Source organism: Hyalangium ruber (genome assembly GCF_034259325.1).
In the GTDB taxonomy this organism is placed as follows: Bacteria; Myxococcota; Myxococcia; order Myxococcales; family Myxococcaceae; genus Hyalangium_A; species Hyalangium_A rubrum.
On record NZ_JAXIVS010000014.1, the window covers coordinates 169,514 to 225,541 of the forward strand.

Sequence of the window (56,028 nt, forward strand, 5' to 3'; positions counted from 1 at the left end):
TACGGCAACATCCTGGCGCTCACGCTGGAGGTGGGTGAGTACCTCAAGACGATCCTCGACGCGCTGGAGTCTCCGGACATCAAGAAGGCGTTCGACGCCAACACCAAGTGGGACGTCATCGAGGTGGTGTCGCGGCGCTACCTGGGCGGGGCGGCCGAAATCTCGCAGCGCTCGAAGATGGCGGACGCGGGGCGGTTGCTGCTCAACTTCGTGGCGGACAACCCGTTCAAGACGCGCGACTTCCGAGACTTCCAGACGGAGGTGGCGCCGCTGGGCCCGGTGGCCGAGGAGTGGATCGCCGCGTACCGGATGACTCCCGAGGGCCGCGCCTTTCGCGGCGTCACGCCCACCCTGCGACGGACCCTCGGCATCCCGAGCGCCGCCGCCGCGCTGTGAGTCGCGGAGCACGGCATGGATGTCCAGCAAGCTCCAGTCAGAGAGGCGGGCACGTACGCACCGGGGACGCCTCGAACCAATGAGGCGCGGATGGTGGCGGTGGCGGTGGGAGGGCAGGTGGCCCACCCCATCATCCGCGCCTCGCCGTATCGGATCGGCCGGGATGGGGTGCTCCGGCTGCTCCCGGGCAGTGGAGGAATCGTCCTCAACCGGCGCGTGGGGGACGCCGCCGTGGGCGTGGCGGGCGACCACGTCGAGGCGGGTGTCTCTCTCCACAACAACGGTCGCGAGGTGGTGGGTCCGCGTGACGGTCCCAACCGGGCGCTCATGTTCTACGCCTGCGTGGGCAACCGGGTGCGGGTCGTCTCCGGTCCCGCCTCGGGTGCGGTGGGCACGGTGGTGGGCAAGCACGGCGGTATCAACCACGTCATCGTCGACTTCGAGCCCCAGGTGACCCGGCGCCTGCTGATCGGCGACCGGATGCAGATCAACGCGTACGGCCAGGGGTTCACGCTGCCGGACTTTCCCGAGGTGAGCCTGCTGAACCTCTCCCCGAGGCTGCTGCGGCGCTGGGGCGTGCGCGCCTCGCGGGGGCGGCTGCGCATCCCCATCACCCATACCGTCCCCTCGCAGTTGATGGGCTCGGGCATGGGGCGCTCGGAGGGCGTGCTGGGGGACCTGGACATCCAGCTCTCGGACAAGGGGCTGGTGCGGCGCTTCCGGCTCGGCTCATTGCGGCTGGGGGACCTGGTGGCGCTGTGCCCGCTGGATTACCGCTTCGGCCCCTCGAGGCGGCAGGGCACCGTTACGGTGGGCGTGGTGGTGCATACCGACAGCCAGATCGCCGGCCATGGGCCCGGGGTGACGCCGCTGTTGATCGCTCCTCGGGACCGGCTGCGGCTCGTCCGTGCGCCCTCGGCCAACCTCGCGCTCGTGCTGGGGCTGCGCAGGAATCTGACTCCGGCCGCTCGCCCCTGATGCCGTGCCGCCTCAGGGGGCGCGCGGCACGGAGGAGGCTCCGAAGCAGCGCGACACCATGGCTGCGCGGGTCTCCACGCCGAGCTTGGAGAAGATCCGCCGCAGGTGGGCCGCCACGGTCCATGTGCTGATCTTCAGCTCCGCGGCGATCTGCTTGTTCACCTGGCCGGCGGCCACGCACGCGACGATTTGCAGCTCGCGCGCGGTGAGCACCCGCGCGTCCGGCAAGGGGACCGCCGTGGGCGTGGGCTCCTCGAAAGGCGCCGGCACGAGGTGGTAGCGCTGGCCGTCGATGATGAGCTCTCCCACGGGGGCGGAGCCCGGGGCGCGAGCCTCGGGGGCGACGAGCAGGACACGGCTGCCTGGGGGAAGCGGGCGCTCCATGGTGGCGTTCTCCTCCCTGGCGCCTTACGCCGGTGCTCCCGCGAGCTCGGGAGAGGACAGGATGCGGCGAACCTCGGCCGCCTCCTTGGTGCGCCCGGCGCTCTGCAGGCTCGCCGCGAGACGCTGGCCCGCGTGCTCTCCGGCGCCCGAGCCCTTCGCCGGCTCCTGAGCGTGCGCCACGAGTCGGGCGACGCTCCGGCGGCCGAGCCGCAGCTCGGCGTGGAACAGGAGCGCCAGCGCGCGTGGCGTGGAGAAGGGGCCGTCTGGTGAGTCCAGCGGCGCCTCGCCCTCGGAGGCCAGGGCCAGCGCGGGGTGGAGCAGCTGCTCGGTGATGTACTCGAGCTGCGCGAGCTGGGCGCCGCGCTCCCGGCCCGCTTGGGCCAGCGCCGCCAGCAGGCGCACGTCCTCTCCCAGGAGCGGCAGCGCCTTGCGGCCTTCGACGGGGTGGCCGTGCTCCACGTCCATGACGGTCAGCGTGGAGGGCTGGCCGAGGGTGGCGTCGATGCCCAGGCGTCCCAACCGCGCCGCGAACGCCGAGGGCTCCTTGCGCTTCCAGCGCGCCAGCGCCTCGATGAGCCCGTTGCCCGACAGCGGCCAGGTGCCCCAGCGCGGGCCCTCTCCCGCGTGAGAGTCCCAGGAGACATGGTCGAACGGCGCCGCGAACCACGCGAGGACGAACTCCAGCGCGCGGGCCTGGGCCTCCGTGAGGCCGAGGCGGAGCAGCTCCGCCTGCGTCGGCGCGCAGGGACCGCGCACCCCCACGGTGCCTCGGTGGAGGAGCTTGCCGTTCTCTCGGCCGAGGACCACCTGCGCCTCTCCCGGAGGCACGAGGGCCACCGAGCCCTGGAGGCGGATCTCCTCCCGGGCGGCGCGGGCGGTGTCGGCGGGGTCCTTCTCCTGGCTGGGCTCGCGGGGCCTGGCCTCGGGCCTCGGGCGCTCTGGACGAGGCTCCGTGGCGCGGGGCTCGGCGGGAGGCGCCTCTTCGGCCCGCGTGTCCGTGAAGGGCGCGGATGGTGGCTCGGAGCGAACGGCGCGGTTGCGAGGACGAGGCGCCTCGGCCCTGGGCGTGGACGCGGGAGGCTCCTGCTCGAGGGTGGTGACCCAGCGATCCAAGAGTTCCATCACCCCCTGGGAAGACAGCGGGGAGCGCGTTCGCTTCGGTTCGGAGTCATGGTCGGCCACGGCAGCCTCCTGGGCGGAGTTTCGTGGCGCGGACTGTGGGAGATCTCCCTGGGACACGAAACGGTCCGCGGGGAGGATCCGCCCTGCGAGGTTGACTGCCGGATGGCGGGGCCGCGCGGGGAGTGATGATCCGACACCGCATGGCCCTGGAGGGTGGGGCCAGGCCGTGTCACGGCATGGCCCTCGAGGTGCCGCCCCGATTCGAGGCCCTCCCGAGGCGCTTTCGCCCAACCTGTCCGATTGTCTGACAGGTTGGGGCAGCGCTCCGCTTGGTCGCCGCAGGGAATCAGCGGCCGGAGTGCAGGTGCTTCTGACCGCGCTTCACCTTGAACTGCTTCTGCTGAGGCTGAGGCGCCTTCGCGCGCTTGGGCGCGGGGGCCTCGGAGGCCATCGTCTTGCGGCCGGTCTCGCGCATGGGGACGGGCTGGGTCGCCTCGGCACCGCGCTGAGGAGTGGTGCGGCGGGGCTTGGCGGCCGGAGTCTCGGCGACGCGCTCGGCGCTGGTGCGGCGAGGCTTGGCGGAGACGGAGTCCTCACGCGAGGTGGAGGGCGGGGCCGAGGTGGCCTCGGCGTTGCGAGAGACAGGCGTCTGCTTGGAGATGCTGGGCTTGCGCGGGCCCCGGCCGATCTTCTCCTGGATCTTGTCCACGGTCTTCACGGCGACGGCGGTGGTCTCCACGAGGGCGCGCGCCCCACGGGTGCCCGCCTTGGCGGCCACCTGCACGCCCCGCTTGCTGACCTTCGCCGCTGCCTTCTTCACGGTGTCTACCAACCCACGTCTGATCGAAGCCATGTGTGCTCTCTCCTTGGAAATTGGTCCCTTGCCGCCAAAGGTAGTCACGGCTCCGCGTGCGGGAAGCGGGGGGGTAGGCTGCCCGGCTGGTGACAGACTCCGGAGTGACAGAAAGTGACACGATGAGAGACGCACGGTTGGAGCTGGTCCAGGGAGACATCACAAAAGTGGAGGCGGACGCGTTGGTGAACGCGGCCAACTCGTCGTTGCTGGGGGGCGGAGGGGTGGACGGGGCGATCCACCGAGCGGCGGGGCGGGAGTTGTTGGAGGAGTGCCGCGATCTGAGAGGTTGTCCCACGGGGGAGGCGCGAATCACCCAGGGCTACAAGCTGCGCGCGCGCCATGTCATCCACACGGTGGGCCCGCGCTGGCAGGGAGGAGGGCGAGGCGAAGCGGGGCAGCTGGCGCGCTGCTACCAGAGCGTCTTCGCATTGGTGGAGAAGCACGGCCTGCGCACGGTGGCCTTTCCGTCCATCTCCACGGGGATGTACGGCTATCCGATCGAGAAGGCCTCGCGCATCGCGCTGCGCGAAATCCAAGCGGCGTTGGAGCGGCTGCCCCAGGTGGAGAAGGTGACGGTGGTGCTCTTCACGCCGGGGGACCTGGAGGTGTACCGGAGGGCGCTGGCCGGCGAGCCCGAGCCGGCGGGTGGTCCGGGGCGATGATGTCGCCGGAGCGTCGCACGCGGGGGAGGACCTCGCGTTCCCGGCTGCAGGCGCTGGACGTGTACCTGTGCCGCGCGGAGGCGGAGCTGCTGGGGCGCCAGGAGGGACCTTGGAGCGAGGCGGCGTTCATCGACGTGGGCTTCGGGGAGCACCCGTGGACGACGCTGGAGAGCGCGGAGGCGTTCCGAGCGTTGAACCCCACGCTGAGCGTCACCGGAGTGGAGGCAGACGCGGGCCGGGCGGCAGCAGCGGCGGCGAGCCATGAGGAGGCGCGCACGCACTTCCGGCATGGAGGGTTCGACTGGGCGAGCGGGGCGGGCGAGCGGGCGCGGCTCGTGCGGGCGATGAACATCCTGCGCCAGTACCGTCCGGAGGACGTGGAGGCGGCGCATGCGGAGCTGGGGCGAGCGCTGTTGCCGGGAGGGCTGCTGGTGGAGGGCAGCACGGACACCCAGGGAGGCATCACGGTGGCGTACCTGCTGAGGCGAGGACCGGAGGCGCTGGAGCGCGAGGCGTTGCTCTTCCATACGGACTTCGGACAAGGCTTCGCGCCGCTGCTCTTCCGAGACTGGCTGCCCCGGGACTGGCGTCGGCATGTGCGACCGGGAGAGGCGCTCCACGGCTTCTTCACGGCCTGGACAGAGGCCTGGAGCGAAGCGAGAGAGCAAGGTGCGAGGGAGCCCCGGGATTCCTTCCGGGAGAGTGCGCGAGGTCTTGCCCGCGCATGGCCGGGAGTGAGCACCGAGCCCTGGTTGCTAGAGAACGGCTACCTGCGCTGGCAGCCCGCTGGCGGTGTACCCCGTCCCTCACGCTAGAGTCCGCGCCACGATGCGAAGGCCTCTCTCGTTCCTGGTCCAGCTCTTCCTCGTAGCGCTGCTTCTTCATGGGTGCGGTACCTCGGCGCCCAGCACGCGCGCATGGGCGGAAGTTCAGTCGGCTGAGGCCAGCGAATGCGAGGATCCAGGTGCTGACCAATGCATCGTGCTGGCGTGCGATGGTGAGCAGGGAGAGTGCGGTGCGTTCAGCTGCCAGGACATCGACTCGACGGCGGGAGCGCGAGCCTCCCTTGCTCACGGTGCGGAGCTGGCGCGCGGTGGTGGAGCGAGGCCTTCGCTGCGTGGGCCCGGGACCTCGCGCAACTGGAGGAACACGGGCCTTCGGAAGGGGGCCAAACCCCGAATGGCCTTCCACTTCAGGTACCGAGATGGCTTTCTCCCGGCCTTCCCGAGACTCGAAGGCAAGTTGGTCAAGCACCACCTGTTCCCCCAGGCTCCTGACCTCGCCACGTGGTTCAGGGCTCAAGGCGTCAACGTCCACGACTGGACGATGCTCATCCCCGAGCACATCCACTGGCGCATCCACAGTGGCTCGGCGCGAGGCGGGCTCTGGAATCAGGCCTGGCGAGAGTTCCGGGACGCCAGCCCCACGCGCCGTTACAAGAACGAGGAGTTGCTGGCCAAGGCCTTCGAGCTGGCCTACCGCTTCGATATCGTGGGGCCCATCGTGCCGTACGGTCACTCGCTCGTCCCGCCCGGGCCCCAGATGTTCGCCCCATGAAGTTCTATCGGCTCCGCGAAGACAGGGCCGCTCGGTACACCGGCGATCTGCACGCCGCGCACAGGTGGGTGTTGCCAGGCATCCAGCCCTGCGAGGCCTGCGGGCTTGGCGCGACGATTTCGGCGGCGCAGTACCCCTGCGTGGACCTCTCGGGCCTACCGGAAGAGGAGCAAAAGAAGCTCTTCGATCCGTGGCCCGTGTCGGCGGAGGAGTTCACCCGGTTGCGCGAGCGGGTGCGTCCGCTGGCTCCCCCGGGTGCGGTCCTGGAGTCAGGAACCGTATTTGGTCCGTTGACGGGGACGGGCTCCGGCCACTTCGGCCAGCTCTTCATGCAGAACTCCTGGTCGCTCTGCATGCGCCGCGAAGCGCTGGAGCGGTTGCAGGCCTTAGGGCTGCGAGGCCTTCACGGGGGCCCACTCAACGTGCGCTTCCGTGTGAAACGCCCCCCTGAGCTGATGGACCTGCAGCTCGAGTCGCGCGGCCAGCTCCACCCGGACTGCCTGTCGAAGAACCACGAGCCGCCGTGCGCCACGTGCGGGCGGGACAGGGGCCACAGCCTCCCGGAGCCTCCCATCTTGGCCGCGGCCTCGTTGCCCACGGATCTGGACGTGTTCCGGCTGGCCGATGCGTCCACGGTCATCCTCGCCAGCGAGCGCATGGCGGAGGCGGTGACACGGCTGGAACTGGATGGAGTGCTGTTCCGAGAACTGGAGGCCCGGTAGTTCCGACCCTGTCAAAGGGCGTGCCCCCCAAACCTGTCAGACAACCAGACAGGTTCGGCCAGAGCGCGCCCAGAGCATGTCCTCGAATCGGTGAAACCCCCGTGGCCGCGGGCCCAGGGAGAGCGGGACGGCCGGCGCGGGAGGACCCGTCCGCTGACGGGGGGCCCCGCGCCGAGACGAGGGACCCGCGACCTGTACCCCGAGAATGTGCGCCCGTGCCCTACACCCTAGGGTGCGCGGCCCGCATATAATGATGCGGGAGTACTGGCGGCCGCCTGTGGCTCCCTCCCCGGCCACAGCGGCCGAAGCTCGGCGTCGACCTCGGGCTCCGGCTCCCCCGTGCCCATCCGCACCCGCCGCACGAGCCCAAACAGCGGCTCGCACATCAGCGCACACCCAAACCAGAAGGGCGCATAGTCCAGGCGGATCAACCCCTGCACGCTGAACCACGAGGCCGAGTAGTCCCAGGGACAAACCCCCAGCACGGCCACCAGCACCGCCCCGGTGACGTACTCCACCGCGAAGCACACCAGCATGCCCACCGAGGCCCGCATCAACCGCGACATCCCCGCCCGCTGCATCACCACCACCAACCGCTCACCCAACAGAAGTCCTGCCCCCCAGATGGGGTGCATCCACAGGTACGAATAGCCGCGCAGCCGGATGTCCCCCGCCCCCGTGGCCAGATCCACCACCGAGGTGAAGAGGCACTCGATGCACCAACCCACCAGCCCGTAGACGACGAAGCGCGCCAGGGGGCTCAGTTGCTGCCCGACCCCCCCCGCCTGCCCCGTGCTCCCATCGCGCCCGCCGCTCATCCCAGGCCTCCCCTCGAACCTTGAGAGGAAAATGGGTTCCCACCCCGGAACACCGCAAGGTGTACCTCCCGGCAAACTTGCGCCAAAAAGGAATTCCCGGGCAGACTGTTCGCCCCTACTCGTTTCGCCCGGAGTCAAAAGCCATGTCCCAGGACACTCCCAAGCGCGGCCTCAAGCGTCCCGTCGAGGTGGTTCGCGCCGAGCTGCTCAAGGATCCCGACACCAAGCGGATCGCCAAGGCGGTGGGCATGGAGCTGGAGGCGTACGTGGAGCTCGTCCTCGAGTACGCCCAGGACAAGGACAAGCAGCCGATGATCAAGGTGGTGGAGGACGAGGAGCTCCACGCCGCCGGCTTCAAGACGCTCACCAACGAAGAGGCCGCCAAGCTGCTGACCAAGGCCGCCCGCGGCGAGATGGGCGTCAACGAGGAGTACGAGAAGTCGGAGTTCTCCCAGGGCAAGGCCGCCAAGGGGCCCTCGCTCACGGGCGGCGCGGGCAGCAGCGAGGGGCTGAAGGCTGATCCGTCGCTGCAGGATCAGGTCAAGAAGGGCAATGGGGGCAAGGCCTAGGGCCGGCCGATCAAAAAAGAAACTCGGGGAGGAAACCTTTTTACCTACCCCCCGACAATCTCTTTGTACCCTCACCCTACTTAAACCTTCCGAAAGAGAGTCAAATCATGGGCAAGATCGTCGAGGCCGCTACGAAGTTCGTTGAGAAGGCCGCGAAGACCGTTGGCGATGTGGCTGGCAAGGTGAAGGAAGTCGCCAGCGGCGTTGTCAGCGTGGCCGAGAAGGCCATGAGCTTCCTCAGCAAGCCGATGGAGGCCATCACCAAGCCGGTGAAGGATCTGGTCGGCGGCGCGCTGAAGAACCTGCCCTTCGGCCTGGACAAGGTCCTGGGCCCCATCGCCGACAAGGCCATCGACGGCGCCGCCTCGTGGCTGTCCGGTCCGGTCAACGCCGTGGTGGGCCTGGTGAGCAAGGCGCTGCCCACGGTGAAGAAGATCGCCGACTGGGCGGAGACCATCCAGGGCGTGTCCAACCAGGTCGGCGCGCTCAACAACCCCCAGGCGCAGTCGAACTTCCAGAACCAGATGGCGTACGCGCAGGGCCAGATGGTCAACTAGTCCTCGCCCTCACGGGCTGATGGCATGACGAGGGCCGGTCCCAGAAACAGGGGCTGGCCCTTCGTCATTTCAAGGGTTTGCCAGCGTGTGGACGTCCCGCAGCAGCCGCGAGAAGGCCTCGTCATCCGCGCTGTCGTAGTAGCCGCGAATCTTCCCGGTCGCGTCCACCAGCACGAAGTGGTTGCCGTGGAAGATGCCCATCACGTCGGCCTCGTCCATGTTCTCTCGGCCCATGGAAATCTTGAAGCTGTTGACGACGGTGTCCTTGAGCCGCTCGTAGTCGCCAGTGAGGAAGCTCCAGCGGGCGGCGTTGGCGCCGTGGCGCTGGGCGTACTCGGCCAGGCGCTCGGGGGTGTCGTAGGTGGGGTCCACCGAGAAGGAGACGAGCTGCAGCGCCGGGCCGTAGGCCTCCGTCTCCTTCTGGAGGTGGGCCATGCGGCGGGTGAAGGCCGGGCAGACGGTGGGGCAGCGGGTGAAGATGAAGTTGGCGACGAAGGGCTTGCCCCGGAGCTGGGCCAGGCCCCAGGGCTGCCCACTCTCACGGGTGAAGGTGAAGTCAGGCAGGGCGTCCAGCTCGGGCAGGGGGGCGGAGCGGGCGCGCAGCACGCCAAAGGCCACCGTGCCCAGGCCGAGCAGCAGCACGGTGAGGGCGGCCCAGAAGGCGGGGTGGCGGGTGAGCGGCGAAGGCGTCCGGGCGGGGAGGGCGGCGGGGGTATCGGCGGCCATGGCGTGGGCTCGGGACGTAACGGATGTGGCGGGGGAGTACAAGTGAACGGTTGACGCACCGCGCGGCGAGGGCGGGCGCCGTGCCTGGCCGGCCGGCTGACCACTGCCGCACAGTCGCTGCCTTCTGAAGTCCCCGGGGGGGTCGAGATGGCCTACGACTGCCTTGCCCGAAGCGGTTCCAGGGGAGGGCGGCGATGACGATTCGCGCGAGGATGGTGCTCTTGGGAGCGGTGGCGAGCAGTCTCGTCACGGCCCTGGTCCTGCAGCTGCGCGCCGGCCCGGCGCCGGGCGGCGGGCTGTCGGTGGGCCTGTCGCTGGGAGTGCTGGCGGTGCTGGCGGTGGGAGCGTTCCTCCTCTTCCGGCCGGTGTACCAGGAGCTGCGCGGGCTGCGGGCGGCGGAGGAGACGGTGCGCACCCGCACCGCGCAGCTTGAGGTGGCCAACGCGCAGCTGGCCGACAGCCTGCGCCGGCTGCAGGCCACGCAGGCGCAGCTGGTGTTCGCCGACCGGCTGGCCTCCATGGGGCAGCTGGCGGCGGGGGTGGGGCATGAAATCAACAACCCGCTGGCCTACGTGCTCAGCAACCTGCACTACCTGCACAAGGAGCTGAACCGCACGAAGGGCGCGCCCTCGGAGGAGGAGCGCGCCGAGCTGCTCACGGCGGTGGCGGACGCGCGCGAGGGGGCCGAGCGGGTGCGCGTCATCGTCCAGGACTTGAAGATGCTGTCGCGGCCGGACGAGGTGAGCAGCGGGCGGGTGGACCTGGAGGCGGTGCTGCGGCGGGCGATGAAGCTGGCGGCGCACGAGGTGGGGCGGCGGGCGCGGCTGGTGGAGGCGCTCAACGAGGTGCCGTGGGTCCTCGGCAGCGAGGCGCGGCTGGGGCAGGTGTTCCTCAACCTGCTGCTGAACGCGGCGCAGGCGATTCCGAAGGGGAAGGTGGAGGAGCACGCGGTGCGGGTGGTGGCGCGGCGGCAGGGGGCCGAGCGGGTGGTGGTGGAGGTGAGTGACACGGGGTGTGGAATCGCGCCGGAGAACCTGGAGCGCATCTTCGATCCGTTCTTCACCACCAAGCCGGTGGGCGAGGGCACGGGGCTGGGACTCTCGGTGTGCCACGGCATCATCCGCTCATACGGCGGGGAGATTCACGTGGAGAGCACCCCGGGGCGGGGCTCGACGTTCCGGGTGAGCCTGAGGGTGGCCCCGGAGGTGACGGTCGAGCGGGAGCCCGGCGTGGAGCGGCACGAAGCGAGCTTGTCCGCCTCGGCGTGAGCGCGCCGAGGGCAGGCGAGAGGCCTCGAGTCACCCGGGCGCGGGCGGGCAGGCGGGCCATCGCCCCGGAGCGCGAGGGCCGCGAGTCCGCTTGAGAGGGCCCAACGCGCGTGCTACCCGATAAGGGTCCGCCGATGCCCTGCCTTCGTCCCAGCCCTGCTGTCCGTCCTGTCGCCCCTGCTCGGAAGAGGGCCCGGGCCGACGTGAGTCCGCGTGCGCGGGCGGTGCGGCGGGCCTGGGCGCGCGGCATGGCGCGGCTGGCGGGGCTGCTGGGCGTGGCGTTGGTGCTGGCGCCGGCGTGGGCGCTGGCGTGCCCGACGTGCGCGGAGCGGGCGCCGGAGTCGACGGGGCGCTCGGCCCTGCTCGTGGGGGGCATGTTGCTGTTGCCCTTCCTGCTGGTGGCGTTGGGGGTGTGGGCCGCGTGGCGGGCGGCACGAGGTGACGCGAAGAGGGGCCGGTGATGGACGCCGCCTCGGGACGCACGTTGGCGCTGCCCGAGGACGCGAGCGCGCACGGCCATCGCATCGACGCGCTGCTGGCGACGAACCACCGGCTCGAGGGGCTGCTGGCGCTGGTGGTGTTGGGGTGGTTGGCGCTGGCGGTGTGGCGCTTCCACAAGGCGCGGCGGGCGGCGGCGGACGGAGGCACGCGGCGCAGCCGGACGCTGGTGCTGGCGCTGGCGCTGGTGACGTTCGGGGTGGTGGACGGCACGCTCTTCGTGCGCTCGCTGGGGTACGTGGACGAGGTGCTGTGGAACTTCGAGGTGCCGGTGAAGCACCCGGACACGGTGCGGCTGGAGGTGAACGCGCGCCAGTGGACGTGGGAGGCGCGCTACGCGGGAGAGGACGGGCGCTTCGGCACGGCGGACGACGTGGTGACGTGGAGCGACGTGCGGGTGCCGGTGGGGGTGCCCGTCTGGGTGCAACTGTCCTCGACGGACGTGGTGCATGGGCTGGCGCTGCCGAACTTCCGGGTGAAGCTGGACGCGGTGCCGGGAAGGGTGAACCAGACGTGGTTCCAGGCGGCGCGCGAGGGCACGTGGGAGGTGGCGTGCTACCAGCACTGCGGCACGAGCCACTACAAGATGCGGGGCACGCTGACGGTGATGGCGCCCGAGGCGTACCGGGCGTGGCTGCGCGAGGCGAGCCGGCAGGCGACGCGGGCGTATGACGCGGCGGACTCGGCGGCCCACTGGGGCTGGGCGTGGAAGGAGGCGCCATGAAGGCGTTGCTCTCCACGGACCACAAGGTGGTGGCGCGGGCCTACCTCTGGGCGGGGCTGGGGTTTCTGGGCGTGGGCGGGCTGATGGCGATGCTCATCCGCTGGCAGTGGGGCTGGCCGGGGAGGCCGGTGCCAGGGCTGGGGTGGGCGCTGCCGGAGTCGGGCGGAGCGCTCACGCCGCCGGCGTACACGGGCCTGTTCACGATGCACGGGCTGGTGATGGTGTTCTTCGCCATCACCCCGTTGCTCATCGGAGCGCTGGGCCACTTCGTGATTCCGCTGGCGGTGGGCGCGCGGGGGATGGCGTTCCCGCGGCTGTCGGCGTGGAGCTTCCGGGTGTTCGCGGCGGGCGGGGCGCTGGTGCTGGTGTCGTTCGGGGTGCGGCTGGGGACGGCGAGCGCGGGGTGGACGAGCTATCCGCCGCTGTCGGCGGCGCACGTCTTCACACCGGGAGTCGGACAGACACTGGTGATGGTGGGGGTGGTGTGCGCGGCGGTGTCGTCGTTCCTGGGCGCGGTGAACTTCGTGGTGACGGTGGTGCGGTGCCGGGCGCCGGGGATGGGGTGGGGGCGGCTGCCGCTAACGGTGTGGGGGCTGTTCTTCACCTCGGTGTTGAACCTGCTGTTCGTGCCAGTGGTGGCGGTGGCGACGGGGCTGGTGTTGATGGACCGGGTGGTGGGCACGCGCTTCTTCATGGCGGGCGCGGCGGTGACGGGCGGAGGGGGAGACCCGCTGCTGTACCAGCACCTGTTCTGGATGTTCGGACACCCGGAGGTCTACATCCTCATCCTGCCGGCGTGGGGGATGGTGGGGGACTTCGTGGCGTTCTTCAGCCGCAAGCGGGCGCACGGGTACCGGGGCACGGTGGTGGCGATGGGGGCGGTGACGGGGCTGTCGGGGCTGGTGTACGCGCACCACCTCTTCACCAGCGGCATGGCGCCGATGATGGGGCGAGCGTTCATGACGCTGACGCTGATCATCTCGCTGCCGGCGATGGTGATGTTCCTCAACTGGCTGATGACGGTGTGGCGCGGGAGCGTGCGGCTGACGGTGCCGATGGTGGCGGCGTTGGGGACGATGGTGGTGTTCGGGCTGGGAGGGCTGTCGGGCTTGGCGCTGGGAGCGGTGGCGACGGACATCCCGCTGCACGGGACGATGTGGGTGGTGGGACACTTCCACCTGACGATGGCGGCGGCGAGCTTCCTGGCGGTGTTCGCGGGGCTGTACTTCTGGTTCCCGAAGATGTTCGGCAGGCACCTGCACACAGGGCTGGCGATGGGGCACGTGGTGTCGAGCGCGGTGCTCTTCGTGGCGGTGTTCGGCGGGCAGTTGATGGCGGGGTACGCGGGGCAACTGCGGCGGCTGTATGACCCGTACCAGTACACGTTCCTGAAGCACCTGTTGTCGCTGAACCAGTGGACGAGCGTGGCGGCGTTCGCGCTGGGCTCGGCGCAGCTGTTGTTCGTGGTGAACCTGGTGTGGACGCTGAGGCGAGGGCGAGTGGCGGAGGCGAACCCCTGGCAGGTGGGGACGCTGGAGTGGACATGCGCGCCGAGCCCGCCGCCGGAGGACAACTACGCCGAGGTGCCGGAGGTGCTGCGAGGGCCGCACGAGCTCTCGCAGCCGGAGGTATACGAGCGGCTGGGGCGTGACTGGATCGGCCAGGCGGAGGCGCTGCCCGAGGAGTCGAAGGCATCGACACCCGAGGCGCAGCCAGCGCTGGGAGGCGCGGGATGAAGCCCACGGCCTCCCAGGCAGACGCCGAGACACAGTGGTTCGGAGTGGTGGTGGGGCTGGGCGCGTGGACGATGCTCTTCGCGGCGCTGGCGTTCACGGTGGGCTACTTGCGGATGCGTGAGCCGTGGCCCTCGGAGGGGACGCTCTCGCTGCCGAGGCTCCTGCCGGCGCTGAACCTCCTCCTCTTGGTAGGGGGAAGCGCGCTGATGCACGCCGCGCTCCAGCGCCTGCGACGAGCACCGGACACGCGGGGCGCGGCCCTGCTGCGGTACGTGGGGGGAGCCCTCGGACTGGGCGCGGCCTTCCTGGGCCTTCAGGCGGGGCTGGCGAGAACGCTCTGGGAAGCGGGCTTGCGGCTCCCATCGGGAGGAGCGCAGGCCTCCGCCTTCTATGGGCTGATGGGGATACACGCGACGCACGCGCTGGTGGGACTGGTGGGGCTGACGGGAGTCGCGGTGGCGCTCCATCGGGGGAAGAGCAACACCCAGCCCTTGCGCCTGTGGGGGCTCTACTGGCACTTCGTGACGTGTACGGGATGGCTCTTCTACGGGGCGGTGTACCTGCCATGAACGCGAGACACGGGCTGCTCACGGCGCTGGCGCTGCTCACGGTGGTGACGGCGGGCTGTCGTTCCAAGGAACCGAAGCTCGAGCCACTGAAGCTGGGAGACGGGCGCACGCTGACGGCGGAGACGCTGGAGCGCGGGCGGGACGTTTACACGTACTACTGCATCTCCTGCCACGGCGAGCGAGGGGATGGGCAGGGGCCCACGGCGGTGGGGATGCGGCCGCCGCCGAGGAGCTTCCGACAGGGGCTGTTCAAGTTCGGGGACGTGGCGGTGGGCGAGCTGCCGACGGACGAAGCGCTGAAGCGCACCTTGCGGCGAGGACTGCACGGCACACCGATGCTGGCGTGGGACGTACCGGCGGCGGACGTGGAGGCGGTGGTGCAGTACCTGAAGACCTTCAGTCCGCGCTGGCGCGAGGAGGCACCGGGCAAGCCGCTGGAAGTATCGCCAGACCCGTGGAAGGGGCGCGAGGCGGAGGCAGTGGAGCGAGGGCAGGCGGTGTACCACGTGGCGGGAGTGGGGTACGCGGGGTGCTCGGGCTGCCACATCTCCTATCTGCCGCGAGCGGAACTGGAGTCGCTGACGGAGCGGCTGACGGGGCGCAAGGTGAACCTGAGCAAGGCGGACCTGTACACGCCGCAGGCGAGGGACTCGGACTACGCGGTGGCGGTGGATGCGAAGGGAGAGCCGACGCAGCTGGCCAAGGTGCTGCCGCCAGACTTCCTCCAGCACAAGCTGCGAACGGTCTGGCCGCTGGGCGAAGAGGTAGAGGACACGGACTACACGCCGCAGCGGCAGCGAGAGGATCTGTATCGAGTCATCGCGGCGGGAGTGGGCGGAGCCGCGATGCCGACATGGAAGGGAGCGATCCCCGAAGAGAACCTCTGGGCGCTCACCTACTACGTACAGACGCTGGTGAACCTGCGAGACACCTCCGAGGGCCGCGCGCTGAAGGAACGCCTGCTCGCACCAGCGAAGTAACCCGCGCAGGGACGCTTACGGAGCCGTGCGCCTGGCTGACTGGATCTGCTCGATGAGCCAGGCCCGGTAGGCATGCGTGCTGGTGAACCTCGACACCTTGCCAGTTCCCCTGCTCGAAATTCCGACGAGCCAGTGGCCCTTGTCGCTCTCGCGGAGGCAAGGCCCACCGCTGTCTCCCTGGTAGGTATGGGTTCCTGGCTGCCCGAGGGTGACGAACTCACCTTCGGCATAGGTGACGGTGTTCCGCCCAAAGCGGCGGAAGCCCGCCACGCCTTCCCCTTCCTCGGTCTTGTCCAGGCCATAGCCGACCAGGACCAGGGACTCGTCGGGCTGGGCCTGGGAGGTCGCGAGCGAAACTTCCGGGAACGAGCCTTCGACGGGCTCATCCAGGAGGATGACGGCGAGGTCGGCGCGGGTGGACACCACGTGTTCGCGTGGGTTGCGTTCGCCGAGCAGGATCTTGAGCTCAGGATGAGGCCGGACCTTGCCGCTATAGCTCTGCGGGCGTTGAGCGACGGTGCGTACGCTCGCGGGTTCTCTCCTGGCGCTTCGGCCCCGGGTGGATTCGTAGAGGACCGTGGTCACGGTGGCAGTGGCCGAGCAGTCCGTGGCGTCGATGACGAGGTTGGCCGAGTCGCGGTTGCCGATCGCCTTGCGCTTCATGCAGACACAGTGACCCGCTGTCAGGACGAGGCGAGGCGCGATGAGCATGCCGCTGCACATCCCCAGGGGACCGTCCGGAGTGACAAGGACCGTGGAGGCAAACCGGTTGTCGACATCGATCCGGCCACCCAGCAGGAACAGATGGTCATCGCCTTCCGGAACAGCGGTGTTTGCCGCGCACCCACCGCAGAGGACCAGCAGCGTCAACAGAAGCGCGGGAGGCCGAAGGACTTCATTTCCGAAGCGCGGCATGGATCCAATCCCGGTGGAAGTAGGTGCTCGTCAGTGAGAGCTCCGTGTCCGTTCCCACACTGGTGATACCGACAAGCCAGCGACCGCTCTCCCCCTCACGGAAGCACGGCCCACCAGGAAAGCCGTTGTAGAGATAGGTCCCACGCTGCTCGAAGAGCAGTCGTCCGCCATGAGGCGTGGGTACCCGGGTAACCGTATTCTGGCGAAAGTACCGAGCCCCGAAGATTCCTCCGAAGCGCGGGTCGTGACCGTAACCCGCCATGACGAGCGCCTCGTTGAGCTGGACCTCGGAGTCCGCCAGGGCGATGTCCGGACGCAAGCCCTCGACAGGCGAGTCCAGCGTGATGACCGCGAGATCCGCACGACCCGACACCACACGGGCCTGTGCGTCGAAGAGGATCTCCAGCTCCGGGTGCGGACGAACCGCGCCGTCATAGACGTGGGTGCGAGCATTCGACATGTGCCGAGCCTTCGCCGGCTCATAGGTGACCGTCGTCACGGAGGCGGTCTTCACACAAGCGGACGCGTCGATCCGGAACCCCTCGGACCCCTTCCGCCGAGGACACACGCAGTGCCCTGCGGTGAGGACCACGCGCGAATCGAGGAGAACACCGCTGCAGATCGTCCCCAGCAGCGGCTCATCCACCGTCACCAGGACCGTGGAGGCGTACCGATTGCCCTCATCCAAGGTCCCCGCGGCCAGGAACACCTGCCTGTCCAGAGGCTGCAACTCCATGCCCTCGGAGGACCTTTCGATCGCTGGCGGCTCCACCGAAGTCTCTGGGATACTCCCGCCACGGGGGGACTCCACCGCGCGGCTCGGGGAGGGAGTGGTCCCATCGGAGCATCCGCTGCAGGCAAGGAACGGCGAGATGAGCAGAGGGAGCAGGGCCAGCAGCGTGGAGCGATGGAGCATCCGGAGGGCTCGGAGGATTCGATTCTCTCGATGGATTGCCGCCAGGCTGGCGAATTCTAGGCTCCGCAGCCCCCAGACCCTTACCTGCATCCTGCCACCCGGTACGCAAGCCCGGCAGCCCGTACCACATTGGAGCAGGCGGGGAATCCCCCAGCGAGCGGGAAGGCGTGTCCCTGCTGGACAGTTCGCACGTCGCATCCACCTCCTATCTCTCCGACTCTGCTACAGCAGATGATGCCACCATGAGGGTCCCGCTCGAGCCTCCAGTTCCGCCGCAGGCAGGCGCCGGGTCTCCCCAGGGCGGTGATCCGAAGTTCGCCCCGCTGCTGGACAGCGTCACCGACGGCATCGTCGTGGTGGATCGCGACTGGCGCATCACCTACCTCAACGCGGTGGCCGAGAAGGTGTCGGGCCGCCCGCGAGAGAAGGCGCTCGGCCGGGAGCTGTGGGCCGAAGTCCCGCAGCTGCTCGACACCCCGTTCGCCAAGGCCTTCCACGAGACGGCGGCCACGGGCCAGCGCACCACGGTGAGCGACTACTTCGCGCCCGCGGATGCCTGGTACGAGGCGCGGGCCTTCCCCTCCTCCGAGGGGCTCGTCATCTTCGTGCGCGACATCACCGACCTGCGCCAGGCGGAGGTGGAGCGACTGCGCCTGCTGAACGCCGAGCGCTCCTCGCGAGAGGACGCCGAGCGCGCCGCGCACCGGCTCGTGCGCCTGCAGGAGCTCACCGCGCAGCTGGCCGCCGCGCGCTCGCCCGAGGAAGTCATGTCCGCGGCCATCGAGCGCATCATGTCCGCGGTGGGCGCGAACTTGGCCCTGGTGGGCCTGCCGGTGGAAGAGGGTCGGATGCTGCGCGTGGTGGCCTGGCGCGGCCTGCCTCGGCAGCTGGTGCAGGACCACCCCCTGTTGCCCGTGGATGCCCCGCTGCCGGTGTCCACGGCGTGGCGCACGGCCGAGCCCGAGTGGCTGGAGTCCCCCGAGGCGCTGGGCGCGCGCTACCCGAAGCTGTTGTCGATCCTGCTGGAGAAGACGGCCGCCCGCTCGGTGGCGAGCCTGCCCATGGTGGTGGAGGGGCGGGTGCTGGCGGTGCTGGCGCTGGGCTTCCCCGAGCCCCGGGCCTTCTCGGGCGATGACCGCGAGTTCCTGCTGGCGCTGGTGCGCCACTGCGCGCTGGCGATGGAGCGCGCTCGGCTGCTCTCCGAGGTGGAGGCCCAGCGCGCGCGGCTGGAGGACCTGGTGATGCGGGTGCCGGCGGTGATGTCCGTCACCCGAGGCGCCGAGCACCGCTTCGTGCTCTGCAACCCGCGCCACCGCCAGCTCATGGGCGGCAGGGATTTGACGGGGCTCACGGTGCGCGAGGCCCTGCCGGAGATGGCGGGCCAGGGCTTCTTCGAGCTGATGGACCGGGTGTACACGAGCGGCGAGCCGTTCATCGGCAAGGAAGTCCCGCTGCGCTTCAACGGGCAGCCGAGCGACGTGCTGCCGGAGACGTTCTTCGACTTCGTGTACCAGCCGCTGCGGGACGCCGAAGGCAAGGTGGAGGGCATCGCCTCGTTCGCCTTCGACGTGACGGATCAGGTGCTGGGGCGGCGCACGGTGGAGGAGCTGCTGCGGGACATGGCGCGCAGCGAGGAGCGCTTCCGCGCGTTCCTCACCGCCACCTCGGAGATCATCTGGGACATGCCACCCTCGGGCGTCTTCGACTCGGATCAGCCGGGCTGGCGGGCCTTCACGGGGCAGCGTCGCGAGGCGCTGCTGGGCTGGGGCTGGCTGCAGGCGGTACACCCGGAGGACCGCGACCTCATCGAGCGGGCCTGGCGCGAGTCGGTGCGGGCGGGGGCCTCGCTGCAGAGCGAGGTGCGGCTGCGGCGGCAGGACGGGGTGTACCGGCACATGCAGATGCGCGCGGTGCCGGTGTTGGAGCTGGACGGGACGGTGCGCGAGTGGGTGGGCATCCACCGCGACGTGACGCGGCAGCACGAGGACGCGGCGGAGCGCGAGCGGCTTTTGGCGCAGGAGCAGCGCCACCGCACCCAGCTCGAGGGGCTGGCGAAGGCGTCGCTGGCGATTGGACAGGCGGCCTCGCTGGACGCGGTGCTCCAGGTGACGACGGAGCAGGCGCGAGCGCTCATCGGCGCGCACCAGTCGGTCACCAGCCTGACGACGAGCGAGGACGGGACGCAGACCATCAACTCCGTCTCGCTGTCGGACAAGTACCGGGCGTGGAACGGGTACGCGGTGCCTCCGAACGGTGCGGGCATCTATATGGAGGTGTGCCGCACCAACCGCTCGCTGCGGATGACGCAGGAGGAGCTGGAGGCACACCCGAAGTGGCGAGGCTTCGGCGCGCACGCGGCCGAGCACCCGCCCATGCGCGGGTGGCTGGCGGTGCCGTTGATCGGGCGCAACGGGCGCAACCTGGGCCTCATCCAGCTGTCGGACCGGTACGAGGGCGAGTTCAACGCGGAGGACGAGGCCATCCTGGTGCAGCTGGCGCGCCTGTCCTCGGTGGCCATCGAGAACGCGCGGCTGATGGCGGAGTCCCAGGCGGCCAACCGGGCCAAGGACGAATTCCTGGCGGTGATGAGCCACGAGCTGCGCACGCCGCTGACGGCGGTGCTGGGCTGGACGCAGATGTTGCGCAGCCGCAAGGACGACTCGGCGGTGCGGGAGAAGGGGCTGGAGGTCATCGAGCGCAACGCGCGCTCGCTGGCGCAGCTGATTGAGGACGTGCTGGACGTCTCGCGCATCCTCACGGGGAAGCTGACGCTGCACCGCAAGGCGGTGGAGCTGGCGGGGGTGGTGCAGGCGGCGGTGGAGGTGGTGCGGCCGCGCGCCGACCAGAAGGAAGTCTCGCTCTCGGTGGAGGTGGCGCCGGGGGTGGGGCTGGTGACGGGAGACCCGGGGCGGCTGCAGCAGGTGTTCTGGAACCTGCTGGCCAACGCGGTGAAGTTCACCCAGGAGGGCGGGCGGGTGGAGGTGCGGGTGGAGCGCGGGGAGGGCGAGTGGCGGGTGCGGGTGCGGGACACCGGGCAGGGCATCCGGCCGGAGGCGCTGCCGCACCTCTTCGAGCGCTTCTGGCAGGCGGACGGCAGCAGCACGCGGGAGCACGGCGGGCTGGGGCTGGGGCTGGCCATCGTCCGGCACCTGGTGGAGCTGCACGGCGGCTCGGTGGAGGCGCAGAGCCCGGGGCCGGGCCAGGGCTCCACCTTCACGGTGCGACTGCCGGTGCCGGCGCTGCTGCCGGAGGCGGAGCGGGCGGCCTCGGCGGAGGCGGCGAAGGCGACGCGGCTGGACGGGGTGCGGGTGTTGTTGGTGGAGGACGCGGAGGACGCGCGCGAGCTCATCACCCTGCTCTTGAAGGAGCGCGGCGCGGAGGTGCGGGCGACGGCCAACGCGCGCGAGGCGATGGAGAGCCTGACGGCCTCGTTGCCGGACGTGCTGGTGTCGGACATCGGCCTGCCGGGCGAGGACGGGCACACGCTGCTCAAGCGGGTGCGCGAGTGGTCGGAGGCGAGGGACCAGTGGATTCCGGCCATCGCGTTGACGGCATACGCGGGGGCGGAGGACGCGCGCCGGGCCTACCGCGCCGGCTTCCAGGTCCACATGGCCAAGCCGCTGGAGGCCGAGGCGTTGGTGGAGTCCGTGGCGCGGCTGGCGGCGCGGGACGGGCAGTCGAGCTCGAGCACCTGAACCTCAGTCGTACCACTGAAGTGGTACAGGCTCGCGGGCCGCCCTTCCCTACCCTGTCGTGTCGTGAGCGGACACGGAGAGGCAAGGCGGGTGCTGGCCGCGGTGGCGTTGCTGGCGCTGCCGGGGCTGGCGAGCGCCCAGCCGGAGACCCACATCGTGCGGGCCCCGCCCTGCGTGACGGAGAGCCGGCTGACGGAGTTTGAGTTCGAGTCGGACGACCCGAAGGCCCGCTTCGAGTGCCGGCTGGACGGGCATGGCTTCTACCCGTGTGAGCGGGTGCTCCGGCTGTATGCGCGGATCAGCGCGGGAGCGCACATCCTGGAGGTCCGGGCGCTCGTGGACGAGGCGCTCGTGGATCCCAGCCCCGCCGCCTACGCCTGGGAGGTTCGGGAGGCGCCACTGGCTCAGCCGCTGATCGCACCCCTGGAGGAGGCCGGTTGCTCGGGTGCAGGAGGCTCCCCAGCCCTCTTCCTGATCGGGCTGTTCGCGCTCGTGGCGCTGAAAACCCGAGTCTCTTCAAGGACTTGAAGAACGCAGGAAACCTCGGGCGAGTCCTCTCCGACAATGGAGTCACTGCAGTTCCGACCTCCATTAGAGAGAGCACGACCTTGACGACCGTGAACACCTATTCCGTCCGCAAAGGCGACACCCTGAACGAGCTGGCGAAGCGCTTCGGCACTTCGGCCAAGGAGATCGCCAAGAAGAACGGCCTGGAGGACATCAACAAGATCCAGGTGGGCCAGAAGCTGATCATGCCGGACAGCTTCGAGCAGGGCACCCGCACGGGGAGCACCAACAGCGGCACCAGCAGCAAGCCCTCCCCCGAGGCGAGCGCCCCGGCGACCACGGCGGCCAAGAGCGGCCCGGCGAAGGATGACGACGGCCGGCAGTTCCCCACCTCGCGAGACGGCACCCCCATCTACAAGCAGGGCGACGCGCAGTGGGGCGGCCGCACGCTGGGCTCCAGCTCCAGCCTCGCGGCGGCGGGCTGCGCCATGACGTCGACGGCGATGGCCATCAGCAAGATCACCGGCAAGGTGATCAACCCGGGCGAGCTGGACCAGTACCTGGACAAGAACGGCGGCTACTCGGGCAACGGGCTCATCTGGGGCAAGGCCGCGCAGATGGCGGGCCTGGGCGCCAGCAAGCCGGGCTGGAGCTTCGACAACATCAACAAGCAGATCGACGCGGGCCGCCCGGTGGTCATCGGCGTGGACTACAAGGCCGGCAGCAACGGTGGCGCGAACGGCACCGACCATTGGATCACCGTGACGGGCCGCGGGACGCAGAACGGCAAGCCGGTGTACTACGCCAATGATCCGGCGACGGGGAAGGAGATCACCCTGACGAAGGACGGCAACCGGCTGACGGGTGGCCCCCAGGGCTACAAGTCGACGGGCGAGCTGGTGACCTTCTCGGGCGGCAACCCGAACCCGGGCACGGCGCCGACCAACTCGCAGCCGGGCGGCGAGACGCCGACGCAGACCCCTCCGGCGAGCAGCGTGGACATGAAGGGCACGACCCTGCCGGGGGGCGAGCTGAAGAAGGGCGCCCGGGGCCCCGAGGTGGAGCAGCTCCAGAACGCGCTGGTGAAGTCGGGCCACCTGACGCAGGCGGACATGAGCACGGGCCCGGGCATCTTCGGCCCGAAGACCGAGGCGGCGCTCAAGAAGTTCCAGGCGGACAACGGCGTGGACGCCATCGGCATCTACGGCCCGAAGACGCGCGCGGCCTTCGAGAAGCTCGGCGCGAAGATCGGCGGAGGCTCGTCGACGCCCACCAACCCCACGGGCCCCACCACGCCGGTGGGTGACCTGCCCAAGACGGGCAACGCGTTCCTGGACCGCGTGGCGGCCGACGCCATCAAGAGCCAGCGGCAGACGGGCGTGCCGGCCTCGGTGACGCTGGCGCAGGCGATGCTGGAGAGCGGCTCGGGCCAGTCGGGCCTGGCCACCAAGGCCAACAACTTCTTCGGCATCAAGGGCGAGGGCCCCGCCGGCCACGTCACCATGCCCACCAAGGAGTTCCTCAACGGCAAGTGGGTCACGGTGAACGCCAACTTCCGCAAGTACAACTCGCCGGCCGAGTCCTTCGCGGACCACGGCAAGTTCCTGCGCGACAACCGCCGCTACGCCAACGCCTTCAACCACACGGACAACGCGGCCCAGTTCGCCCGGGAGATCCACAAGGCCGGCTACGCCACCGACCCCGAGTACTCCAACAAGCTCATCTCCATCATCAACAAGTACGGCCTGGACCGCTTCGACAAGATCGCCCGGGGTTGATTTTGACCCAGGGTCGCTGAGCAAACGAGCGAGCAGGACCGGCGGGGGGGCGATTTCTGATCGCCCCCTCGCAACTTTTTGGGGGTTCCCGCGAGAATGGAAAAAGCCCTCACCCCCCGAGTGACCATGAGCGTGAATACCAACTACTCTGTCCGTCGCGGCGACACCCTCAACGAGCTGGCCAAGCGCTTTGGCACGACGGCTCAGGAGATCGCCAAGAAGAACAATCTCTCGGACGTCAACAGCATCAAGGTTGGCCAGAACCTGGTGATGCCGGACAAGTTCGAGACCGGCTCGGGCACTCCCAGCAGCGCCGGCCAGCCCTCGGGCGACACGTTCCAGGCGAGCGAGACGTCGAACACCACCGCCGCTCGCGGTCCGGTGAAGGATGAGGACGGCCGCCAGTTCCAGACCTCGGCGGACGGCACGCCCATCTTCAAGCAGGGCGACGCGCAGTGGGGCGGTCGCGCGCTGGGCACCGGCTCGAGCATCTCCGCGGCGGGCTGCGCGATGAGCTCCACGGCGATGGCCATCAGCAAGATCTCCGGCAAGGTCATCAACCCGGGCGAGCTGGACGCGTACCTGGACAAGAACGGCGGGTACTCGGGCAACGGCCTCGTGTGGAGCAAGGCCGCGCAGGCGGCGGGGCTGACCGCGAGCAAGCCGGGCTGGAGCTTCGACAACATCAACAAGCAGATCGACGCGGGCCGCCCGGTGGTCATCGGCGTGGACTACAAGGCCGGCAGCAACGGCGGCGCCAACGGCACCGACCACTGGATCACCGTGACGGGCCGTGGGACGAAGGACGGCAAGCCGGTGTACTACGCCAATGATCCGGCGACGGGGAAGGAAATCACCCTGACGAAGGACGGCAACCGGCTGACGGGTGGCCCCCAGGGCTACAAGTCGACGGATGAGCTGGTGACGTTCGGGGGCGGCAACCCGAACCCGGGCACGGCGCCGGCCAACTCGCAGCCGGGCGGCGAGACGCCGACGCAGACCCCTCCGGCGAGCAGCGTGGACATGAAGGGCACGACCCTGCCGGGGGGCGAGCTGAAGAAGGGCGCCCGGGGCCCCGAGGTGGAGCAGCTCCAGAACGCGCTGGTGAAGTCGGGCCACCTGACGCAGGCGGACATGAGCACGGGCCCGGGCATCTTCGGCCCGAAGACCGAGGCGGCGCTCAAGAAGTTCCAGAGCGACAACGGCGTGGACGCCATCGGCATCTACGGCCCGAAGACGCGCGCGGCCTTCGAGAAGATGGGCGCGCAGATCAGCAGCAGCCCGGCGAGCAACACGGGCGGCACGAACAACACGGGCGGCACGAACAACACGGGCAGCACGAACGGGCCGGCCAAGGGTAACAACGACCTGAGCGGCTTCTCGTCGAACAAGTACGACGCGCTGATCAACGAGATGTCGCAGAAGTACAACGTGCCCGCGCGCCTCATCAAGTCGGTCATCCAGCAGGAGTCGGCGTTCAACCCGAACGCGCGCTCGCCGGTGGGTGCCACGGGCCTGATGCAGCTGATGCCGGCCACCGCGCGTGGCCTGGGCGTGACGAACCCGAACGACCCGCGCCAGAGCATCGAGGGCGGCACCAAGTACCTGTCGCAGATGCTGAAGATGTTCAAGGGCGACACGACGCTGGCGCTGGCCGCCTACAACGCGGGCCCGGGCAACGTGCAGAAGTACGGCGGCGTGCCTCCCTTCAAGGAGACGCAGAACTACGTGAAGAAGATCACCGGCTGGTACAACGGCGCCGGCCCGGCGTAGTCGAGTCCAGGGCTTCACTCACACGAGGACCGTGTGCCCTTCGCGGGCCGCGGTCCTCGTTGTGTTTGCGGGCTCCTCCGCTCAGCGCAAGGGGTCGTCCGGCGCTTCGGGCGCCTCGGGCGTGGCGGGCGCCTCATCCTCCTGGGCGAGCCACTCGGGGTGGCGCAGCAGTACGGAGCCGAGCACGAGCGACAGGCCGGCGACCACCGCGACGAGAGGGAAGGGGTGGCCGAGCGGCTCCGAGGCGAACCCCAGGGCGGCGAGGGCGAGCCAGACGCTGCCCACCAGGGCCATGGCGATGACGCCCACGCGCTGCAGGCCAGGTGAGCGCAGCCAGCCGCCGAGCAACGCGGAGAGGGAAGGCCCCAGCGCCGCGCCCAGCAGGAACAGGCCGATCAGGCTGCTGCCGAGATAGCCATCGATGAACTCGAGCGAGAGGGGCACGGCGTAGAGGCCCTGGGCGATGAGGCCGACGAGGGTGGCGCCGATCCCCAAGGCGGGGATGTCGCGGGGCTGGGCGTTGGCGCGCGCGCGGTGGGCCTCGTCGAGGGCCTCGGGAGGGACCTCGAGGGCGTAGGGGTAGCCCAGGGCGATGAGGGCCTCCACGGCGGAGGTGCGCAGGGTGCGCCCGTCACTGCCCTTGAGGCCCGTGGCCTCGCGCGCCTCCAGCAGGGAGAGCAGGAAGTCGGCCCGGACACGGGGGGACTCTCCCTCGGCGAGCGGCTGGGCGAGCGCTTGCTGGAGCGCATCCACCTCCTCCTGAAGGGCGCCCGGGGACTGCACGGCCACCAGCAATGCCTGGAGGGCGTGGGTCTCCGGCAGCGGGTGGATCGTGTCGGGGCCGAGGTCCTCGGAGGGGCCAGGCGAGCGGATGCGTTCCATGGCGGCTCCAGCTTACCCGCCCGGCGGGGCTGCGTCCGCGCCTGGGGGGCAACAGGGGAAAGCTGGAGCCACCTCGCGGGGCAGGGGAGTGGGCGTCGAGTAGGGCGGAGAGGCCGTCGAGTGAACACCGTTTCCGGCGAGACGCCTTTGTCGCCGAGCGAGGGACACATGCCGATGGAGCGAGCGCAGCGGTTCGCGGAAGCCCTGACGAAGCTGGAGGAGAGCGGAGACCTGGAGCCGCTCGTCTCGCTGTTCGCCGATGACGCGCAGGTGAGCAACGTGGCCACGTCGCGGGTGTTTTCGGGGAGGGAGGGGGCGCGCCTGTTCTGGAAGGAATACAAGGGGATGCTGACGCGGGTGAAGTCCACCTTCCGGAACTTGATTGAGTCAGGAGACCGGGTGGCGCTGGAGTGGGAGACGCAGGGCACGGCGCAGAACGGCGCGGCGGTGAACTACGAGGGCGTCTCCATCATCGAGTGGGACGGCGAGCGAATCAGCCGCTTCTACGCATACTTCGACCCGGGGTTGCTGGGGCGGGAGATGACGCAGGGGACGGCGAAACGCTCGGAGCCGCCGGCCACCACGCCGGCCTGAGCCCTCGGACACTCCAGAGCACGAGGGGTGAACGCCGGGAACTCAGGAGGAGGCCAGGCACGAACTCACGTTTGGGACACGCAGGTCGCGGGCCCCTCGTCTCGGCGCGGGTCCCCCCATCAGCGGATGGGTCCGCCCGCGCCGGCCGTCCCGCTCTCCCAAGGGCCACGGCCTCCAGCGGGCGGCTTCCTTCGCGGTGTCCCTGGGGCGCGCACTTTGCGAATCGGTCCAGTTGTCTGACAGGTTGGCTGACCCACTGCCGGTAGGGGCTGCAGCACCTTTGCGGAAGGGAATGCAGGTAGAGCCCTGGACGAGATGCACAACATCTATGTTCGGAGGCTTAAGCCCCTTCAGGTAAGTGAGTGAAGACCCAGTTCCCGAGAGAGGACCGCCGCCTCTCGTGTGCATCGCCGCTCAGGCGCTTCCGCCAGGTGCTGAAGGCTGCGCAGTGGAAAGTTGGCTCCGGGTCTTGCATTAGGGGCCGCCCCGGCGGCGCTTCTGCCCAACCTGTCTGATGTCTGACAGGTTTGCTCAGCCCCCGCCCTGGGCAGGCGCTCAAGTCCTGATCGCTCTGTCTCCACGGAAACGATGGCCATCGCTCAGCACCTTCGGCAACTGTGCTGAAAGGGGTTAGGCGGCTCATCGCGGGCTCAGGCGGCGCGGACCTCCTCGAGGGTGCGGCACAGCTCATCGATGGTGTCGGTGAGCTCGCGGGCACGGCCGGCGGCGTGGGTATGGGCGCCCTCGTAGCGCAGGAGGGTGAGCCGGGTGGCCAGCTCGCCGGAGCGGGCCAGGGCGCGCTCGAGGTCGGCACGGGCCTGGGCGCGCAGGGATTCCAAGCGGGAGAGGTGGGCCAGACGCTCGCGGAGGATGTCGGCCACGGGCTTGGCGTCGGTGCGAGCATCCATGGAGGCCAGCTCCCGGGCGAGCGCATCGGTGTCGTGGTCGGGAGAGGACAGCACGGCATCCAGCTCGGCGAGGCGACGGGAGGCGGCGCGCAGGGCGGTGCCGAGCGAGCGTACGCGCGCGGTCTCCAGGGCCAGGGGGTCCCCCAGCTCGCGACCGAGCCGCTGGAGCGCGTCCTGGAGGGTGGCTTCGGCGGCGTCGATGCGCGAGCCGCCAGCGCCGGCGGGTGCGGCGGCGGTGGGCATGAGCACGGGGAGGAACAGGGGCCAGAGGACGGCGTGGAGTCCGGCGCGGGCCATGCCTCCGGCGCTCCGGGCCTCACCGCGAGCGAGCACGAAGGCGACGGCGATGCCGGCCAGGCAGTAGGCCGCGACGGTGACGAGGGCGATCATCACCAACGCTCCTCGGGGTCCTCGGAGTCGGAGGAGCGCGGCCGCCAATCGCCGGTGAGGGAATCGACATTGGAGCGCCAGAGGGTGGAGGCGGCGTCGAAGGCGCTGCGCTCCAGGGGACGGAAGGCGACGGAGGGGCTGCCGGGGGTGCCGACGAAGGGGCGGACGACCCAGGCCATCTGGATGCCGACCATGCCGTAGAGGGCGGTCCACGCGAGGAGGTGGAGGGTGGTGCGGCCCTGGATGCGCAGGGCTTTGACGAGGACCCACACCCCGCGCAGGGCGGCGAGCCCGAGGAAGGCGAGGCTGCCGAGCATGACGTGGAAGTAGCCAGTGGGTGGGTGGTTGACGGCGTTGGCGAAGGCGAGCCACACGGGGCACAGGCCAAGCAGGGTGAGGCCGGTGGTGGAGAGTGCGACGAGGGCCTCGCACACGGCCTGGAGCGCGGAGCCGCGGCCGCCGAGGAGTCGGCCATAGACGTGAAGGGCGGGCAGACACACGGCGAGGCTGCCGAGGCCCACGAGCATGAGCTTGGGAGCGGCGGCGAGCCCGGCGAGGGGCGAGCGGGTGAGGCCGAGGAGGAAGCCAAAGGCGCCAAAGCCAATGAGGGCACAGACGGCGAGGCGCAGGGGCAGCTCGCGCAGCTCGGGGCCGCCGGCCTGAACCTGGGCGAGCACGGCGGAGGGGTTGCGCAGCAGCAACTCAGCGGTGCGGAGGATGCTCGCGGAAGCGGGCAGCGCGGGCAGCACAGGCACGGAGGGGACGGGGGACTCGGAGGGAGCGACGGAGGACACGGGCAGGGACATGGAGGGCCTCGTGAGGAGCTACCAGTAGAGCCCGGTACCGCGAGCGCACTGGGTGAAGGTGATGGCGTGGAGGGCGAGGAAGGCGACGCGGGTGTAGCCAGCGAAGGAGGCGCCGTAGCGCTGGAGGGCCAGGGAGAAGGTGTGGCCACTGGCGACGAGAGCGAGGAGGGTGAAGAGGAAGGCCAGCGGCGAAGCGATGCTGGACTCGGGGGCGGTAGCGGCGAAGAACCAGAGGATGGGCGTGGTGGAGGCCAGACACAGTCCGAGGGTGTGAAGGGCCTCGAGGGCGGCCTGAGCGCAGTGGGCGGCGCCGAGGCCGGGCTGTCGAGTAGCCCAGAGGATGTAGAGGGCGGGGAGGCACAGGGCCCAGGCCATGAGGGACACGGCGGGGAGAGCGAAGGCCCAGCCGAGATGAGCGGCGCTGAAGCCCTCATGGGTAACGGCGGTGCGCAGGGCGAAGCCGAAGAGGGCGATACCGCCGAGGCCAATCGCGAGGGGCCGGACGGAAGGCAAGGCAAGGGCGTGCGCTCCGCCGAGCGCGGTGAGCGAGGAGGGCTGCATGCGGGCTCCGGTGAGAGAAGAAGACGGAACCGCCGCAATGCACCTTTGGCGCCAGGGCCCTTCTCAGAGGGGAGCACAGGCGAGGCGTGGCCAACGAGCCATACCCCTGCGTCTCCATGCCCGCACCCGTGTCCGAGCGCATAAGCTCCCGCGCCCCAGGAGGTTCCCTAGACGATGCAATCCCCCAGGCACGTGGCGACCGCGCTCACCATCGCCGGCTCGGACAGCGGAGGCGGCGCCGGCATCCAGGCCGACCTGCGCACCTTCGCGTTCCACCGCGTCCACGGCACCAGCGCCCTCACCGCCATCACCGCGCAGAACACCCTGGGCGTCACCCGCGTGGACGTGCTGCCCGCCGCCAGCGTCACCGCCCAAATCCTCGCCGTGGCCACCGACATCGGCGTCGGCGCCGTCAAGACGGGCATGCTCGTCAACCGCGACATCATCTCCGCCGTGGCCCACCACGTCCGCGCCCTGAACCTCGCGCCGCTCGTGGTGGACCCCGTCATGGTCTCGCGCGCCGGCTCGCGCCTCATCGACGACGAGGCCGTGAGCGCCCTGCGCGAGCTCCTGCTCCCCCTGGCCGCCATCGCCACCCCCAACCGCCACGAGGCCCAGCTCCTCTCCGGCCTGGAGCTGCAAACGCTCGACGACATGCGCGAGGCGGCCCGCCGCATCCACCGGCTCGGCCCCCGGGCCGTGCTCGTCAAAGGCGGAGGCATGAGCGGCGAGCTGCGCGGCACCGACGTGTGGTTCGACGGCCAACACCTGGAGACGCTCCAGGTCGCCCCCGTGGACACCCGCAACACCCACGGCACCGGCTGCACCCTCTCGGCCGCGATCGCCGCCCACCTGGCCCTCGGCCGCGACGGGCTCGAGGCCACCCGCCGCGCCAAGGACTACGTCACCACCGCGCTCCGCCACCCCCTCGCCCTCGGGCTGGGCAATGGCCCCTTCAGCCACTTCTTCCCGCTTGAGCCGTGAATCCAGGACTCAACAGGCGCCCTGTCCGCTACTGGAGACACCGCGCGAGGATCAGCGGCAGGCGAGCCAGGAGGGCTAGACACCTGACCGCCGAATGACGAATCTGCCCCACGGATGATGAACCACCTCGGTGGGGCTTCCAGCACCCATGCCCGCGCAAGACTTGGCGGGTCATGAAGGCTGGCAGCGCTTCCAAGGTTGCTGTCGGCACCTCGTGGAGGTGAATACCCCCGTCAGGACAAGGGGTTGGCACGAGGCAGCGGGGTCAGGGGACCCAGGAGGGCGGGGCGGGTGTTGTGTGACCCGCATTTCAGGTGATCGGGTCATTCATGACCCGCAGCACGGTGGAAATACGACAACTCATCGGTCCTGGGACTCTTGCTAACCCCTGGTTAATTCAAGAGTTCTGTGAAATCCTGGGATTTGGAGGGTGCTCGGCGGCGTTGGCCCTGGGATTGCTACGCAATCACGTTCTCCCGGAGGACTCCTTGCTGACGCTCGCCACCGAGAAGCCTGCCGTGCTGGGTTGGAAGTACCCGACGACCTCTCCGTTCCAGGGTCGCATCGTGGTGCGCACCGCGCTCGCGCCGGCGCTGATGCCGCGTGAGGAAGTGGAGCCCATCAAGCTGAAGGTACCGCGTCACCTGGCGTGGCTGGTCGGCGGCGAGGAGCGCGTGGGCTTCAACGTCCTGGGCCGCCGCGTGGACCCCACCACCGCTCCGGAGCGGGCCCCGCACGTGGCCCCCAAGGCGAGCACCTCCGCCAGCTGATCCGCCCCGGCCTCGCCGCCAGGGCCTCCAGGTGGAGGGACCGGGAGATCCCCCCACCCGTGAGTGTCCGCGCGAGGCCTTCGGGGAGGCGCCCGTGTTCGCGCCTCCCCCAGCCCTACGGCTGACGCACTACGTCAACCGGCTCCAGAAGGAGCGCTTGGAGGAGACGCGGTCGAGCGCCTCCTGCAGCTCCTCGTCGTAGTCGGCGCGGTTGGCGATGTCGCCCATGGAGATGAGGCCGACGACGCGGTCATCGCGCTCCACGACGGGAATCCGGCGGATCTGCCGCTTGCCCATCAGCTCGATGACGCTGTGGATGCTCTCCTCGGGGTGGACGCATTCCACATCGTCGGTCATCACGTCGCCCGCGCGGAGCTGATCCGGCGTCTTTCCGCCGGTGAAGGCGCGGATGACCATGTCGCGGTCGGTGATGATGCCCACCAGGGTGCCCTTGTCGTCCACGATGGGGACGACGCCGCAGTCCTCGTCCTTCATGATCTGAGCGACGTCGCGCAGCGGGCTGTCGCGGCGCACCGTCTTGATGCCGCGCGTCATGACCTCGCGGGCGGTGAGCGGCTCGCGCTGCCAGCGGCGGCGGCCGGTGCCCATGTCCGTGCTGCCCATGCCCATGCGGCCGGTGTCCCCGCTCCGGGCGGTATAGGTGCCGCCCTGGCCGAGGTTCACGCCCATGCCCGGCTGGCCGGGGCTGGCGTGGCCCATGCCGAGCATCGGGTCGTACCGCTCGCCGGAGACGCGGCCCTGGGAGCCGTACTGGCCGCTGGAGTACTGGCCGCGCTCCTCGCGCAGCTGGCGCTCGTCGGCGCCGTAGCCGGTGCGGTCCCACGGGCGGAAGTTCTCGCCGCCGGTGTCGCGGCGCATCTCCAGCGAGTGGCGGATGTCCTGCTCGCCCATGCGCATCTGGGTGCCCACGCCGGAGGCATAGCGGTCATCGCGGTCATCGCGGCCGTAGGGGCCACGTTGGTCAGCGCCGCCGTAGCCGAGCTCGCGCATGTCGCTGCCGCGGTAGCCCGCGCGGTCATCCCGGTTGAGGGAGTCCGGGCGGGTGGAGCCCATGTGGCCCGTGGTGCCCATGGGAGTCCCCGCGTGGAGGCCCGTGCCCATGTCCGCGGAGGTGCGGGGCTGGGCCAGGCGCATGGCGGCGGCGCGGTGGAAGCGGCCCTGGCGCATGGCCGGGTCCTCATCGCGCGCGGGGCTATAGCCCGTCACATCCGACTCGGAGCGCTCGCGCGAGCCAGGCGGCGCCACGTCGGGGCTGCGCGAGGGCACGCTGGCGCTCCCCATCATCCCGGTGCTGACATCCGACATCCCCGAGCGCTGCTGCTGCTGCGCGCTGCGAGCATCGTCCCTACCGTTGTCCGTTCTTCTGTCGGCCATCTTCGTGAACCTCCGACTGCGCAAGGGTGAGCGTTGCCGCGCTCGGAATGGAGAGCGCGGGCGGCGAAGGCTGGGGCTGGCCTCGCGGCGCACCAAGGGAGCGGGGGAAGGATTCACGTCTTCTGTCGGCAGCCGGGCAGCTTCGCGGCGCTGTGCGCACGAAGCCGGACACCCGGCGCGCCCGCTGGTCAACGAACCGCGGGAGCTCCGAGCGCCTCGCCCAGGCGCGTGAGGCCGGCGAAGTCCTCCAGCTCTCCGCCCACCTCGGGGGCGGCCACCGCCACCGCGCCGGTGGGCAGCCGCTCGGCGAGCCGCGCCAGGAGCCGGCGGTGCTCGCCTGCTCGCTCGCGCTCCCACTGGGCCAGGCGGGACAGGGCCTCCACGCCGGTGCGCGCCGCGTCATCGCCGGGCACGTGGCGCAAGAGCGCCTCGGGCGTGGGCAACTCCTCGTCGCGCGCCCAGCTTCGGTTGAGCACGTAGCCGGCGAAGGGCAGGCCCTGCTCCGTGAGCGTCTTGCGGAAGAAGGCCGCCTCCTCCAGCGCCGCGGCCTCCGGAGAGGTGACGAGCAGGAAGGCCGCCTCGGGCGAGGAGAGCCGCGCGCGCAGCCGCTCGGTGTGCAGCCGGATGCCGGCGAACAGCCCGCTGAAGGCGGAGACGAAGGAGCGCAGGTCTCCCACGAAGCTGTCCCCGAAGACGGAGCCCAGCACCCCGCTCACCAATTGCGTGGCCTTGCGCCACAGCCCGCCGCCGCGCCCTCCTCCCGAGTCCAACCCGAAGAGGCTCACCACGCGGTCATCCAGAAAGCGCGAGAGCCGGCCGGGCGCCTCGAGGAAGTCCAGCGCGTTGCGGCTGGGGGGCGTGTCCAGGATGATCAGCTCGTAGCGGCCCTCGTGCAGGAAGGCGTCGAGCGCCTCGGCCGCCGCGTACTCCTGTACGCCGGCCACCAGCCCTGAGAGGAAGCCATAGAAGCGGTGCTCGAGGATGGTGCGCGCCGCCTCCGGCGTGGGGGACATGCGCCGCACCATGCGCTCGAAGATGATGCCGGGGTCCAGCATCCACACGTCGAGCTGTCCCGGGGTGGCCGTGGCGTCTCCCTGCCGCAGGCGCTCGGCGGGGACGGTGGTGGGCTCGGCGCCACCGGCGGGCAGGCCCATGGCCTCGGCGAGCCGCCGCGCCGGATCAATGGTGAGCACGAGCACGCGCCGGCCCGCGCGCGCGGCCGCCACGCCGAGCGCCGCCGCCGTCGTCGTCTTGCCCACGCCGCCAGCGCCGCACAGCACGAGCACGCGCTTGTCGCGCAACAGGGGATGGAGGCTCATGAGGTTCCTCCGGCCCGCTGCCTGGCGCGAGCGGGGCTGAGCGCCTCGGCGAGCTGCTCCACGAGGGCGGGGCCGGTGGCGGGGCGCTCGGGGAGGCACAGCACGGGGGCGCTGAGGCCCGCGCTCAGGCGCACGTGGCTGGAGCGGGCCACGTCCAGCCGCGCCAGCGCGCGAGAGCCCTCGTGAGGGCCGTGGGCAGCGAGCAGCGTGTCCAGCGCGGCGCGGGAGTGCGGCTCGGGGAAGGGATTGTCGGGCATGCGGTTGAGCAGCGCGGCGGCCAGCGGCAGGCCCAGCTCGCGCATCTCGCCTTCGAGCTGCAGCGCCTCGCTCACGGGCAGCGGCTCGGGCAGGGTGGCCAGCAGCACGGCGGTCTGGCGGGTGTCCTGGAGCAGGCCGAAGCCCTCGCGCACGGCGCGGCCGATGGGGCCTCCCGGCAACACCGTGAGCAGCGAGCGCGGCAGCGAGGCCAGGGCGAGCGCGTGGCCGGTGGCGGGCAGGTCCACCACGCACAGCGGGTGGGCGAAGCCGCCGTCCTTGCCGGTGTGCCGCACCAGATCCAACAGGTGGTACATGACGCCCATCTCCCAGAGGGCGGGGCCGGCCTCGAGGAAGCGGCGCAGGGCGCGCGAGCGCATCGCCGCGTCGGCCATGAGGCGCAGGGGCAGCACGTCCTGGAGGAAGCGGCGGTGGCCCGAGGGCGCCGCCAGCCGGACGAAGGACAGGCCCGGCTCCACCTGGGTCACCTCGGGGCCGGGCTCACGGGCGCCCACGAGGGGCCCCAGCATGGATGGGCCTTCGAGGCCGGGCGTCAGCTCGGCGAGGAGCACCGTGCGGCCGGCCCGCACCGCGGCGCGAGCAATGGCCGCCGAGAGAGTGCTCTTGCCCACTCCACCCTTGCCCGAGATGAGCAGGAGCCTTCTGTCCCACAACGCTTCCAGCAACGGCCCCTGCCCTCGCCGCATGCGCGGCCCGACGTCTAAGGATGGGAGGCCCCTTGCCCAGGGCAAGGTGGACCTCCACGGCCCACCCAGCGTAGCGCGAGCGACCGGAGGCGGGAAGCCGCCGCGCTTTTCAGGCGCCACGGCGCCGGGCAGTGTTCAACGGCCACCACGTGGCGCGTCAGTGAACGCCCCACAGGGCGCCGATCTCCTCACACGCCAGCTCCACGTCATGGAGCCTGCGGGAGTTGGCCTTGGGCGCCTGGAACAGGGTGCCGGCGAACACGTCCACGACGTGGATCAACCGGTGGTCCACCGGGCCCAGGCGCTGGAGGTGCTGTTGGGCGAAGCTCTGCAGCAGCGTGGCGATGTACTGGCCCGAGCGCTCATCCAGCGAGTGCCACTTGGAGAAGTAGAGCTTGAGCAGCCCCACCTTGTTCTCGCCGCGGCGGTCCACCATCTGCAGCGCCACTTCGGGGCGCACGCTGATGGTGACGCCGGCCATCTCCATGACGGGAGGCTCGGTGCCCACGGCGCTGACGATGACGTTGTCGAGCTCGAGCCGAGGCACCAGCGCGGCGAAGCGGTCCAGCGCCTCGATGCACAGTTGCAGGCGCTGTGCCTCGAACTCCGACTGCGGCACGGTGTTGAAGAAGCGCTCCTGGTGGTCGCGGAGGATGCCGCCGTTCATTCCGTTGCACAGGAAGTCGGTGATGGCGGCGGAGGCCTCGGGGTAGCGGAGGAGCTGCGGATCACACGGGTGCTTCTGGTCGTGGATGATGCGCTTGCGTCGCGCGGGCGTGGCGGTGAGGTATTCGCCCAGCTTGTTGACCGAGACGCGCGGCGACTCACGGGTTTCTGCCATGGGAGTGACCCCTGCGAGTGTCGTTGATGGAGCCACACTACAGAGCGGGTCTGACACGTTGATCCCGGGGAGTTACGCGGACTTGGAGTGTCTCTTGGCCTCGCGCGCGGAGACCGAACCCGGTGGATTGCGCGGCCGGAGGGCTCACGGGAGGTTGGGACAGGCGCGCTGGTAGGGCTCCTGGTTGCCGATGTGTTGCAGCCACTCCTCGTGCGTCATGTTCCGGTCCAGCAAGCCGCAGGCGATCTCCAGCAGCTCCCCAGCGTGCCAGGGGGCGAGGTGTCCTGTCCCATTGCCGGTGGCGGTGGCCAGCAGCCGGCCATCGGGGCTGAGGGCCACGGCGTTCACGGCGTCGCGGTAGTCGAGGCGCACGAGGGCCTCTCCGGAGGCGACGTCCCACAGGCGCGCGGTGGTGTCGAGGCTGGAGGTGGCCAGGGTCTTTCCCTCGGGGCCGAAGGTCACGGTGTTGACGGGGCCGTCGTGAGCGAGGAGGACGAGCGGCACTCCGGAGGAGGTATCCCAGAGGCGCGCAGTGTGGTCATCGCTGGCGGTGGCCAGGCGCGTGCCGTCGGGGCTGAAGGCCACCGCATGGACGGGGCCGGCGTGGAGCAGTGTGGCCACGGGCTGTGGCTCCAGGGGCCGCGCTTCGGAAGGCTGCGCGGACGAGGTGGCCCAGAGGCGCGCGGTGTGGTCGGCGCTGGCGGTGGCCAGGAGCGAGTCGGGACCGAAGGCCACCGCATGAACGGAGGCGTTGTGGCGCAGGATGGCCAGGGGCCTGGCTTCGGCGGGCTCGGTGGGGGCGGCGGCCCAGAGCCGCGCGGTGCCGTCGTTGCTGGCGGTGGCCAGCAGCCTGCCATGGGGGTCGAAGGCCACGGCGGTGACGGCATCCTCGTGCGGCAGGCGCGCCAGGAACTGGAACTGGAGCAGACCCGAGGGGGAGGAGAGCTCCCACAGGCGCGCGGTGGCGTCGAGGCTGGCGGTGGCCAGGCGTGTGCCATCGGGGCTGAAGGCCGCCGCGTGGACGGGGCCATCGTGCGGCAGGCATCCCTGCTGTACCCCATCGGCGGAGCGCCACAGACAGGAGAGGGCGTCGTTGGCGCTCGTGGCGAGGAGCTTGCCATCGGGGCTGAAGGTCAGGGCGTTGATGTGGCCCTGGTGCGGCAGGAGCGCCAGGAGCTTTCCCGAGGAGACCTCCCAGAGGCGCGCGGTCTTGTCATCGCTGGTGGCCAGGCGCGAGCCGTCGGGGCTGAAGGCCACGGCGCTGACGGATTGGTCGTGAGCCAGGATGGCCAGGGGCTTTCCCGGGTAGGCCTGCCAGAGGCGCGCGGTGTGGTCGTCGCTGCCGGTGGCCAGGCGCGAGCCGTCGGGGCCGAAGGCCACGGCATTGACGGCGCCCTGGTGGGACAGGATGGCCAGGGCCTTTCCGGAGGAGGCGTCCCAGAGACGCGCGGTGGTGTCGGAGCTGCCGGTGGCCAGCAGGCTGCTGTCGGGGCTGAAGGCCACGGCGAAGACCCTGCCCTTGTGACGGAGGTCGGCCAGGGGCTCGGGTGCGAGGGGCTCGGCGCCGGGAGGGTCCGAGAAGGAGATGTCCCAGAGGCGCGAGGTGGTGACGAAGCCGGCGGTGGCCAGGCGCGTGCCGTCGGGGCTGAAGGCCACGGTGGCCACGGGAGCATCGTGCTTCAGCACGCCCACGAGCTTCTGGGAGGCGATTGCCCAGAGGCGCACCACGTTGTCCTGACTGGCGGTGGCCAGACGCGTGCCGTCGGGGCTGAAGGCCACGCCATAGACGATGACGTCATGAGGCAGCAGGGCCAGGTACTTCGCTTCGAGGGGAGGCCCGGTGCCCCGAGGTGTCGCGAAGGAGGCATCCCAGAGGCGCGCGGAGCGGTCGTTGCTGGCGGTGGCCAGGCGCGAGCCGTCGAGGCTGAAGGCCACCGCATGGAGGGGACCGTCATGGCGCAGGATGGCCAGGGGGCTTCCGGAGGAGACGGCCCAGAGGCGCGCGGTGAGGTCGTCGCTGGCGGTGGCCAGACGCGAGCCCTGGGGGTTGAAGCTCAGGGCGACCACGGGACCCTGATGGAGCAGGCGAGCCAGGAGCTTGCCCGAGGAGGTGTCCCAGAGGCGCGCGGCGTGGTCATTGCTGGCGGTGGCCAGGCGCGAGCCGTCGGGGCTGAAGGCCAGGGCGCGCACGGTGTCCTCGTGCTCGAGCTGAGCCAGGAGCTTTCCCGAGGAGGTGTCCCACAGGCGCACGGTGTGCGGGCCGCGGGTGACGCCACCGTCGGGGAGGGAGGAGCTGGCGGTGGCCAGCAGCTTGCCGTCACCGCTGAGCGCCACGGCCTGGACGGGGGCGTCGTGGTCGAGGTGTGCCAGGGTCGGCCGCATCAGCTCGGTGCCGCGGATCAGCTCCCCCAGACCATCGGGGTGGGGCTGCTTGCGAACGGACTCGACGGCCAGCAGGACACTGAGCGGCAGCGCCTCGGGCCGCTGCCGGCGGAGGAACTGGGCGCGAGAGGCGGTGCGGACGGCGAAGGACTCGGCGCTTCGCCGGTCCACCTCGGCCGCCATCCGGAAGAGGAGCAGGGTGAGCGTGGCCAGAAGCGCCAGGCCGATGACGACCAGGGCCGGGGCCGCCCGTTGCAAGAGCCGCTTCCAGTGGAACGGGAGGTTCTGGCGGACCCAGCGGGGGTCGAACACCTGGCGGTAGATGGCATTGCGGAGGACCAGCGCATCGCGCTCACGGCGCACCACGCCCGAGAGCTTCAGGTGTGACTTCACGCGGGACTGCTCTTCATCGGGGACGCGCCGCCCGAGCCGCACGGCGAGGTAGGTGCTCAGCACGTCCCCCACGTCGGGAGCGGCGGGGGGCCCCTTCGTCAGCATCTGGCGGACGAATTGGAGGTTGTTGTCCTGCCAGCTCTTTTCGCCGATGAAGACGCGCGACACCACCGCGCGCACCTCCTCCTGGGACGTGGCGCCGGCCTCGGCCAGCTCGCGGCACAGCCGTTGCGTGAGGTAGGGGTGTCCGCCGGTCCACTCCAAGGCCCACCGCAGTACTTGCTGGGATTGATCCGGTGGCAGGCCCAGGCCCGCGGCCAGGGGCAGGGCCTCCTCGAAGGTGAAGTCGGTAAGCTCCACCCGCTGGCCCAGGTTGAAGGGCGTGCGCCGAGGGTCCTTCACGAGGCTCCCCGGCGTGGCGACGCCCAGGAGCACGAAGGACAAGCGCTTCAGCTCCGGCTGCTGCGCCCGGGAGTTGTAGAGGAAGCGGATGGTGGCGAAGCAGTCATCCGTGAAGTCCATGCTCTGCGTGGTGTCGATCTCATCGATGAAGATGACCACCCGCTCCTGGACCTCGGTGAGGACGACCGCTTCGAGGAAACGCGCCAGGCGCTGCGGCGCTCCCAGGTGCTCGTGCTCGTGCCACCAGTCGGTCACGGACTGCTTCAGCGAGAGCTGGCTCTCCAACTCCACCAGCAGGCCCAGGTACCACTGCTCGACGGTGAGCCGCGTGCCCAGCGCATTGAGGTCGATGATGACGGAGCGGCAGCCCTGCGCGATGAGCCGCTCGGAAGTGCGGGTCATGAGGCTGGACTTACCCATCTGCCGGGCGGTGAGCACGAAGGCGAAGGTGCCCTCGCGGCAGAGCGCGAGCAGCTCTTCGTCGGCCCGGCGGGTCAGATAGAGGCCGCCGCTGGCCTGGACGGTGCCTCCGGTGGTGAACAGGTGCGTGTCAGCCAAGGAGATGCTTCCTGAAGTAGCGGGCGTACAGCTCGCAGCGAGGCATCGCCCGGGTTCCCTGGTGGCGCTCCAGTCCCGCGCTGCGCAGTTGGTACAGGAGGGTGGCGTCCCGGCAGGTGCCGTGGAGGAGGATCTCCTTCATGGCCTCGATCAGCTTCTGCCGGCGATTGATCAGGACGAGCAGGTGGCGCAGGTGGTCGCCGAAGGGGCCGGCGTCCATGTCCTCGTGGGTGAGCAGCTCCGAGGCGGACATGCGCTTGGTGGCGATGAGGTAGAGCGCCCGGCGCACCAGGTACGGGTGGCCTCCCAGGAGCGCGAACAGTTGGCGCTCCTGCTCGGGGTCGACGGCGGGCCCATGGAGTTGATTGAGGCGGGTGACCTCCTCGGCGGAGAAGTCGAACAGCTCGAGCTGCTCTCCGATGTTGAAGGGGGATTGTTGGAGGTTGTCGATGAGCAGGTACGGCTCGGTGGAGCTGACGAGCACGAGGTCCAGCTTCTTCCAGGTGTCAGCGATGGGCTGCGCGCGCTTCTCGTGCCAGCTGCGCAGCATGCCGAAGAAGTCGGAGCGGAAGGGCACATCGAGGAGCCGGTCCACTTCGTCCAGGGCGAGGACCAGGGGCGTGTCCAGGGACTTGAGCACGGAGTTGCCCACGTAGCGGCCGCAGCTCTGGACGTTGCCCAGGCGCGGCTCCCAGCTGGTATCCACCTGGTTGGGCAGCGAGAGCTGCTCGCTGATGGAAGCGCAGAAGGTGCGGAAGAACACGTCGTCGTCGGTGAAGGCGGCGGAGTCGAACTCCTGAAAGTCGATGAAGGCCAGGCGCTTGCCGGCCTTCAGGGCCTCGTCGAGCAGGTGCATGAGCAGTGAGCTCTTGCCCATCTGGCGAGCGCCCTTGATGTTGAGCGTCTGCCCCCTGCGGCGGATGAGGGAGGTGGCGATCTCATCGGCGGGGCGCTGGATGTAGAGGCGGGACTCGACCGCCATGGCGCCCGTCTCGAAGGTGATGCAGGCCAGCGGCAGCGGCTGGGGGAGGGGCGCGGCGGGGGCCGGCTGGAGGTGCTCACGGTGGGGATGGCCCTGGCCCACGGGTAGCGTGGCGCCCGCGATGGCCCGGAGGAGCTCCTCCGCTACCCGAGGCGTGTCGGAGGGCTCATCCCAGAAGGCCCAGTTGATGGGATTGAGCCAGGCGCTCAGGGGGTACTTGAAGGGCTCCCTCCAGGCGAGGCGCACGGGCAGCAGGCCCTTCTTCAGCCGCCAGGCGGTGCCGATCTCCTCGAGGGTCATCTCGCTCTGGAGCGAGCGCCCGGAGAGGAGGGCGACGAGGAAGTCGGTGCGCTGCAGCTCGGCTTCGATCTGCTTGGCCCATTCGACGCCCACGGGCAGGGTGAGGTCGACGAAGACGTCATGACCGGCCTGGCGCAGGGCCTGGTCGAGCGCGCGAGCCACCGAGGAGTCGGGTTCGGTGTGCTTGTAGCTGATGAAGACGCGCGCCATGCCAGGCCCCCAGGCAACAATGAGGGTGTGGGGGCGAGGGCTGCACCGTGCGAGGAGGGCAGGCCCCGCGTGGTCTGGCACACAGGTGGCTGGCCTGGAGGCGGGGGTGTCGAGGCCTGGGCAGGAACCTACCCTTGAGGGGCAATCACGGGAGGGGGCGTGCAGCCGTCCGAGCCAGGGGCCAGCGGGGAGATCCACTTTCCGAATGGGAACCGGGCGCGGTGGGTGCGCGCCGCGCCGGAGGCGGAGCCGCGCGAGCTGTTGCACGAGTTGGGGCTGAGCGGCCCGCCGCGCTCGCTCATCCTGTTGCTGGGGGGCGCGGACGCGCTGGATGCGGGGCTGAACGCGAGGCTGCAGCAGCTCTTCAGCCGGGGCATCGCGCGCGCGGCGGCGGAGACGGGAGCGCTGGTGCTGGATGGGGGCACGCAGTCGGGAGTCATGGCCCTCATGGGGCAGGGAGTCGCCGACCGGGGACACCGCTCGACGCTCGTGGGAGTGGCGCCTGCGGGGCGCGTCACCGCTCCCGAGAGTGCCGCCGAGGGCGACGCGGAGCCGCGAGTGCCGCTGGAGCCGAATCACTCCCACTTCGTCCTGGTGGACAGCGATGCCTGGGGAGGGGAGACCCAGACTCTCTACAAGCTGGCCTCGACGCTCGCGGGCGATGCGCCGGTGGTGGTGGTGCTGGTCAACGGAGGAGCGCTCTCCAAGCAGGAGGTGCTCCGGGCGGTGCGCCGAGGCTGGGCGGTGGTGGTGGTGCAGGGCAGTGGCCGGCTGGCGGACGAGGTGGCGGCGTTGATGCGCAAGCGTCCGCGCTCCATCGAGGATCCGGTGCTGGCGGAGATCGTCTCGGATGGGGACCTCTGCCTGTTTCCGCTGGAGGGCTCGCCACGAGAGCTCAAGCGGCTGATCAGCCGCGAGCTGCGAGAGGACTCGATCCTGAAGCTGGCGTGGCAGCGGTTCGCCACTTACGACGCCAACGCCATGCGCCAGCAGCGCATCTTCAAGCGGATCCAGTTCTGGAGCCTGTTTTTGGGGCTGCTCGGCACGCTGGCGGTGCTGGTCAAGAATGCGCTGCCGCGGCTCGCGAGCAGCCCGGCGTTGGACCTGGGGAGCCAGGCGCTGATCGTGACGTTGGCGGCGGCGGTCACGGCGCTGGTCTCGGCCTCGAGCCGGTTCAAGTTCGGCGCGAAGTGGATCGTGCTCCGAGCGCACGCGGAGGCGATCAAGCGGGAGATCTACCGCTACCGCTGTTCGCTGGGGGGAACGGTGGAGCACCGGCCGGGGCGGCTCACCTGCGAGCACCGATTGGCGAGCCGGATGAAGTCGATCAGCCGTCAGTTGATGCGAACGGAGGCGAACCTCTCCGCGCTGCGTTCGTACACAGGGCGCATTCCCCCACCGAGCGTGGTGTCGCGAGGGGATGATGGCTTCAGTGCGCTGACGCCCTCGCAATACATCCGGTTCCGCCTGGATGAGCAGCTGAACTACTACCGGCGGAGGATCGATGCACTGGACCGCCAGGCGTCACGGTTGCAGTGGAGTGTCATCGGGATCAGCGCGGTGGGCACGGTGCTGGGCGCGGTGGGACAGGAGCTGTGGATCAGCCTGACGATGGCGTTGGTGATGGCGCTCACGGCGTGGTTGGGTTTCCAGCAGGCGGAGAACCGGCTGATGAAGTACCACCAGGCGGCGACGGACCTGGACAACCTCAAGGCATGGTGGAGCGCGCTGTCCATCGAGGCAATGGGACTGCGCCGCAACTTCGATGCCCTGGTGGAGAACACCGAGCTGGTGCTTCAAGGCGAGCTGACGGGCTGGGTCCACGAGATGAAGGACGTGGTGAGCCGGCTCCCCACGCAGCAAGAGAAGGCGGAGCCGGAGGACAAGACGAAGACGATGCACTGAGCCCGAAAAGCCTCCCGAGGGCGCTACCACCAGTCGGGATGGCAGGCAAAGGGCTTGTCCGGACCGCGCTGTCTGCACCGATAACCTTCGCCGCAGACTTCCGGTCCCTGGGGATCGCAGGCGGGTAGGCACCGCCAATCGGCACAGACCCGTCCAGCGCCGCAGGGAGGTAAGTCTTCGCCACACCGCTCGACACACTCCATCCACGCTTTGCCTGGATGCGGTGTCTCAACGCGCACTCTGCACTCGCGGCCTTGGGGACAGGGCGACTGCTGGCAATTGGGACCATGAACGTGCGCGCACACCGAGGAGCCCTCATCGAACCGGACGCACTGTTGGCCCGCGGGGCACCCCTGTGCCTCACAAGTGGGAAGGCATACGGGTTGGGGGAGAGTGTCCACACAAAGGAACCGGTCGGGACAATCGGCCGTCATGCCAGGACGACACGGTCGCGAGCACCAGCCGTCACGTCCGCCGCACACCAGCCCAGGTGCACAGGCGGACTCCTTGATGTCCGGAACCTTGACGCAGCTCTCTCCTTCCTGGCGTATGCCCGTGGCGATGCAGATGCGCACTCGCAGCCCACTGTTCGCAGTGGCAAGGGCGCTGCAGACCTGGCCCTCCGGACATTGTGTATCCGTCATGCATTGGCTGTCGGTGCAGTAAGCCTGCCCGTAGCGCGCCTCGAACAAGCAGCCCAACGGAGGCTCGCACTCGGTGCTCGAACTGCAGGGACGACGGTAAGTCATCAGCCGCGTACGCTGCTCGAGGTCGAGCATCGGGCTGATGGGGGCTCCTCCCGAGACTTCTTCCGGGACTGCTGGCTTCAGAAGCCCTCCTAACAACAGCACGAGCGGCAGCGGCAGCAGCACGCCCGCGCAGATCGCCAGGAGCGCGCGCCAGCTCACCCGCCGCACGCACGACATTCCGCTGAGGTTTGCCTACCGTGTCCACACGCCTCGTCGCGCTCCTTCGCCGTACAGCGCTTCTGGATGAGTTCGAGCGCGTCTTGATGCGCGGCCTTGGCGGTACGACCGCTCTTACCGAACTCAGAGGGGCAGCCTGTCGCCAGGAGCGCGAGCACGCCTATTCCGCCTGGAGCCACCGCATGAGGTCCTCCCATGAAGATTCCGGACGCTACCAGCGTGGCTCGGGGGGCGTGTATGGGAATCGGTGTCCGGGGTCAGCGCGCCGCCACGCGTCCCACCAGCGGGGAGGCCTTGTCGAGCAGCTGGAGGAACTCCTCGCGCTCGGCGTTGCCAGCGGGCGTCGCCTCGCGGGCGATCTTCTTCACCTGGTCGAAGTTCCAGCGCTGGGCATGCGGGCTGCGACGGAACAGCTCGGCCGCCCCCATCACTGCCGTGGCGAAGCGCAGATCCTCCTTCGCCATGGAGAAGGTCGGCGCCAACGCCTGGGCGGAGAAGGCGAACGCACGCTCGGTGGCCTTCTCCCCGCGCGGCTTCTTCGCGCGCACGCGCACCGTGGCCAACGCCTCACCCGCGCCCGGCTTGAGCTCCAGCTCGTACAGCGCCGTCACGCTGTGGCCCGAGCCCAGCTCGCCCGCGTCCACCTTGTCGTCCCGGAAGTGGATGTCCGCGATCGCCCGGTTCTCGTAACCCACCAGCCGATAGCGCGCCACCTGCGCCGGATCGAACTCCACCTGCAGCTTCACGTCCTGCGCAATCACCTCCAGCGTGCCCCCGAGTTGCTCCTGGAAGATGCGCCGCGCCGCCATCAGCGAGTCCACGTAATAGTGGTTGCCGTTCCCCTGGTTGGCGAACTGCTCCATCGTCGAGTCCTTGTAGTTCCCCATGCCGAAGCCCACGGTGGTGACGGTAATCCCCTCCTTCACGTAGCCGCGGATCTGCTTGAGGATCTCCTCGTGGCTGGTGGCGCCCACGTTGGCATCTCCATCCGAGAGGATGATGACGCGCGAGAGGGACTGGTCATCCAGCGTCTTCATTGCCTGCGCGTAGGCGACGTCGATCCCCGAGGCCATCGCGGTCGAGCCGCCCGCCTCCAGCTCCGCGATGGCCGCGTGGATCAGCGCCTTCTTCTCCATGCCCGTGGGAGGCAGGGCCAGCTTCACATGGCCCGCGTACGTCACGAGCGACACCGTGTCCCCGTCACGCAGGTTGTCCACGAGCATGCGCAGCGCGCGCTTGGCCAGCGGCAGCCGATCCGGTGAGGACATGGAGCCGGAGACATCCACCAGGAACGTGAGGTGCGCGCTCTTGCGCTCGGAGATGCTCAACTGCTTGCCCTGCACGCCCACTCGCAGCAGGTGGCGGCCCTGGGTGTACGGCGAGGGCGCCGCGTCCATATGCACCGCCAGCGGCGAGCCGTCCGTCGGGCCCGGGTAGCTGTAGCGGAAGTAGTTGAGGAACTCCTCCACCCGCACGCCCTCCTGCGCCGGCAGCGAGCCCTCGTGAATCTTCCGGCGCGCCAGCGTGTACGCGCCCGTGTCCACGTCGATGGCGAAGGTGGACAGCTTGTCCTCCGCTGCGGAGACGAACGGGTTGATGCCCGCGTCCTGGTATCCCTCGGTGTTGGCCACGGGATCCGCGACAGGCGCCGCGCGAGACAGGGGCGCGCCCATGACGACCATCTTCTTGCCGGCCATTGCGCCTCGGCCCGAGAAGGTGGCGCTGCCCGAGCCGTAGGCGGTGCCACCGCCACCCTTGCCCGAGCCCTTCACGCCCAGGCCGCCGATTCCGGGCCCGCTGCTGGCGCCCTTGCCCGCGCCCATCAAGTCTCCCAAGCCGCTGCTCTTCCCCGCGAAGAGGTGCTTGGCGACGCCAGAGGGCGCCGGCGCCAACTTCATCGCCTGGGCCTCATCGCTCTTGGTGGCGCTCTCCGGCGGAGGGCTCTCCGGAGAGGAAGGCGCCGCGCGCATATCCGCCTTCTCCTTCACCTCCTGCTTCTTCGCCGGGGGGACCTCGCTCTGCTTCGCCATCTGCGCGACCTGTTCCTCGCGCGAGCGGCAACCGGTGGACACTCCCCCCCCCAGCAACAGCGCGCACACGACTCCACCGACGGCGACACGGCTCCGCCTCATGAACTGCCTCCCTCGTGCTTTTTTGGGCTTTCGGGCGGATTGGACAACCGCTCGCGGAGCGGGTTCCCGAAAATTCCACGGGACCTCGCAAACTTTGCACCCCGCAAACTTCGCGAGGCGCAGCCGCTCGTATCCGCGGGTCGCGGCGGCCTCACCCCCCGTGGTTTCGCCTGCTTGGAGTGGGGCCGGCGGAGGGCTGGACTTTGCAGAGTCCCGGGTGCGCCGGAGACCTCCCCAGGACTTCGGCGCTTCCGCAGGGAGTAACCACCATGCATTCCCGGACTTCCATTCTCCGTACCCTGAGCGCCGGCTTCGTGGCGCTCGGCATGGCAGGCATCGCCTCCGCGCAGAGCGACCTCGGTGATTCGACTCAGGACACCGCCGCTTGCTGCCAGCTCACCACCTCGCTCATCCAGGACGTGCTGCGCGGCAAGGACGTGGCCGGAGACGAGCGCTTCTTCAGCGCCGAGGGCGCGCCGCCCAACATCCACTTCCTCATCGACACCTCGGGCTCGATGCGCGAGCTGCCGCAGATCCAGAACAGCAACCACATCGAGTTCTTCGACAACACCACCAACGGCTGCGTGAACGCGCGGCTGGATGCCTTCCAGCTCAGCCGCGGCTGGAACCCGACCACCGTGTACCCGGTGCCGGACATGGGCACGGGGCTGGGCTCGGACACGGGCTTCCCCAACCTGTTCCAGGACAACAGGTTCTACGGCTACATGTACTGGGGCGACAGCAGCAACCCCACGCCCCAGTGGGCCACGCGGGACGCGGCGTGCCAGTCGCAGGTGCCCAACTGGAACACCTCGCGCGCCGCGGACTACGCCCGCTGCCAGGTGTGCCTGGACACCAAGGGCTACTACAAGCTGCCCGAGGCCGAGGCCGTCAACAGCGGTGACCTGTCCAACCCGGACTTCATCCTCAAGGGCCGCTTCCTCAACTTCAACCCGCCCAAGTACGTCACCGCCAAGGCGGTGCTCAAGCAGGTGGTGAAGGATCTGCGCCGGGTGCGCGCTGGCTTCAGCGTCTTCACCAACGACTCCACCAGCACGCAGCTGCGGCAGCGGCAGAACCCCACGTGCGATGCGATCCTCAGCAACGCGAGCGCCTTCGACGGCAACCGCGAGAGCTACATCAACGACATCAACAGCCTGGGCTTCAGCACGGGCACGCCGCTGGCGCGCTCGCTGCTCAACGTGGGCTTCTACTTCACCTCGGATGACGGGGTGTACCGCGACGTGTTCGGCTTCGGCTCCGGCTACGCCTACCCGGCCACCTTCCGCAACGGCGCGCTCGACTCGCCGGGCCGCAGCGTGTGCTGGGGCTGCCAGGCCTCCTCCGTCATCATCGTCACCGACGGCGAGCCCACCAGCGACACCCTGAGCCCCACCGTCGTCAACAAGCTGCGCCAGCTCAACGACGGCCCCGTCTACTGCCCGGACTCCGCGTGGTGCGGCACCAACAGCGGCAGCGGCCGGGACCGGGGCAACAACCTCGCCAGCTACACCGACGACAACGGCAACTACTACCTGGATGACGTCGCCAAGCTGCTGGCCAACCAGGACCTGCAGCGGGACAGCGGCTCGGTGGCGTCCGACTTCAACACCGCCGGCCGGCAGAGCGTGAGCGTGTACACCGTGGGCTTCGGCATCAACAGCAACCTGCTCAAGCACACCGCCGAGGTGGGCAACGGCCTGTATTACACGGCCGAGGACTCGGCCAGCCTCAAGCAGGCGCTGCTGGAGATCATCAGCAACGTGCAGACGCGCGCCACCTCGTTCTCCAGCGCGGCGGCCAGCTCCCTGCAGGTGCGTGCCGCGGGCGCGGCCGTGATTCCTCGCTTCGAGCCGGGCCGCAACCGGGCCGCCTCGTGGAAGGGCTACCTCTACCGCTTCAAGCTCGGCCCTGAGCGGCTCCTGAACTGCGTGCCCAGCGGCACGGGCGACCTCAACAACGACGGAGACTGCAATGACACGCACCTGATCGACGCGGCGGGTGACGCGATCATCGAGAACGACGAGGGTGACTTCGTGAAGCTCGCGGCGCCCACCGTTCCCGCGGTGCCCTTCTGGGAGGCAGGCGCGAAGCTGCGTCCGCCCACCGGCAACACCCAGCGTTGGATGACCCGCCGCATCTACACCGTGGTGGACCGCAACAGCGACAACAAGCTCGACCGACAGGATGCGCCCATCGAGTTCAACGAGAACCCGGCCAACGTCGCGCTGCTGCGCGACTACCTGGGCATCAGCGACAACGCCACCGCGTGCAACGACCTGGCGACCCGACTGGGTGTGCCCAGCCTCTCGCCGGACGACTGCGCCAAGGTGGTCATCCGCTGGTACCGGGGCGCGGACGTGTTCAACGTGGACCCGAGCCTGCGCAACTACGACCGGCCGTTCCTGCTGCACGACATCTTCCACTCCTCGCCCGTGAGCGTGGAGCCGCCCATGCCTCGAATCCTCTGCGACTTCTCCAGCCAGTGTACGTACACCCTGTTCTCCGGCAGCACGCCCGGCACGGACTCCTATGAGCCGTACCAGCAGGCGGCCGGCGACCGGGACAAGGTGGTGCTGGTGGGCTCCAACGGCGGCATGCTGCACGCCTTCCACAACGGGCACGCCACCGGCGCGGTGGATCCGCTCACCCGCATCCGCGAGTACGACGAGGGCACGGGCGAGGAGCTGTGGGCCTTCATCCCTCCGGACATGCTGCCCCGGCTGCGGCCCAACCTGGGCAAGCACGCCTACTTCGTCGACGCCACGCCGATGGTGCGCGAGGTGTGGCTCGACGGCGTGGATGGCGCGGCCGACGGCACCAAGCAGGAGGGCGAGTTCCGCACCGTGGCCGTGGTGGGCACGGGCCGTGGCGGCGTCCACCGCTTCGCGTTGGACCTCACGCGCCTGCTGGGCAGGAACATGCACCTGGCCGGCAACATCGTGGTGCCCGACCAGGCCGGTGACTTCCTCTGGATGTGGCCGCAGCCGTGCGATCCGCTCGCGCTGCAGGTGGGCGAGAGCTTCAGCAACTTCTCTCCCCGCCCGCCTCCCATCGGCCCCGTGGCCCTGAGCCCCGAGGCGGATGATGGCGTGCGCGCGCTCTATGGCATGTCGGGGCCCTCTAGTGCGCCGTGGCTCGTGGAGAGCCTGCCGGCGCGCGAGCGCTGGGTGGTGGCCCTCAACGGCGGCTATGACCAGAGCCACAGCCGTGGCCGCGGCATGGCCATCGTGGACCTCACCACGGGCCACACGCTGTGGAGCTTCTTCCACGGCGATGGCCAGACCCGCTCCGAGCACCTGCGCTACCCCATCGGCGCGGGCCTCTCGCTGCTCGACATCGGCCGGGGCACGGATGTGACGCGTGACGCGGACCTGCTGCTCGACAGCGCCACCGTGGGCGACTACGGCGGCCAGCTCTGGATGCTGCGCATGTGGAAGCCCGGCACCTGGGACAGCAGCGCCAAGCGCATCAACAACTGGTTCGCCGCGCGGGCCTTCCGCGTGGAGAAGCCCAGCACCAGCACTCATGACGAGGCGGTCCGTGGACCGTTCAGCTACATGACCACCAACACCTTCCAGCCCGATACCGGCTACCTGCGCACCTTCGTGGGCACCGGCGACAAGGAGAACCTGCTCGACAAGGGCAGCACGTGCCGGCTCTCCAACCCGCACGCCTGCGCGGCGCAGGGCTGCAGGGTGAACACCTCCGTGAAGGTGGAGCGGGGTGGCTCCGAGGCCTGGAGCTCCAGCGCGAACTTCCAGGACTTCCACTACGCCACCGGCGCGGCCACCGCCAACGCGGCGGGTGCCTCGTGCGGCGGCGCGCGGGCCACCTTGAGCTGGGACGTGGAGCCGGCCAACGGCTGCACGGCCGACAACCAGGGCTCCATCCAGTACACCTGCGATGGCGACAGCTCCTCGTGGAGCTGCCGCGAGACGGCCAACACCTGGACGGTGCTCAACTTCAACGACGCCGACCGGCCCTACCCGCGCCGCTTCTACGGCGTGTGGACTTATGGCGTGGCGCCGGACCGCACCTTCAACACCGACGCGGAGGCCACCGCCTATGACAACGTCCACTTCACCGACGGCCAGCTGGTCAACGTGGGCCAGTTCGACTCCAGCGGGCGCGTCATCGACAACGCCCAGCAGGAGGCGCCCTCCACGGGCAAGGGCTGGTACATCGAGTACGCCAACGGCAGCGAGGGCACCGGTAACAACGGCGCCCTGGTGAGCGGCTGCATGGTGTGGGGCTCCTTCGAGCCCAGCGGCAGCTCGGGCGCGGTGTGCTCCACCACGGGCACCAACAAGGCGCGCGTGTACCAGGCCAACTACGCCACGGGCCGGGCCAACTGCGCCGAGGGCTTCTTCACCCAGAGCACCAATAGCTGGGCGCGCTACGTGGAGTTCAACAGCGTGGCCAGCGCGCCCGAGCCCACCATGCAGCTGTCCGTGGGTGGCGGCCAGCTCTCGCGTGGCATCACCATCCTTGGGCCGAGCACTACGCCCACGGGCGGTCCGGGTCCGGGTCCGGGTCCGGGTGGCAGTGGCGGCGTGCCCAGCCTCGCCATCACCACCACCGAGGAGGGCGTGAAGTCGCTCTATCAGATCACCCTCGACGCCGAGGGCCACGCCTGCCGCCACGAGGGCAGCAACTGCGAGTGAGTTGAAGGCACCGTAGGGCTGAAAAGCAGAAGGGCTCGGAACCCACCGTGGTCCCGAGCCCTTCGTGTTTCAGCGGTGGTTCGCGCCGGGCCTTACTTGGCCGGAGTCGGAGCGGGGGCCGCGGCCGCGGCGGCCTTCGCCGCCTTCTGCGCCTCGGCGAACTTCTGGTTCAGCTCCATGATCTTCGACTTGAACTCCTCGTAGCGCGCCGCGTGCTGCTCCGAGCGGGCCTTCGCCTCGGCGGCCTTGTCCGCCTTCTTGACGTTCTCGCGCGCCTCGAGATCGGCCACGTCCTTCTGCACGCGCTCGTGCTCCATGTACTTCGTCATCACCACGCGCTTGTTGAGGTACGTGTTGGCGCTGTTCGGGTTGATGGCGATGACCTGGTCGTAATAGCCGAGCGCCTTCTGCAGGTGCTCATCTACCAGCGGGGCCGCCATGGAGCGCGCGCCGCCGCGCTGCGCGTAGATCTCCGCCAGCCAGCCCAGCGCCGTCTCGTCCTTCGGGTTGAGCTTGAGCACCTCGTTGAAGAAGCCCTCGGCTTCCGCCGCGCGCCCGCTCGTCATGTGCAGGCTGGCCAGGCTGCTGTACACCTCGGCCTTGGCGACCGGGTCGGTCTTGAACTCCAGCAGCTTGTTGAGCGACTCCAGCGCCCTGTCCGTCTCACCCACCTGCATGTGGGCGAAGGCCTTCTTCTCCCAGACCTTCTCCTGCTTGGGATCGGCCTGCAGCGACAGCTCGTACTCCGCCGCCGCCTGCTTGAACTCCTTCTTGCTGAGGTGGTCGCTGCCCTTGACCCGGTGGATCTTCGCCGGATCCGGCGGATCCTCGCACGCCATCGTCCCCGACAGGGTGAGCATTCCCAGCAGCAGCCCCACGCTTCCCAGCTTCTTCATGAACATGCCTCTCGAGCGGTGCCGGTCATGCGACGGATGGACGCGGCACGGTTTGCGCGCGCGGAGCATACCCGAAGTCGCTCGCCGCGCGATGCCGTCGTCCTACCTGCCAGGAGGGCAGGCCCCGGCTCCGTGGGACGGAGAGCCGGGGCTTCACCGAGGGTGCTACGACTTGTCGCCTTGGTAGTCCGCCCAGTAGACGTCCGGCAGTGGGTTGGTGCCCCGGTCGCTGCGCGGCCCGTCTCCATCTGGAATGTCGTTGATGCCCCCGGCACGGCGCTCCTCGTCCTCGTCCTCCTGCTCCGTGCTCTTGCGAGAGCCGGTCTTGTCCTGGACGGGGGCCTTCGTGCCCTCCCGGGTGGCGGGCTCGGAGTGACGCGTGTCCGTCGGTCGCCCGAACATGTCCTCGGCTGGCTGGGCTGTAGGCTGCTTCAAGTCCTTCTTCGCCATGATGGAAATCCTCCCCAGGACACAACGGTCATGGCGGGACCGGCGGACCGCAAGCTGTCCTCCCTACAGGGCCCCAGGGCAGGCAGGCAGGCACGGGCCGCGCTCCCTCAGGCGCGGGGGGCTTGCTCGGGGGACACTGGCACGCGCGGCAGGCGCAGGGTGAAGGTGGTGCCCCGCTCGCGCGAGGACTCCACGTCCACCCGGCCGCCGTGCGCCTTCACCACCTCCGAGACGATGTAGAGCCCCATGCCCAGGCTCTCGCGCACCACCTCCTGCGCGGGCTTGCCGTGCCGGAACGGCTCGAAGATGTGCGGCAGCAGCTTGGGGTCGATGGGTGGGCCCTCGTTGTGGATGTGGACCTCCAGCACGCTCGGGTTGGTGCCTCGGCTCACCACCTTCACCCGCGTGCCCGGCGTCCCATGGCGCAGTGCGTTGTCCATCAGGTTGGCCAGCGCCTGCCGCATCCGCTGGGTGTCGAAGTCTCCCTGCCCATCTCCCTGCTTCTCCAGCACCAGCTCCCGGTCCACCCACAGCGCGCCCACCTCGTGGGCGATCTGCTCGCAGACCTGGTGCAGGTCGGCCGGCTCGTGCGCGAGGTTGAGCCCCTGGGTGAGCCGCGTCTGCGAGAAGTCCATGAGCAGCTTGGTGAGCACCTCGATGCGCCGCGCGCTGCGCAGCACCCGCGTCAGCATGTTTACCGTCCACCCCTCCAGCCCCGGGCGCCGGAGCGCATGGCTGGTCGAGGCCAGGATGGCGGCCAGCGGGCTGCGCACGTCGTGCCCAACGATGGAGATGACGCGCTGCTGGAACGCCGCCGCCTCCAGCAGCCGCTTCCACGAGCGCAGGAGCATGAAGGCCAGCGCTCCGGACAGCACGATGGAGCCGCCCACCGCCACCGCCAGCAGCGTGAAGGACCGGGAGGCGGTCTTGGCCGCCGTGCGCTGGGCCTCCTCCAACTGGTGCTCCTTCGTGCGCTTGAGCGTCGCCAGCGTCGCGTCCAGCTCGTCCCGGTCCGGTTGGACCTCCAGCTCCAGGTGTCGCCCGACCTCCGCCGTGTCGAGCCCTTGCTTGCGGCGCTCGATCAGCTCATCCAGCTTTTGACGCAGCGCGGCCTCGGTCTCCTCGACGCTCGCCAGCAGTTGTCGCTCCTCCTCCGTACGGGCGCGGGACTCGAGCACCTCGAGCTGGCGGGTCTGCTTCTCCTGGGTCTGCGGGCGGTCACGGAGGAAGCGCTCGCTGCCCGTCAGCAGGAAGGAGCGGGCCTTGCGCGCGGCGCGTTCATGGGTGGAGACGAAGCCTTCCAGGAGGATCAGATCCTCCGAATACTGGGCGATGACCTCATCCTTGCGGTCCACCGTGTATCGCAGGAGGAAGGCGGAAAGGCCCCCCACCAGGATGACGAGGAGCGAGAGCGCCGCGAGGCCAGCGAGCAGGTGGCGCATCTCTCTCACGTGCCTCCAGGGAGGACACCGGGAGAGGCAGACCTGAGGGCAACGTGAGCGTTCACCTGGAGGCAACCCTATGCACTCCGAGGCTCCTTCCCCCAGGGCTCTTTTGCTTCGGCTTGCTTCTTCCGAACAATGTCTTCCGGAGTGTACGGAGGGCGGCTCGCCTGTTCGCCTACCTCTCGCACCAGCGCGGCACAGGGGCCCCCAAGGCGGAGGAGGAACGGCTACGCTAGGACGGAGAGCCTCTCCCTCCACATGATTCCTCCTCCCCTGCCGCCCGATGAGCCCCGGCGCCTCCAGGCCCTCCATCGGTTGTGCCTGCTGGATACCCCTGCCGAGCTGCGCTTCGACCGCATTGTCCGCACCGCGGCCCAGGTGTTCCGCGTCCCCATGGCGCTCGTGTCGCTGGTGGACGGTGAGCGCCAGTGGTTCAAGGCGCGCGTCGGCCTGGACGGCGCGGACTCCACCTCCCGCAGCGTGTCCTTCTGCGGCCATGCCATCCTCACGCCCGACACCTTCGTGGTGCTGGATGCGCTGAAGGATCCGCGCTTCTTCGACAACCCATTCGTCACCGGCGCTCCGCACGTGCGCTTCTACGCGGGCCACCCGGTGCGCGCTCCGGACGGCAGCGCCGTGGGCACGCTGTGCCTGCTGGACTCCAAGGTGCGCGACTTCTCCGAGGAGCAGTGCAAGCTGCTGGTGGACATGGCCGCCTGGGTGGAGCTGGAGTTCAACGCCCTCACCGTCCAGGAGGCGCGCGCCGCGATGGCGCAGAAGGAGCGCTTCTTCGAGCTGTCCGTGGACATGCTCTGCATCCTCGGGCTGGAGGGGCGCTTCCGGCAGGTGAGCCGCGCCTGGCCTCGCACGCTGGGCTACGGCGAGGAGGCGCTGAACGACATGCCCCTGCGCGAGCTGATCCACGAGGAGGATCGGCCCGCGCTGGCCGCGTGGCTCGGCCAGGGGACGCAGGGTGGGCCCATGCCCCGCTTCGAGCACCGCTGCCGAGGCAGGGCGGGGGAGTGGCGCTGGCTGCAGTGGAGCGCCGTGGCCCAGCCCGAGGAGGGCATCCTCTATGGCGTGGCGCGCGACGTCACCGAGCAGAAGCGCCTGGAGGCCGAGCGCCAGCACGTGGAGCAGATGAAGAACGAGTTCGTCTCCACGGTGAGCCATGAGCTGCGCACCCCGCTCACCTCCATCCGCGGGGCGCTGGGGCTGCTGTCGGGCGGAGTGGCCGGGCCGCTGCCCTCCACCGCGGCGGACATGATCGACATCGCCCACAAGAACAGTGAGCGGCTCATCCGGCTGATCAACGACATCCTGGACTTGGAGAAGATGGAGTCGGGCAAGCTGGACTTCCAGCTTCGGCCGCTGGAGCTGGGCGCGCTGGTGGCGCAGGCGGCTCGGGCCCACGAGGGCTACGGGCAGGAGCGCCACGTGCGGGTGGAAGTGGCGGTGGAGGCGCCCGGCGCGCTGGCCCTGGTGGACGAGGATCGCTTCCTCCAGGTGCTGGCGAATCTCCTGTCCAACGCGCTCAAGTTCTCTCCGGCGGGGGGCGCGGTGGTGCTGCGGCTGGCGCGGCGCGGTGAGCGCCTGCGGGTAGGCGTGGAGGACCAGGGGCCGGGCATCCCCGAGGCCTTCCGCGCGCGCATGTTCCAGAAGTTCGCCCAGGCGGATGGCTCGGACTCGCGGCGCAAGGGCGGTACGGGGCTGGGGCTCTCCATCGCCCTGGCCCTCATGGAGCGCATGGGCGGCGCGCTGGACTTCACCTCCCAGCAAGGGGTGGGCACCACCTTCTGGGCGGAGCTGCCCGAGTGGCGCGAGGCGCCCTCCGAGAAGCCCTCCGAGTCACGGCCCGCGGAGGCGGTGGAGCTGCCCGAGGCCGTGCGCCCTCGCGTGCTGCACGTGGAGGCGGACGCGGACAACCGGCGCGTGGTGGCCGATGTGCTGCGAGGCGTGGCGGAGGTGGTGGCCGCCTCCAGCCAGGTCGAGGCCGAGGCCGCGCTGCGCTCGGGCTCCTTCCCGCTCGTCATCGCCGAGCCCGTGCTGCCCGAAGGCACGCTGCCGTTGCAGCCGCTGCTCCAGGCCGCTCCCGTGCTCCTGTTCTCCGTGCGTGAGGCCGCGCCCGAGGTGGCTCAGCAGGTGTCCGCCGCTCTGGTGAAGTCGCGCGCCTCCAACGCGGAGCTGCGCGCCGCCGTGCTCCGCCTGCTGCGGCCGGGGGCCTCCACGCCATGAGGCACGCTCTTCCCTCTCGAGGTACTCCATGACGATTCACAAGGTGTTGCTCGTGGATGACGAGGACGACATCCGCACCGTGGGCCACCTGAGCCTCAGCCGCGTGGGAGGCTGGCAGACGGTGCTCGCCTCCTCCGGCGCGGAGGCCGTGAGCAAGGCCGCCGCCGAGCGCCCGGACCTCATCCTCTTGGATGTGATGATGCCCGGCATGGACGGGCCCACCACGTTCGGACAGCTGCGCGCCCAGGAGGCCACCGCGCGCACGCCCATCATCTTCATGACGGCGAAGATCCAGAAGCAGGAGGTGGCGCGCTACCTGGAGCTGGGCGCCGTGGGGGTCATCGGCAAGCCGTTCGATCCGATGACGCTGCCCGCGGAGATCAAGAAGCTGCTGCCCTCCTCCTGAGCCGAAGCGCCATGGCGAACCCGACGCAGATGACGCCCCCGGGCGGTGGGACGTGGCTCTCCAAGCCCGCGGTGGGGCTGGCGGCGGTGGCGCTCGTGCTGCTGTGCGCCCTGTTCGCGCTGGACCGCCAGGGCCGGCTGTCCACGCATGACGCGTACCGCGTGCAGCTCACCCAGCTCCAGGTGCGCAGCCTCGAGCTGGAGAAGGACCTGCTGCGCGCCCGGCTGGAGCTGCCGGGGCATGAGGGTACTCCGGAGGATGAGTTCGCCGCGCTGCGCTCGCGCGCCGATGGGCTGCATGCCTTCCCCACCTTCCTGGACGAGGCGGGCCGGCGCCGGCTGAGCGGGCTGCTCGATGAATACACGCGCTCGCTCGCCGAGGCCGAGGCGCTGTTGGGCCAGGCCCGCGCGCGGGAGCTGAAGGAGGGGGTGAGCCAGCTGCTGGACTCCTCCTTGAGCCTGAGCGCCGAGCACGTGCTCTCCACCTACCTGGAGCTGTACGCCGCGAGCCTGGCGGAGGCCGAGCGCATGCGCATCGTCTTCTTCGTCGTGGCGCTGCTGCTGGGGGCGTACCTGGTGGTGATGCTGGTGCGGCTGGAGCGGGCGGGCGCCGCGCTCAACA

General features: G+C 69.9%; 47 protein-coding genes (2 of these 47 only partly in view). 26 read left to right on the forward strand and 21 right to left on the reverse strand.

Going from position 1 to position 56,028, the window contains the following annotated elements:
• Both SYV04_RS33395 and SYV04_RS33400 read left to right on the forward strand, forming a co-directional pair.
• On the forward strand, nucleotides 1-396 hold the 3' end of the coding sequence (locus SYV04_RS33395) for a hypothetical protein (RefSeq protein WP_321550044.1). Its footprint begins 696 nt before the window's first position; the window shows 396 of its 1,092 coding nt (coding positions 697-1,092); its start codon lies off the left edge, out of view; its stop codon occupies nucleotides 394-396.
• A 15-nt stretch (nucleotides 397-411) separates the two neighbouring features.
• The gene (locus SYV04_RS33400) at nucleotides 412-1,374 is read left to right on the forward strand and encodes a DUF4438 domain-containing protein (RefSeq protein ID WP_321550045.1); all 963 of its coding nucleotides are present in this window, start codon (nucleotides 412-414) and stop codon (nucleotides 1,372-1,374) included.
• Nucleotides 1,375-1,386: 12 nt separating this feature from the next.
• Here the strand turns inward: SYV04_RS33400 and SYV04_RS33405 are convergent, their stop codons facing one another.
• The 3 genes from SYV04_RS33405 to SYV04_RS33415 form a co-directional block, all read right to left on the reverse strand.
• Nucleotides 1,387-1,758: a helix-turn-helix domain-containing protein gene (locus SYV04_RS33405; protein WP_321550046.1), complete on the reverse strand. Its 372-nt coding sequence runs from the start codon at nucleotides 1,756-1,758 to the stop codon at nucleotides 1,387-1,389.
• A 24-nt stretch (nucleotides 1,759-1,782) separates the two neighbouring features.
• Entirely contained in the window at nucleotides 1,783-2,940 is a 1,158-nt protein-coding gene (locus tag SYV04_RS33410) for a hypothetical protein (protein WP_321550047.1), read from the reverse strand.
• Nucleotides 2,941-3,226: 286 nt separating this feature from the next.
• Nucleotides 3,227-3,733 carry a hypothetical protein gene (locus tag SYV04_RS33415; RefSeq protein ID WP_321550048.1) on the reverse strand — a complete coding sequence of 169 codons (507 nt, stop codon included), beginning with the start codon at nucleotides 3,731-3,733 and terminating at the stop codon, nucleotides 3,227-3,229.
• 122 nt (nucleotides 3,734-3,855) lie between these two features.
• Between SYV04_RS33415 and SYV04_RS33420 the strand changes: the two genes are divergently transcribed.
• From SYV04_RS33420 to sitI6, 4 genes are read left to right on the forward strand one after another with little or no spacing between them, the layout of a single operon-like run.
• Nucleotides 3,856-4,398, forward strand: coding sequence for an O-acetyl-ADP-ribose deacetylase (locus SYV04_RS33420; protein ID WP_321550049.1), 543 nt, complete (start codon nucleotides 3,856-3,858; stop codon nucleotides 4,396-4,398).
• Nucleotides 4,395-5,213 (forward strand): methylase, encoded by an 819-nt coding sequence (locus tag SYV04_RS33425; protein WP_321550050.1) that lies wholly within the window; start codon nucleotides 4,395-4,397, stop codon nucleotides 5,211-5,213. The genes SYV04_RS33420 and SYV04_RS33425 overlap by 4 nt, the downstream gene beginning before the upstream one ends.
• Nucleotides 5,214-5,226: 13 nt before the next feature.
• Nucleotides 5,227-5,955 carry a SitA6 family polymorphic toxin lipoprotein gene (sitA6, locus tag SYV04_RS33430; protein WP_321550051.1) on the forward strand — a complete coding sequence of 243 codons (729 nt, stop codon included), beginning with the start codon at nucleotides 5,227-5,229 and terminating at the stop codon, nucleotides 5,953-5,955.
• The gene (gene sitI6, locus SYV04_RS33435) at nucleotides 5,952-6,677 is read left to right on the forward strand and encodes a SitI6 family double-CXXCG motif immunity protein (protein ID WP_321550052.1); all 726 of its coding nucleotides are present in this window, start codon (nucleotides 5,952-5,954) and stop codon (nucleotides 6,675-6,677) included. Before sitA6 ends, sitI6 begins: the two co-directional genes overlap by 4 nt.
• Before the next feature lie 227 nt (nucleotides 6,678-6,904).
• On the opposite strand, the gene SYV04_RS33440 is transcribed toward sitI6, so the two are convergent.
• Nucleotides 6,905-7,495, reverse strand: coding sequence for a putative ABC transporter permease (locus SYV04_RS33440; protein WP_321550053.1), 591 nt, complete (start codon nucleotides 7,493-7,495; stop codon nucleotides 6,905-6,907).
• Nucleotides 7,496-7,638: 143 nt separating this feature from the next.
• On the opposite strand from SYV04_RS33440, the gene SYV04_RS33445 reads away from it, so the two are divergent.
• Both SYV04_RS33445 and SYV04_RS33450 read left to right on the forward strand, forming a co-directional pair.
• Nucleotides 7,639-8,064, forward strand: a complete 426-nt coding sequence (locus SYV04_RS33445) for a hypothetical protein (RefSeq protein ID WP_321550054.1) — start codon at nucleotides 7,639-7,641, stop codon at nucleotides 8,062-8,064.
• 107 nt (nucleotides 8,065-8,171) lie between these two features.
• Nucleotides 8,172-8,621 (forward strand): hypothetical protein, encoded by a 450-nt coding sequence (locus SYV04_RS33450; protein WP_321550055.1) that lies wholly within the window; start codon nucleotides 8,172-8,174, stop codon nucleotides 8,619-8,621.
• 69 nt (nucleotides 8,622-8,690) lie between these two features.
• On the opposite strand, the gene SYV04_RS33455 is transcribed toward SYV04_RS33450, so the two are convergent.
• On the reverse strand, nucleotides 8,691-9,347 hold the full coding sequence (locus SYV04_RS33455; RefSeq protein ID WP_321550056.1) for an SCO family protein: 657 nt from the start codon (nucleotides 9,345-9,347) through the stop codon (nucleotides 8,691-8,693).
• A 194-nt stretch (nucleotides 9,348-9,541) separates the two neighbouring features.
• Between SYV04_RS33455 and SYV04_RS33460 the strand changes: the two genes are divergently transcribed.
• From SYV04_RS33460 to SYV04_RS33485, 6 genes are all read left to right on the forward strand, one after another.
• Entirely contained in the window at nucleotides 9,542-10,615 is a 1,074-nt protein-coding gene (locus SYV04_RS33460; protein ID WP_321550057.1) for a sensor histidine kinase, read from the forward strand.
• A gap of 203 nt (nucleotides 10,616-10,818) precedes the next feature.
• Nucleotides 10,819-11,076 (forward strand): hypothetical protein, encoded by a 258-nt coding sequence (locus SYV04_RS33465; protein WP_321550058.1) that lies wholly within the window; start codon nucleotides 10,819-10,821, stop codon nucleotides 11,074-11,076.
• Nucleotides 11,076-11,837, forward strand: coding sequence for a cytochrome c oxidase subunit II (locus tag SYV04_RS33470; RefSeq protein ID WP_321550059.1), 762 nt, complete (start codon nucleotides 11,076-11,078; stop codon nucleotides 11,835-11,837). The genes SYV04_RS33465 and SYV04_RS33470 overlap by 1 nt, the downstream gene beginning before the upstream one ends.
• Nucleotides 11,834-13,573 carry a cytochrome c oxidase subunit I gene (locus tag SYV04_RS33475; RefSeq protein ID WP_321550060.1) on the forward strand — a complete coding sequence of 580 codons (1,740 nt, stop codon included), beginning with the start codon at nucleotides 11,834-11,836 and terminating at the stop codon, nucleotides 13,571-13,573. The genes SYV04_RS33470 and SYV04_RS33475 overlap by 4 nt, the downstream gene beginning before the upstream one ends.
• Complete coding sequence (locus SYV04_RS33480) at nucleotides 13,570-14,142, forward strand: cytochrome c oxidase subunit 3 (protein ID WP_321550061.1); 573 nt, start codon at nucleotides 13,570-13,572, stop codon at nucleotides 14,140-14,142. Before SYV04_RS33475 ends, SYV04_RS33480 begins: the two co-directional genes overlap by 4 nt.
• Nucleotides 14,139-15,122: a c-type cytochrome gene (locus SYV04_RS33485; protein ID WP_321550062.1), complete on the forward strand. Its 984-nt coding sequence runs from the start codon at nucleotides 14,139-14,141 to the stop codon at nucleotides 15,120-15,122. Before SYV04_RS33480 ends, SYV04_RS33485 begins: the two co-directional genes overlap by 4 nt.
• A 15-nt stretch (nucleotides 15,123-15,137) precedes the next feature.
• Here the strand turns inward: SYV04_RS33485 and SYV04_RS33490 are convergent, their stop codons facing one another.
• Together SYV04_RS33490 and SYV04_RS33495 are read right to left on the reverse strand one after the other, a co-directional pair.
• The gene (locus tag SYV04_RS33490; protein WP_321550063.1) at nucleotides 15,138-16,037 is read right to left on the reverse strand and encodes a trypsin-like serine protease; all 900 of its coding nucleotides are present in this window, start codon (nucleotides 16,035-16,037) and stop codon (nucleotides 15,138-15,140) included.
• Nucleotides 16,018-16,773, reverse strand: a complete 756-nt coding sequence (locus SYV04_RS33495) for a trypsin-like peptidase domain-containing protein (protein ID WP_321550064.1) — start codon at nucleotides 16,771-16,773, stop codon at nucleotides 16,018-16,020. The genes SYV04_RS33490 and SYV04_RS33495 overlap by 20 nt, the downstream gene beginning before the upstream one ends.
• Before the next feature lie 422 nt (nucleotides 16,774-17,195).
• Between SYV04_RS33495 and SYV04_RS33500 the strand changes: the two genes are divergently transcribed.
• The 4 genes from SYV04_RS33500 to SYV04_RS33515 all read left to right on the forward strand — a co-directional run bounded on the left by SYV04_RS33500 (nucleotide 17,196) and on the right by SYV04_RS33515 (nucleotide 24,706).
• On the forward strand, nucleotides 17,196-20,648 hold the full coding sequence (locus SYV04_RS33500; RefSeq protein ID WP_321550065.1) for a GAF domain-containing protein: 3,453 nt from the start codon (nucleotides 17,196-17,198) through the stop codon (nucleotides 20,646-20,648).
• Nucleotides 20,649-20,711: 63 nt separating this feature from the next.
• Nucleotides 20,712-21,176, forward strand: a complete 465-nt coding sequence (locus tag SYV04_RS33505) for a hypothetical protein (RefSeq protein WP_321550066.1) — start codon at nucleotides 20,712-20,714, stop codon at nucleotides 21,174-21,176.
• 89 nt (nucleotides 21,177-21,265) lie between these two features.
• Nucleotides 21,266-22,933 (forward strand): glucosaminidase domain-containing protein, encoded by a 1,668-nt coding sequence (locus SYV04_RS33510; protein ID WP_321550164.1) that lies wholly within the window; start codon nucleotides 21,266-21,268, stop codon nucleotides 22,931-22,933.
• Nucleotides 22,934-23,059: 126 nt separating this feature from the next.
• On the forward strand, nucleotides 23,060-24,706 hold the full coding sequence (locus SYV04_RS33515; protein ID WP_321550067.1) for a transglycosylase SLT domain-containing protein: 1,647 nt from the start codon (nucleotides 23,060-23,062) through the stop codon (nucleotides 24,704-24,706).
• Between the two features lie 81 nt (nucleotides 24,707-24,787).
• Here SYV04_RS33515 and SYV04_RS33520 read toward each other — a convergent pair whose 3' ends face one another.
• Complete coding sequence (locus SYV04_RS33520; RefSeq protein WP_321550068.1) at nucleotides 24,788-25,588, reverse strand: hypothetical protein; 801 nt, start codon at nucleotides 25,586-25,588, stop codon at nucleotides 24,788-24,790.
• A 168-nt stretch (nucleotides 25,589-25,756) separates the two neighbouring features.
• Between SYV04_RS33520 and SYV04_RS33525 the strand changes: the two genes are divergently transcribed.
• Nucleotides 25,757-26,182, forward strand: a complete 426-nt coding sequence (locus tag SYV04_RS33525; protein WP_321550069.1) for a nuclear transport factor 2 family protein — start codon at nucleotides 25,757-25,759, stop codon at nucleotides 26,180-26,182.
• A 650-nt stretch (nucleotides 26,183-26,832) separates the two neighbouring features.
• Here the strand turns inward: SYV04_RS33525 and SYV04_RS33530 are convergent.
• Genes SYV04_RS33530 through SYV04_RS33540 form a run of 3 tightly spaced genes read right to left on the reverse strand, consistent with a single transcriptional unit; the run spans nucleotide 26,833 to nucleotide 28,847 of the window.
• Nucleotides 26,833-27,480 (reverse strand): hypothetical protein, encoded by a 648-nt coding sequence (locus SYV04_RS33530; RefSeq protein WP_321550070.1) that lies wholly within the window; start codon nucleotides 27,478-27,480, stop codon nucleotides 26,833-26,835.
• Entirely contained in the window at nucleotides 27,480-28,286 is an 807-nt protein-coding gene (locus SYV04_RS33535) for a hypothetical protein (protein ID WP_321550071.1), read from the reverse strand. The genes SYV04_RS33530 and SYV04_RS33535 overlap by 1 nt, the downstream gene beginning before the upstream one ends.
• Nucleotides 28,287-28,304: 18 nt before the next feature.
• Entirely contained in the window at nucleotides 28,305-28,847 is a 543-nt protein-coding gene (locus SYV04_RS33540) for a hypothetical protein (protein ID WP_321550072.1), read from the reverse strand.
• A 174-nt stretch (nucleotides 28,848-29,021) separates the two neighbouring features.
• On the opposite strand from SYV04_RS33540, the gene thiD reads away from it, so the two are divergent.
• Nucleotides 29,022-29,831 (forward strand): bifunctional hydroxymethylpyrimidine kinase/phosphomethylpyrimidine kinase, encoded by an 810-nt coding sequence (gene thiD, locus SYV04_RS33545; RefSeq protein ID WP_321550073.1) that lies wholly within the window; start codon nucleotides 29,022-29,024, stop codon nucleotides 29,829-29,831.
• Nucleotides 29,832-30,319: 488 nt separating this feature from the next.
• On the forward strand, nucleotides 30,320-30,601 hold the full coding sequence (locus SYV04_RS33550) for a hypothetical protein (RefSeq protein ID WP_321550074.1): 282 nt from the start codon (nucleotides 30,320-30,322) through the stop codon (nucleotides 30,599-30,601).
• A 129-nt stretch (nucleotides 30,602-30,730) separates the two neighbouring features.
• Here the strand turns inward: SYV04_RS33550 and SYV04_RS33555 are convergent, their stop codons facing one another.
• From SYV04_RS33555 to SYV04_RS33580, 6 genes are all read right to left on the reverse strand, one after another.
• Nucleotides 30,731-31,996, reverse strand: coding sequence for a CBS domain-containing protein (locus SYV04_RS33555; RefSeq protein WP_321550075.1), 1,266 nt, complete (start codon nucleotides 31,994-31,996; stop codon nucleotides 30,731-30,733).
• 188 nt (nucleotides 31,997-32,184) lie between these two features.
• Nucleotides 32,185-33,315, reverse strand: coding sequence for an ArsA family ATPase (locus tag SYV04_RS33560; RefSeq protein ID WP_321550076.1), 1,131 nt, complete (start codon nucleotides 33,313-33,315; stop codon nucleotides 32,185-32,187).
• The gene (locus tag SYV04_RS33565) at nucleotides 33,312-34,277 is read right to left on the reverse strand and encodes an ArsA-related P-loop ATPase (protein WP_321550077.1); all 966 of its coding nucleotides are present in this window, start codon (nucleotides 34,275-34,277) and stop codon (nucleotides 33,312-33,314) included. The genes SYV04_RS33560 and SYV04_RS33565 overlap by 4 nt, the downstream gene beginning before the upstream one ends.
• A gap of 157 nt (nucleotides 34,278-34,434) precedes the next feature.
• Nucleotides 34,435-35,118, reverse strand: coding sequence for a hypothetical protein (locus tag SYV04_RS33570; protein WP_321550078.1), 684 nt, complete (start codon nucleotides 35,116-35,118; stop codon nucleotides 34,435-34,437).
• 144 nt (nucleotides 35,119-35,262) lie between these two features.
• On the reverse strand, nucleotides 35,263-38,853 hold the full coding sequence (locus SYV04_RS33575) for an AAA-like domain-containing protein (RefSeq protein WP_321550079.1): 3,591 nt from the start codon (nucleotides 38,851-38,853) through the stop codon (nucleotides 35,263-35,265).
• Complete coding sequence (locus SYV04_RS33580) at nucleotides 38,846-40,345, reverse strand: AAA-like domain-containing protein (protein WP_321550080.1); 1,500 nt, start codon at nucleotides 40,343-40,345, stop codon at nucleotides 38,846-38,848. Before SYV04_RS33580 ends, SYV04_RS33575 begins: the two co-directional genes overlap by 8 nt.
• Before the next feature lie 159 nt (nucleotides 40,346-40,504).
• Here SYV04_RS33580 and SYV04_RS33585 point away from each other — a divergent pair, with 159 nt between their 5' ends.
• The gene (locus SYV04_RS33585; protein WP_321550081.1) at nucleotides 40,505-42,250 is read left to right on the forward strand and encodes a DUF4231 domain-containing protein; all 1,746 of its coding nucleotides are present in this window, start codon (nucleotides 40,505-40,507) and stop codon (nucleotides 42,248-42,250) included.
• 1,183 nt (nucleotides 42,251-43,433) lie between these two features.
• On the opposite strand, the gene SYV04_RS33590 is transcribed toward SYV04_RS33585, so the two are convergent.
• Nucleotides 43,434-45,308 (reverse strand): vWA domain-containing protein, encoded by a 1,875-nt coding sequence (locus SYV04_RS33590; RefSeq protein ID WP_321550082.1) that lies wholly within the window; start codon nucleotides 45,306-45,308, stop codon nucleotides 43,434-43,436.
• A 269-nt stretch (nucleotides 45,309-45,577) separates the two neighbouring features.
• Between SYV04_RS33590 and SYV04_RS33595 the strand changes: the two genes are divergently transcribed.
• A complete protein-coding gene (locus tag SYV04_RS33595) occupies nucleotides 45,578-49,975 on the forward strand; it encodes a pilus assembly protein (protein WP_321550083.1) in 4,398 nt (1,465 codons plus the stop codon).
• 92 nt (nucleotides 49,976-50,067) lie between these two features.
• On the opposite strand, the gene SYV04_RS33600 is transcribed toward SYV04_RS33595, so the two are convergent.
• The 3 genes from SYV04_RS33600 to SYV04_RS33610 form a co-directional block, all read right to left on the reverse strand.
• Nucleotides 50,068-50,871: a tetratricopeptide repeat protein gene (locus SYV04_RS33600; protein ID WP_321550084.1), complete on the reverse strand. Its 804-nt coding sequence runs from the start codon at nucleotides 50,869-50,871 to the stop codon at nucleotides 50,068-50,070.
• Between the two features lie 165 nt (nucleotides 50,872-51,036).
• Nucleotides 51,037-51,321 (reverse strand): hypothetical protein, encoded by a 285-nt coding sequence (locus SYV04_RS33605; RefSeq protein WP_321550085.1) that lies wholly within the window; start codon nucleotides 51,319-51,321, stop codon nucleotides 51,037-51,039.
• 107 nt (nucleotides 51,322-51,428) lie between these two features.
• The gene (locus SYV04_RS33610; protein WP_321550165.1) at nucleotides 51,429-52,763 is read right to left on the reverse strand and encodes a sensor histidine kinase; all 1,335 of its coding nucleotides are present in this window, start codon (nucleotides 52,761-52,763) and stop codon (nucleotides 51,429-51,431) included.
• Between the two features lie 261 nt (nucleotides 52,764-53,024).
• Here SYV04_RS33610 and SYV04_RS33615 point away from each other — a divergent pair, with 261 nt between their 5' ends.
• The 3 genes in view from SYV04_RS33615 to SYV04_RS33625 are tightly spaced (at most 28 nt apart) and all read left to right on the forward strand, a layout consistent with a single transcriptional unit that may run on beyond the window.
• Nucleotides 53,025-55,001, forward strand: coding sequence for an ATP-binding protein (locus SYV04_RS33615; RefSeq protein ID WP_321550086.1), 1,977 nt, complete (start codon nucleotides 53,025-53,027; stop codon nucleotides 54,999-55,001).
• A gap of 28 nt (nucleotides 55,002-55,029) precedes the next feature.
• Nucleotides 55,030-55,407: a response regulator gene (locus tag SYV04_RS33620; RefSeq protein ID WP_321550087.1), complete on the forward strand. Its 378-nt coding sequence runs from the start codon at nucleotides 55,030-55,032 to the stop codon at nucleotides 55,405-55,407.
• Nucleotides 55,408-55,418: 11 nt separating this feature from the next.
• A protein-coding gene (locus SYV04_RS33625) for a response regulator (RefSeq protein ID WP_321550088.1) crosses the window boundary here: on the forward strand, nucleotides 55,419-56,028 show its 5' portion. 1,934 nt of this gene lie beyond the right edge of the window; only the first 610 of its 2,544 coding nucleotides appear in the window; the start codon lies at nucleotides 55,419-55,421; its stop codon lies beyond the right edge, outside the window.

What these genes read in the sequence shown, in the direction of transcription:
- SYV04_RS33450 (WP_321550055.1), top strand. Translation starts at nt 8,172, where the DNA reads ATGGGCAAGATCGTCGAGGCCGCTACGAAGTTCGTTGAGAAGGCCGCG.
- SYV04_RS33485 (WP_321550062.1), top strand. Translation starts at nt 14,139, where the DNA reads ATGAACGCGAGACACGGGCTGCTCACGGCGCTGGCGCTGCTCACGGTG.
- thiD (WP_321550073.1), top strand. Translation starts at nt 29,022, where the DNA reads ATGCAATCCCCCAGGCACGTGGCGACCGCGCTCACCATCGCCGGCTCG.
- SYV04_RS33535 (WP_321550071.1), bottom strand. Translation starts at nt 28,286, where the DNA reads ATGTCCCTGCCCGTGTCCTCCGTCGCTCCCTCCGAGTCCCCCGTCCCC.
- SYV04_RS33605 (WP_321550085.1), bottom strand. Translation starts at nt 51,321, where the DNA reads ATGGCGAAGAAGGACTTGAAGCAGCCTACAGCCCAGCCAGCCGAGGAC.
- SYV04_RS33440 (WP_321550053.1), bottom strand. Translation starts at nt 7,495, where the DNA reads ATGAGCGGCGGGCGCGATGGGAGCACGGGGCAGGCGGGGGGGGTCGGG.
- SYV04_RS33405 (WP_321550046.1), bottom strand. Translation starts at nt 1,758, where the DNA reads ATGGAGCGCCCGCTTCCCCCAGGCAGCCGTGTCCTGCTCGTCGCCCCC.
- SYV04_RS33530 (WP_321550070.1), bottom strand. Translation starts at nt 27,480, where the DNA reads ATGATCGCCCTCGTCACCGTCGCGGCCTACTGCCTGGCCGGCATCGCC.
- SYV04_RS33480 (WP_321550061.1), top strand. Translation starts at nt 13,570, where the DNA reads ATGAAGCCCACGGCCTCCCAGGCAGACGCCGAGACACAGTGGTTCGGA.
- SYV04_RS33495 (WP_321550064.1), bottom strand. Translation starts at nt 16,773, where the DNA reads ATGGAGTTGCAGCCTCTGGACAGGCAGGTGTTCCTGGCCGCGGGGACC.
- SYV04_RS33500 (WP_321550065.1), top strand. Translation starts at nt 17,196, where the DNA reads ATGAGGGTCCCGCTCGAGCCTCCAGTTCCGCCGCAGGCAGGCGCCGGG.
- SYV04_RS33455 (WP_321550056.1), bottom strand. Translation starts at nt 9,347, where the DNA reads ATGGCCGCCGATACCCCCGCCGCCCTCCCCGCCCGGACGCCTTCGCCG.
- SYV04_RS33565 (WP_321550077.1), bottom strand. Translation starts at nt 34,277, where the DNA reads ATGCGGCGAGGGCAGGGGCCGTTGCTGGAAGCGTTGTGGGACAGAAGG.
- SYV04_RS33490 (WP_321550063.1), bottom strand. Translation starts at nt 16,037, where the DNA reads ATGCCGCGCTTCGGAAATGAAGTCCTTCGGCCTCCCGCGCTTCTGTTG.
- SYV04_RS33470 (WP_321550059.1), top strand. Translation starts at nt 11,076, where the DNA reads ATGGACGCCGCCTCGGGACGCACGTTGGCGCTGCCCGAGGACGCGAGC.
- SYV04_RS33475 (WP_321550060.1), top strand. Translation starts at nt 11,834, where the DNA reads ATGAAGGCGTTGCTCTCCACGGACCACAAGGTGGTGGCGCGGGCCTAC.
- SYV04_RS33590 (WP_321550082.1), bottom strand. Translation starts at nt 45,308, where the DNA reads ATGAGGCGGAGCCGTGTCGCCGTCGGTGGAGTCGTGTGCGCGCTGTTG.
- SYV04_RS33415 (WP_321550048.1), bottom strand. Translation starts at nt 3,733, where the DNA reads ATGGCTTCGATCAGACGTGGGTTGGTAGACACCGTGAAGAAGGCAGCG.
- SYV04_RS33425 (WP_321550050.1), top strand. Translation starts at nt 4,395, where the DNA reads ATGATGTCGCCGGAGCGTCGCACGCGGGGGAGGACCTCGCGTTCCCGG.
- SYV04_RS33560 (WP_321550076.1), bottom strand. Translation starts at nt 33,315, where the DNA reads ATGAGCCTCCATCCCCTGTTGCGCGACAAGCGCGTGCTCGTGCTGTGC.
- SYV04_RS33600 (WP_321550084.1), bottom strand. Translation starts at nt 50,871, where the DNA reads ATGAAGAAGCTGGGAAGCGTGGGGCTGCTGCTGGGAATGCTCACCCTG.
- SYV04_RS33460 (WP_321550057.1), top strand. Translation starts at nt 9,542, where the DNA reads ATGACGATTCGCGCGAGGATGGTGCTCTTGGGAGCGGTGGCGAGCAGT.
- SYV04_RS33555 (WP_321550075.1), bottom strand. Translation starts at nt 31,996, where the DNA reads ATGGCCGACAGAAGAACGGACAACGGTAGGGACGATGCTCGCAGCGCG.
- sitI6 (WP_321550052.1), top strand. Translation starts at nt 5,952, where the DNA reads ATGAAGTTCTATCGGCTCCGCGAAGACAGGGCCGCTCGGTACACCGGC.
- SYV04_RS33540 (WP_321550072.1), bottom strand. Translation starts at nt 28,847, where the DNA reads ATGCAGCCCTCCTCGCTCACCGCGCTCGGCGGAGCGCACGCCCTTGCC.
- SYV04_RS33400 (WP_321550045.1), top strand. Translation starts at nt 412, where the DNA reads ATGGATGTCCAGCAAGCTCCAGTCAGAGAGGCGGGCACGTACGCACCG.
- SYV04_RS33515 (WP_321550067.1), top strand. Translation starts at nt 23,060, where the DNA reads ATGAGCGTGAATACCAACTACTCTGTCCGTCGCGGCGACACCCTCAAC.
- SYV04_RS33615 (WP_321550086.1), top strand. Translation starts at nt 53,025, where the DNA reads ATGATTCCTCCTCCCCTGCCGCCCGATGAGCCCCGGCGCCTCCAGGCC.
- SYV04_RS33525 (WP_321550069.1), top strand. Translation starts at nt 25,757, where the DNA reads ATGCCGATGGAGCGAGCGCAGCGGTTCGCGGAAGCCCTGACGAAGCTG.
- SYV04_RS33445 (WP_321550054.1), top strand. Translation starts at nt 7,639, where the DNA reads ATGTCCCAGGACACTCCCAAGCGCGGCCTCAAGCGTCCCGTCGAGGTG.
- SYV04_RS33620 (WP_321550087.1), top strand. Translation starts at nt 55,030, where the DNA reads ATGACGATTCACAAGGTGTTGCTCGTGGATGACGAGGACGACATCCGC.
- SYV04_RS33595 (WP_321550083.1), top strand. Translation starts at nt 45,578, where the DNA reads ATGCATTCCCGGACTTCCATTCTCCGTACCCTGAGCGCCGGCTTCGTG.
- SYV04_RS33520 (WP_321550068.1), bottom strand. Translation starts at nt 25,588, where the DNA reads ATGGAACGCATCCGCTCGCCTGGCCCCTCCGAGGACCTCGGCCCCGAC.
- SYV04_RS33610 (WP_321550165.1), bottom strand. Translation starts at nt 52,763, where the DNA reads ATGCGCCACCTGCTCGCTGGCCTCGCGGCGCTCTCGCTCCTCGTCATC.
- SYV04_RS33580 (WP_321550080.1), bottom strand. Translation starts at nt 40,345, where the DNA reads ATGGCGCGCGTCTTCATCAGCTACAAGCACACCGAACCCGACTCCTCG.
- SYV04_RS33420 (WP_321550049.1), top strand. Translation starts at nt 3,856, where the DNA reads ATGAGAGACGCACGGTTGGAGCTGGTCCAGGGAGACATCACAAAAGTG.
- sitA6 (WP_321550051.1), top strand. Translation starts at nt 5,227, where the DNA reads ATGCGAAGGCCTCTCTCGTTCCTGGTCCAGCTCTTCCTCGTAGCGCTG.
- SYV04_RS33570 (WP_321550078.1), bottom strand. Translation starts at nt 35,118, where the DNA reads ATGGCAGAAACCCGTGAGTCGCCGCGCGTCTCGGTCAACAAGCTGGGC.